This is a genomic window from Halomonas urumqiensis, assembly GCF_003028575.1.
Lineage (GTDB): Bacteria > Pseudomonadota > Gammaproteobacteria > Pseudomonadales > Halomonadaceae > Halomonas > Halomonas urumqiensis.
Genome location: NZ_PYUD01000001.1, coordinates 400,380 through 458,050, shown reverse-complemented (window position 1 = coordinate 458,050; position 57,671 = coordinate 400,380). Strand labels below are relative to the sequence as shown.

49 protein-coding genes (2 of these 49 cut by a window edge) are annotated in these 57,671 nt (G+C 56.1%); 2 read left to right on the top strand and 47 right to left on the bottom strand.

Translation table 11 applies throughout. The annotated features are described in order from the left end of the window. The 42 genes from pgm to C6V82_RS01775 form a co-directional block, all read right to left on the bottom strand. On the bottom strand, positions 1-393 hold the 5' portion of the coding sequence (pgm, locus tag C6V82_RS01975; protein WP_102589212.1) for a phosphoglucomutase (alpha-D-glucose-1,6-bisphosphate-dependent). It extends 1,215 nt beyond the left edge of the window; 393 of the gene's 1,608 nt are visible here — the first part of the coding sequence; the start codon lies at positions 391-393; its stop codon lies off the left edge, out of view. A gap of 151 nt (positions 394-544) precedes the next feature. Next, the gene (locus C6V82_RS01970; RefSeq protein WP_229843069.1) at positions 545-2,827 is read right to left on the bottom strand and encodes a glycosyltransferase family 2 protein; all 2,283 of its coding nucleotides are present in this window, start codon (positions 2,825-2,827) and stop codon (positions 545-547) included. Between the two features lie 15 nt (positions 2,828-2,842). Beyond that, positions 2,843-4,162 (bottom strand): hypothetical protein, encoded by a 1,320-nt coding sequence (locus C6V82_RS01965; RefSeq protein ID WP_102589211.1) that lies wholly within the window; start codon positions 4,160-4,162, stop codon positions 2,843-2,845. An 87-nt stretch (positions 4,163-4,249) separates the two neighbouring features. Continuing rightward, positions 4,250-4,546: a hypothetical protein gene (locus C6V82_RS01960; RefSeq protein ID WP_102589210.1), complete on the bottom strand. Its 297-nt coding sequence runs from the start codon at positions 4,544-4,546 to the stop codon at positions 4,250-4,252. A 55-nt stretch (positions 4,547-4,601) separates the two neighbouring features. Next, positions 4,602-6,251, bottom strand: coding sequence for a hypothetical protein (locus C6V82_RS17980; RefSeq protein WP_146009689.1), 1,650 nt, complete (start codon positions 6,249-6,251; stop codon positions 4,602-4,604). Next, the gene (locus tag C6V82_RS01955) at positions 6,244-7,275 is read right to left on the bottom strand and encodes a hypothetical protein (RefSeq protein ID WP_102589209.1); all 1,032 of its coding nucleotides are present in this window, start codon (positions 7,273-7,275) and stop codon (positions 6,244-6,246) included. Before C6V82_RS01955 ends, C6V82_RS17980 begins: the two co-directional genes overlap by 8 nt. A gap of 6 nt (positions 7,276-7,281) precedes the next feature. Further along, positions 7,282-10,176, bottom strand: coding sequence for a rhamnan synthesis F family protein (locus C6V82_RS01950; RefSeq protein WP_102589208.1), 2,895 nt, complete (start codon positions 10,174-10,176; stop codon positions 7,282-7,284). A gap of 4 nt (positions 10,177-10,180) precedes the next feature. Continuing rightward, on the bottom strand, positions 10,181-11,053 hold the full coding sequence (locus C6V82_RS01945) for an NAD-dependent epimerase/dehydratase family protein (protein ID WP_102589207.1): 873 nt from the start codon (positions 11,051-11,053) through the stop codon (positions 10,181-10,183). 460 nt (positions 11,054-11,513) lie between these two features. Further along, positions 11,514-12,398 carry a glucose-1-phosphate thymidylyltransferase RfbA gene (gene rfbA, locus C6V82_RS01940; protein ID WP_102589206.1) on the bottom strand — a complete coding sequence of 295 codons (885 nt, stop codon included), beginning with the start codon at positions 12,396-12,398 and terminating at the stop codon, positions 11,514-11,516. Positions 12,399-12,769: 371 nt separating this feature from the next. Continuing rightward, positions 12,770-13,801, bottom strand: a complete 1,032-nt coding sequence (locus C6V82_RS01935) for a glycosyltransferase family protein (RefSeq protein WP_102589204.1) — start codon at positions 13,799-13,801, stop codon at positions 12,770-12,772. A 78-nt stretch (positions 13,802-13,879) separates the two neighbouring features. Further along, a complete protein-coding gene (locus C6V82_RS01930) occupies positions 13,880-16,108 on the bottom strand; it encodes a glycosyltransferase family 2 protein (RefSeq protein WP_180978331.1) in 2,229 nt (742 codons plus the stop codon). Positions 16,109-16,338: 230 nt separating this feature from the next. Next, positions 16,339-17,334, bottom strand: coding sequence for a sulfotransferase family 2 domain-containing protein (locus tag C6V82_RS01925; protein ID WP_146009688.1), 996 nt, complete (start codon positions 17,332-17,334; stop codon positions 16,339-16,341). A 61-nt stretch (positions 17,335-17,395) separates the two neighbouring features. After that, positions 17,396-18,895, bottom strand: coding sequence for a glycosyltransferase family 2 protein (locus C6V82_RS01920; RefSeq protein WP_102589201.1), 1,500 nt, complete (start codon positions 18,893-18,895; stop codon positions 17,396-17,398). Positions 18,896-19,243: 348 nt separating this feature from the next. Continuing rightward, positions 19,244-19,459, bottom strand: coding sequence for a glycosyltransferase family 2 protein (locus C6V82_RS18405; protein ID WP_373297568.1), 216 nt, complete (start codon positions 19,457-19,459; stop codon positions 19,244-19,246). A gap of 26 nt (positions 19,460-19,485) precedes the next feature. Continuing rightward, on the bottom strand, positions 19,486-19,989 hold the full coding sequence (locus C6V82_RS01910) for a hypothetical protein (RefSeq protein ID WP_146009687.1): 504 nt from the start codon (positions 19,987-19,989) through the stop codon (positions 19,486-19,488). Positions 19,990-20,058: 69 nt separating this feature from the next. Then, a complete protein-coding gene (gene rfbC / locus C6V82_RS01905; protein ID WP_102589198.1) occupies positions 20,059-20,607 on the bottom strand; it encodes a dTDP-4-dehydrorhamnose 3,5-epimerase in 549 nt (182 codons plus the stop codon). 127 nt (positions 20,608-20,734) lie between these two features. Further along, a complete protein-coding gene (locus C6V82_RS01900) occupies positions 20,735-21,901 on the bottom strand; it encodes a nucleotide sugar dehydrogenase (protein WP_102589197.1) in 1,167 nt (388 codons plus the stop codon). Continuing rightward, positions 21,898-22,578, bottom strand: coding sequence for an HAD family hydrolase (locus tag C6V82_RS01895; protein WP_102589196.1), 681 nt, complete (start codon positions 22,576-22,578; stop codon positions 21,898-21,900). Before C6V82_RS01895 ends, C6V82_RS01900 begins: the two co-directional genes overlap by 4 nt. After that, positions 22,575-23,321, bottom strand: a complete 747-nt coding sequence (locus C6V82_RS01890) for a 3-deoxy-manno-octulosonate cytidylyltransferase (protein ID WP_102589195.1) — start codon at positions 23,319-23,321, stop codon at positions 22,575-22,577. The genes C6V82_RS01895 and C6V82_RS01890 overlap by 4 nt, the downstream gene beginning before the upstream one ends. A gap of 3 nt (positions 23,322-23,324) precedes the next feature. Next, the gene (locus C6V82_RS01885; protein ID WP_146009686.1) at positions 23,325-24,197 is read right to left on the bottom strand and encodes a hypothetical protein; all 873 of its coding nucleotides are present in this window, start codon (positions 24,195-24,197) and stop codon (positions 23,325-23,327) included. A gap of 29 nt (positions 24,198-24,226) precedes the next feature. Next, positions 24,227-25,735, bottom strand: a complete 1,509-nt coding sequence (locus C6V82_RS01880; protein ID WP_373297569.1) for an aldolase catalytic domain-containing protein — start codon at positions 25,733-25,735, stop codon at positions 24,227-24,229. A 91-nt stretch (positions 25,736-25,826) separates the two neighbouring features. Continuing rightward, complete coding sequence (locus C6V82_RS01875; protein WP_180978330.1) at positions 25,827-26,504, bottom strand: glycosyltransferase family 29 protein; 678 nt, start codon at positions 26,502-26,504, stop codon at positions 25,827-25,829. Between the two features lie 221 nt (positions 26,505-26,725). Beyond that, positions 26,726-27,379 (bottom strand): acyltransferase, encoded by a 654-nt coding sequence (locus C6V82_RS01870; RefSeq protein ID WP_102589192.1) that lies wholly within the window; start codon positions 27,377-27,379, stop codon positions 26,726-26,728. After that, positions 27,376-30,747 (bottom strand): glycosyltransferase family 2 protein, encoded by a 3,372-nt coding sequence (locus C6V82_RS01865; protein ID WP_180978329.1) that lies wholly within the window; start codon positions 30,745-30,747, stop codon positions 27,376-27,378. The genes C6V82_RS01870 and C6V82_RS01865 overlap by 4 nt, the downstream gene beginning before the upstream one ends. Before the next feature lie 20 nt (positions 30,748-30,767). Continuing rightward, the gene (locus C6V82_RS01860; protein ID WP_180978328.1) at positions 30,768-32,420 is read right to left on the bottom strand and encodes a BNR repeat-containing protein; all 1,653 of its coding nucleotides are present in this window, start codon (positions 32,418-32,420) and stop codon (positions 30,768-30,770) included. Between the two features lie 253 nt (positions 32,421-32,673). Beyond that, complete coding sequence (locus tag C6V82_RS01855; protein WP_102589189.1) at positions 32,674-33,966, bottom strand: coiled-coil domain-containing protein; 1,293 nt, start codon at positions 33,964-33,966, stop codon at positions 32,674-32,676. Beyond that, on the bottom strand, positions 33,966-35,315 hold the full coding sequence (locus C6V82_RS01850; RefSeq protein WP_102589188.1) for a coiled-coil domain-containing protein: 1,350 nt from the start codon (positions 35,313-35,315) through the stop codon (positions 33,966-33,968). Before C6V82_RS01850 ends, C6V82_RS01855 begins: the two co-directional genes overlap by 1 nt. Before the next feature lie 25 nt (positions 35,316-35,340). Beyond that, the gene (gene rfbA, locus C6V82_RS01845) at positions 35,341-36,213 is read right to left on the bottom strand and encodes a glucose-1-phosphate thymidylyltransferase RfbA (protein WP_102589187.1); all 873 of its coding nucleotides are present in this window, start codon (positions 36,211-36,213) and stop codon (positions 35,341-35,343) included. A 111-nt stretch (positions 36,214-36,324) separates the two neighbouring features. Continuing rightward, on the bottom strand, positions 36,325-37,221 hold the full coding sequence (gene rfbD / locus C6V82_RS01840) for a dTDP-4-dehydrorhamnose reductase (RefSeq protein ID WP_102589186.1): 897 nt from the start codon (positions 37,219-37,221) through the stop codon (positions 36,325-36,327). After that, positions 37,218-38,297 carry a dTDP-glucose 4,6-dehydratase gene (gene rfbB, locus C6V82_RS01835; RefSeq protein WP_102589697.1) on the bottom strand — a complete coding sequence of 360 codons (1,080 nt, stop codon included), beginning with the start codon at positions 38,295-38,297 and terminating at the stop codon, positions 37,218-37,220. Before rfbB ends, rfbD begins: the two co-directional genes overlap by 4 nt. Positions 38,298-38,347: 50 nt before the next feature. Continuing rightward, positions 38,348-39,430 carry a KpsE/RkpR family capsule polysaccharide export protein gene (locus tag C6V82_RS01830; RefSeq protein WP_102589185.1) on the bottom strand — a complete coding sequence of 361 codons (1,083 nt, stop codon included), beginning with the start codon at positions 39,428-39,430 and terminating at the stop codon, positions 38,348-38,350. A gap of 129 nt (positions 39,431-39,559) precedes the next feature. Next, positions 39,560-40,492 (bottom strand): ABC transporter ATP-binding protein, encoded by a 933-nt coding sequence (locus tag C6V82_RS01825; protein WP_102589184.1) that lies wholly within the window; start codon positions 40,490-40,492, stop codon positions 39,560-39,562. Then, positions 40,489-41,304 carry an ABC transporter permease gene (locus C6V82_RS01820; protein ID WP_102589183.1) on the bottom strand — a complete coding sequence of 272 codons (816 nt, stop codon included), beginning with the start codon at positions 41,302-41,304 and terminating at the stop codon, positions 40,489-40,491. Before C6V82_RS01820 ends, C6V82_RS01825 begins: the two co-directional genes overlap by 4 nt. Positions 41,305-41,460: 156 nt before the next feature. Beyond that, complete coding sequence (locus tag C6V82_RS01815; RefSeq protein WP_102589182.1) at positions 41,461-41,781, bottom strand: nucleotidyltransferase domain-containing protein; 321 nt, start codon at positions 41,779-41,781, stop codon at positions 41,461-41,463. A gap of 25 nt (positions 41,782-41,806) precedes the next feature. Continuing rightward, positions 41,807-43,468, bottom strand: coding sequence for a polysaccharide biosynthesis/export family protein (locus C6V82_RS01810; RefSeq protein ID WP_229843109.1), 1,662 nt, complete (start codon positions 43,466-43,468; stop codon positions 41,807-41,809). Positions 43,469-43,533: 65 nt separating this feature from the next. Then, on the bottom strand, positions 43,534-43,947 hold the full coding sequence (locus C6V82_RS01805; RefSeq protein WP_102589180.1) for a DVU3141 family protein: 414 nt from the start codon (positions 43,945-43,947) through the stop codon (positions 43,534-43,536). A gap of 413 nt (positions 43,948-44,360) precedes the next feature. Further along, positions 44,361-45,431, bottom strand: a complete 1,071-nt coding sequence (locus tag C6V82_RS01800) for a porin (RefSeq protein ID WP_102589179.1) — start codon at positions 45,429-45,431, stop codon at positions 44,361-44,363. A gap of 558 nt (positions 45,432-45,989) precedes the next feature. Further along, positions 45,990-47,126, bottom strand: coding sequence for a ProQ/FINO family protein (locus C6V82_RS01795; protein WP_229843071.1), 1,137 nt, complete (start codon positions 47,124-47,126; stop codon positions 45,990-45,992). Positions 47,127-47,290: 164 nt separating this feature from the next. Continuing rightward, on the bottom strand, positions 47,291-47,812 hold the full coding sequence (locus tag C6V82_RS01790) for a dihydrofolate reductase (RefSeq protein ID WP_102589178.1): 522 nt from the start codon (positions 47,810-47,812) through the stop codon (positions 47,291-47,293). Further along, positions 47,809-48,645 (bottom strand): thymidylate synthase, encoded by an 837-nt coding sequence (locus C6V82_RS01785; RefSeq protein WP_102589177.1) that lies wholly within the window; start codon positions 48,643-48,645, stop codon positions 47,809-47,811. The genes C6V82_RS01790 and C6V82_RS01785 overlap by 4 nt, the downstream gene beginning before the upstream one ends. Positions 48,646-48,823: 178 nt before the next feature. Next, positions 48,824-49,603, bottom strand: coding sequence for a prolipoprotein diacylglyceryl transferase (lgt, locus tag C6V82_RS01780; RefSeq protein ID WP_102589176.1), 780 nt, complete (start codon positions 49,601-49,603; stop codon positions 48,824-48,826). After that, on the bottom strand, positions 49,600-50,658 hold the full coding sequence (locus tag C6V82_RS01775; protein WP_102589175.1) for a response regulator: 1,059 nt from the start codon (positions 50,656-50,658) through the stop codon (positions 49,600-49,602). The genes lgt and C6V82_RS01775 overlap by 4 nt, the downstream gene beginning before the upstream one ends. A gap of 135 nt (positions 50,659-50,793) precedes the next feature. Here C6V82_RS01775 and C6V82_RS01770 point away from each other — a divergent pair, with 135 nt between their 5' ends. Further along, the gene (locus tag C6V82_RS01770) at positions 50,794-51,561 is read left to right on the top strand and encodes an NRDE family protein (RefSeq protein WP_102589174.1); all 768 of its coding nucleotides are present in this window, start codon (positions 50,794-50,796) and stop codon (positions 51,559-51,561) included. Between the two features lie 114 nt (positions 51,562-51,675). Here the strand turns inward: C6V82_RS01770 and ptsP are convergent, their stop codons facing one another. Both ptsP and C6V82_RS01760 read right to left on the bottom strand, forming a co-directional pair. Continuing rightward, a complete protein-coding gene (gene ptsP / locus C6V82_RS01765; RefSeq protein ID WP_102589695.1) occupies positions 51,676-53,934 on the bottom strand; it encodes a phosphoenolpyruvate--protein phosphotransferase in 2,259 nt (752 codons plus the stop codon). A 205-nt stretch (positions 53,935-54,139) separates the two neighbouring features. Further along, on the bottom strand, positions 54,140-54,631 hold the full coding sequence (locus tag C6V82_RS01760) for an RNA pyrophosphohydrolase (RefSeq protein ID WP_102589694.1): 492 nt from the start codon (positions 54,629-54,631) through the stop codon (positions 54,140-54,142). Positions 54,632-54,793: 162 nt separating this feature from the next. On the opposite strand from C6V82_RS01760, the gene C6V82_RS01755 reads away from it, so the two are divergent. Next, positions 54,794-55,450 carry a histidinol-phosphatase gene (locus C6V82_RS01755; RefSeq protein ID WP_102589173.1) on the top strand — a complete coding sequence of 219 codons (657 nt, stop codon included), beginning with the start codon at positions 54,794-54,796 and terminating at the stop codon, positions 55,448-55,450. Here the strand turns inward: C6V82_RS01755 and C6V82_RS01750 are convergent. The 3 genes from C6V82_RS01750 to C6V82_RS01740 form a co-directional block, all read right to left on the bottom strand. After that, entirely contained in the window at positions 55,434-55,745 is a 312-nt protein-coding gene (locus C6V82_RS01750; protein ID WP_102589172.1) for a helix-turn-helix transcriptional regulator, read from the bottom strand. The genes C6V82_RS01755 and C6V82_RS01750 overlap by 17 nt on opposite strands. After that, a complete protein-coding gene (locus tag C6V82_RS01745) occupies positions 55,742-57,088 on the bottom strand; it encodes a type II toxin-antitoxin system HipA family toxin (protein WP_102589171.1) in 1,347 nt (448 codons plus the stop codon). The genes C6V82_RS01750 and C6V82_RS01745 overlap by 4 nt, the downstream gene beginning before the upstream one ends. A gap of 282 nt (positions 57,089-57,370) precedes the next feature. Further along, positions 57,371-57,671 carry the final stretch of a malate dehydrogenase gene (locus tag C6V82_RS01740; protein WP_102589170.1) on the bottom strand. Its footprint extends 674 nt past the window's final position, so only the last 301 of its 975 coding nucleotides appear in the window; the start codon falls outside the window, past its right edge — the gene reads right to left on this strand; its stop codon occupies positions 57,371-57,373.

Genomic DNA, 57,671 nt, shown 5'->3' with positions numbered 1-57,671 from the left:
CGTGATGATCAGGCCATCGGCAAGCGCGCCAACTTCCGCGTTATGGGCATCGCTATTGTGCGCCAGGATAGCCCGGCTGATCACCGGGGTCGCGGTCACACCCTCGCCCGCCTCGATGCGCACCGCCACGTCATTGGCCACCAGCACCTGAAGCGCGCACTCCCACGCCGGGCGCGACAGTGCGTGGGTGTCGTAGCCCAGATAGAGCGGCCCGGTATAGCCCTGCTCGCGGCGATACTCCGCCACCGCCTGGGCGATCGCCAGGATATGGTCGGCGTTGAAGGTAGCGGCAAGCGCCGATCCGCGATGGCCAGAGGTGCCGAACTGCACGCGCTGCGTAGGCTCGGCAGGGTCGGGCTTGCGCTCATGGAAGGCGTTCAGAAGTGCTTGCATCGGGATACCTGTTGGGGTGTCTGAAGCGTGTGGGTCTGAAGAGTGATTGGCTATTGTCACGTGTATGGGAATGAAGTGCGACCGGCAAAACTCGATGACCCACTACCTCGATGGCCGACTACCTCGATGACCCAGTACCTCAATGACCGACTTACCTCAATGAAAAATCCTCGAACTCCAGCGTGAGGTTGGGGTTGTAGGCCGGATCATTCACCAATTGGTCTGTCCAGGTGCGGCGCATATACGCCACTTCGGATGCCGCGCGTACCTTCTTGGCCTTGTCATCATCACGGCCACGCGATAGCGACTCGTTATGGTAGAGCTCCGCATAGGGTGTCCAGAGGTTGCGAAATCCAGCTCCTCGAACTCTCAGGCAGAAATCCACATCATTGAACGCTACCGGCAGCTCAGCCTCGTTAAGGCCTCCCACCCGTTCGAACACCTCCCGTCTCACCAGCAGACAAGCAGCGGTAACAGCCGACATGCCCTGGGCAAGATGCAACCGGGAGAAGTAACCGGGGGCCTCTCGCGGCAAGTACTTGTGTGAGTGCCCCGCCACGCCCCCAATGCCCAGAATCACCCCGGCATGCTGAATAGTGTCGTTGGGATAATAGAGCTTGGCCCCCACACAGCCGATTTCCGGGCGGCACACCTGGCTGACCATCTCGCCCAGCCACCCTTCGTCAATCGGTTCGATGTCGTTATTCACCAGGCCGAGGATCTCGCCACGGGCATGTCTGGCCCCGAAGTTATTGATCGCCGAATAGTTGAACGCATGCTCCCAGCGCAAGACCCGCACCCGTGAATCGCGGGATTCGACATCGCGCATGAACGCCAGCGTCTCCGCGCACTCACTCTGGTTGTCGAGGATCAGCAGTTCGAGGTTGGCGTACTCGGTGCGCTCCAGAATCGCATCCACACAAGGTCTGAGAATCTCGATGCGATCACGCGTGGGCACCAGCAGGCTCACCAAGGGCAGCGAATCAGGTAGCGGCCAGTGCACACGATAGGTATTCGGGTAGCGGCCAGGCTCGGCCCTCGCGCCAGGGGTGTGGCGCAACAGATGGTCATTCACCGCGGCAAGCCCCGCCTCTGCGGAGTACGACTTCTGATCACTGCCAAGCGCGGTGGAACCGCATGCCGCTCGCCAGTGATACAGCACATGGGGAATATGCACGACCTGTGTTGGTGAAAGATTCACCGTGGCGCGAAGCAGCAGGTCGTGATCCTGGCTACCCTCGAAACCCTCCCGGAACCCGCCGATACGCTTCACCAACGAAGCGCGATAGACACCGAGATGCGAAATGTAATTCTGTGCGAGCAGCAGGTCAGGGTTCCAGTCTGGCTTGAAGTGCGGATCGAAACGCACCCCATGCTCGTCGATCTTGTCCTCATCGCTATACAGCACACAGGCTTCAGGATGACGATGCAACGCTTCGGCCACATGGAAGAGCGCGTTGTGTGGCAATCGGTCATCATGGTCCAGCAAGGCGATGAACTCACCTTGTGCGACCGCCAGTGCGCTATTGGTGGCCGCGCAGATATGACCATTCCGGGGTCGATAAACGACCACCACTCGTGAGTCCCGCTCGGCAAACTCCTCGAGAAGCTTGTGCACCTCCGGATTCGTGGAAGCATCATCGGCAACGCACAGCTGCCAGTGCGGATAGCTCTGGGTCAAAACCGATTCAAGACACTCGCGTAACCAGGTCACGACGGGATCGAACACCGGCACCAACACCGAAATCGTGGGGGCACAGGGAAGCTTCTCGACGATTCTGCGCACGCTGTCGGCACCCAGCTCATGGCGCCTCTTGAGCCAATGCGAGTAGCCATCGAGCGGTGTCATCCAGACAAACGTTTCCCTGTAACGGTCAAGGGCCAACGAGCACCAGGGAATTTTCTGACGCCGGGCCTGTTGCTTGAGTTCGGACAGCACTTCCCGTTGTGGCATGCCGCGCCATGTCTCATGAAGGCGAGCCAATCGTCGAGCCAGCCGGTCATGGGCGAAGCGTGGCGTCAACCAGGCAATCCGAAAATGCAGGAACGTGAAGTACCCGCCAGCTTCCATGGGAGCGAGGTACAACGCCTTTAGTCCTGGCCTGACGAAAAACAGTTGTTTGGTGATTCGACCATGCTTCAGCGGCAGAAGAATCACGTCCTCCGGTTCATTGCAGCCTCCGAACTCGAGATGCATGCGCATCGCCACATTGCACCGATCATGGGCCATCGCGACCTCGAGCATATGCCAGCCAGGCAGCGGTAGATGGCGACGCAACTCGAACACCGGTCGCTCCCCCGTCGCGTGCCAGCGCCATTGCGCGTCGACGGGCATTGCCTGCAAATCACGGCAAGGCACCAGGTGCGTCTCAGGAAAGATGACCAGCGACACCTTTGACTTCATTCGGTCGAGCCGAGACACATGATGGCTCATAGCGTCACCTCGCCTTCACTTGAGCTCCGTCCGCGGATATTGCCCATCAGCTGTGGCCACCCGGTCGATAATGCGTTGCCGTATCTTCTGGATACCAACGCCGTTTGGGCGCTTGGATAGCGCCTGATCAGCTACCAGCAGGGCATCGTTCATATAGCCCAACCGTTCGAGGCAAAGAGCCAATTCCCTCAGGTAATCGGCATCCTTGGCCGTGTGACTGGACAGGGTCCGACGACCACTGTCGGTCAGCGGGTCACGAATGGTGGGTGATTCGTTGAACTCGATGCCCAACAGGTCAAGCAATTTGAGGAAGGTATAGCCCGACTTTCCGGTGTCACGAAGCTCACAAGCCTTATCCCGGATCTGCTCAACCACATCCGGATAATCCCTCACGAGAGCCTGTAGAGGGGCATATAAATCAAGCCCGACAAAAGGTTCCAGGTTGGTTGCCGCATCGCATTCGGCTATCAGCGGTGTCAATACGGGAAATCGCTCGATCACGGGCGCCATCTTGATATACAGGTGTGCCTGCAGTTCCGCGCGCAAAGTAGCGGGCAAGTCATTTACGGTATGGCCGCGTTGCTCGGTTGCCCGGTCTGAATAGCCCTGCAAGCTCCAATCCACACGATAGGCAACTTCATCGGCCAGTTCGGGAAGCACCGTATTGAGCAGTCGCTTGATTTCCAATGCTGAACGTACGTAGCTGCGGTTGGTGATGCCGGCTGCTTCGACCTTGCCAAGCACCTTCACATCGGTGATACCAAGCTGCCTCAGAAAGACCCCTTCAATAGGCTCACCACCCTCGAGCGGGGATTGATAAGGCAGGAAGACACACTGTTCATCGCCAAACGCATCCGCCCAGCGCAGGAACGGAACACCTACCAATGGTTCAACGGGCAAGCGCAACATACCGCTAGCGGCATCGATCAAGCGCTGGGTACCCATATGCCGCTTGATGCCCTGGTTGTGGTTACTCAGCAGGTAGTCAATCGGTGCACGCAAGAACGCCACGATACGCACTCGCAAGCCTTTGGTGATGGCCGACATCTCGGCTTCCCGACCGTACAGGCCTTCCGCGGAGAGAAGCAGGCATGCCTTTTGGCGTCGGGCATGACCGAGCTGCTCATTGAACCAGTGCGCGGCGGCATCCCTCTCACCATTGATCAAACGTCCCGCCAGTTGCGTATGGCCACCGGAAACCCCATTCACATCCAGCGTATGCTCTGGATAAAAATACCCCTGTTGCTCCAACCAGCCCCGGTTCAACTGACAGAAACGCTGAATGGCCGACGTCCCCGACTTGGGCGCGCCAATATGCAAAAGCACCTCGGGCATGTTTCGGGTGCCTCCACGGCTCCATGATGACACGACTCTTTTGATCATTCTGGCTGCCTGACTGATGACTGGCCCTTCAAGGGCAAGCTAGGCTTGTTCTTTAGACTTCGTTGGGCTGAGAATGACGCGTTTGATGACATTAGTTTCACCGTCATTCTCGCGCTCCACCTGGCGAATGGTAACTCGCCCAAGACCAGGCACTCTCAACCGCCCCTCATCGACAGCATTGATTTCTTCCGCCAACGCCTGAAGAGTAATGCGAACGAGCATCACCGCCCGCTTTTCCGGGATGTGGGCAAGTGCGTTGGGATGACGAGATCTGATTCTGTCGATCAGGGACTCGGTTGATATCACGATAGGCTCTTGATGCGTCACGTCTTCCATCACAGATAACTCCATAAAACCCAATAGTCGGTATAGGTCAAAAATACGCCATGGATCATAATGGCGTACTCAATTTCTTCAACACTCGTTCTTGAAGCTTCTGTAATCCCATGGCATCTGGCCGTAGTTTGAGTGCGGCAGCAAGCACTGAGCTTGCTTCCTGCAACTGCCCCTGACGCTCGAATGAAATAGCCAGCTCTCTCAAGGCCACTGCTGGCCCTAACTTTTCATCTTCGAGTATGGTAATTTGCTCAGGTGTAAACAATGGGTCGTTAGCGGAAAAATGTTCATACCCGGCAGAGTCCTTACCTGTTAACGCAATTCTTAACATTTCAATCCAATACGCAAGCTGTTCAGGAGTAGGCTTGATTTTCTTAACACATTGGCCTACAAATTCTTCTAGATCTGTGCAATGCTCCTCAGAAACTTCACTCAACAGCCTCTCACTAGTGATTAATTCAGAAAATCCAACTTTAATAATACGACTATTCTTTAAGCGGACAAGTGAGGAGTAGACAGCGCGCGAAGCAGAGTACTCCCCACACTTCCTCAACGCCAAAACTAAAGCAGACAAAATTGCGACATAGTCTCCACTTGAATTCACAATTACAGTTCGTTGTAAATCACTAAAAACTTCTCTATTGATATACCTGCAATCATATGGAGGTTGAGAGTAGAGGATATGTATAATGTCTTTAAGGATAGCCGTCTTGTTTTTGAGACCTTGTTCGAATGAACATCGCCGAATAAGAGAAAGTATCGAACTCGCGTTATCTAAAGCGACAGAAAATAAATCTTGTTCACAAGCAACTGAAAAACCATCACCTCTATGGCAATCCAATATCGACTCACCAACCCGATGAGAAATCCACGATAAGTCATCATGATTCGCATCAAGAACATTTTCAACCAATGAGCCGGAAAATGCGAGCTTGCTTTCTCCTAATGTTGAGAGAACTCTAACCAAACGATGGTGATCATTAGTAAAACCTTGATAGGGCGACGCCAAGACACCAAAATTACAGAAAGCATATAATAACGACACAGCCTCCAATGAAAGAGACTCATTAGCGCGAAAAATTTCCGAGCCAGACAAACTCACACCAATTCTTTGGGCGAAATCATGAACAACATCGGATTTAGCAAGAGAATCAACCTTGAAAGGAATCAACTCTACATTATCCCTCCCAAAAACTTTATCATATTTTTCGAAGCGCGCCCGGTAGCACGGATACAACTGCTGAGCATTAAGTTGTACACGTCCGCCACCCTTTAACCTTTGTTGAAAAGCCGATTGCATAAAGCCAACTGGAGACCTGACATAGCCATATATTTTTATACGCGAGGCATAATCTGACAAAAAATTATTTAATTTTACCAATTCACCTATGGAAACCCCAGGCTGGGAAAGATACTCAGCTGAAACAATTGCCCTCCTACTCGAGCAATGCAAAAGGGTGCTATGCAGCTTTGTTAAATAATCACTTTGAAGATTGAGCGCACCCTCCCTATTGAGACCATTCCTAAAGTGATTATGATATAACTCAGGATGTTTCAAGAGACATGTCGCCAAAAAACCCGAATGATTAGAATGCCCAAGATCAAGGTATTCCATATCTGCCATGTTTATTCTAGAAAGAGTTTCTTGAATTGAAGTAGACCCTGTTTTATGCATGCCGATATGAATGATAATCTCTTCAATCATTTCGGGACTCCTGGGCATCCAGCCTGGACTTTAGCCTATCCACTTCGCGTGCCAAGGAGACGATGAGCTCCATCATGGCGCGGTTGATATCAAGCTGTGACGTTGAATAGTCCTTGAACCTTGGTGTGGAAACATCAAATTCTGGCTGACCCATTTCTTTCATAAGCGCGTTGATTCTTTCCACTTCTTCCCAGTTATTCTCCACGTAAGTAATCACGTCAGCTTGTTCGGGTAACAATTGGTTGTAAGGATGCGATTTCTGCATTTCACCAACCAAGCCAGCCTTTATCAACAAAGGTTCAATTTCGGATGGAAGGACCTGACCTACTGACAATGAGTTATGCAGTGCAAACAAAGCCATTGCAGCGGGCGAAGGCGTATCATTCTCACGTTGCATGGGAATACCAGGAGCGATGTCAGGCCAAAGACTCTTCAGGAAATGTTCACTGACGTCAGGAATTGCATCAAAATTGGCGAACCATGAATTCTCAACAAGTGCGTGCCACGAGGAAGCCTTGGAATAAACGACATAAGGCATATCCTTAGACCAAACACTGAAAGACTTTAAAGGCCCTTTATAAGTTTTGTGTTTGATCCCCCATTGCAAATAGGCGGAAGTGATCCAGGTATCTGGTCGTCGTATATAACCCACTACCTGTATATCCATATGCTGGCTGATGGCCTGCAATGCGGGCCTGACCAGCTGGATGCTGTCGAAAAGTGACTCATTGGACCACACGAGTGTATGGATGCTTTCGGGCAGGTAGGCATCGAGCTCGGCAAAGGCATCTGATAACTGACGATTAGCTATGTCACTTCCCTTGGCATGCTCCTTCAGATAATCTCGCCAGCCAGACACTTGATGCCATGAAAGGTTACCTGAAAGCTTGGTATGTTCCAGCATCAAACCAAGGTAGAGTATGCCGGCCTCTTTCAGCTGAGGCCTGGCCATGCGCAGCGTTTTTTGAATGGATGAGCTGCCGGTCTTACCCATGCCCACATGTATGATCAATTTACGTTTCATGGACCATCACCAGAATGTACGTTGGGTATAGACTCGCCGTATTTTGAAGCCAGTTTCCTGAATCAATTGTGGCAATACCCTTTCAAATGCATGCAGCACGGTCCCATCGTAGGGAACCGGCTCGGTAAGCTTGAACGTCTCACTATCCAGGCGGCTGAGATCGCTCAGCGCTTGAACGCGCGCCCAGAACATGGTGCCCACCGGGAACGTGTGGTAATAGGGCCTTCGCGAATAGCCCAACGGTTCGAGAAGCGTTTCGATTGCCTCACCGTTGTCTGCCTCGTCGATACAGTGGGCATCCTCGGAAAACACGAGACCAACTGCCTGATCATTGAAATTCGCCAGCACTTCCCTGGTGGCTTGGGGCGACCCCAGCAGATTCCCAAGTAGATAGCGTCGCCAACGGTCTCCTATGCCATCTGCACTGTCAGTCGACTTCTTTGTATGAAAATGACCTACTACGTCATAGTGGTCTTGAATATGTTCAATAAATTGCTGATGAAAATGATGTACGTCGCGCCCGATATTTTCCACTTTATCTGTTACAAGCCTTCCAGAAACACAATCCTGAAGCATGCTGAGCTCATGCTCTCCAAGGTCGTTTACATGGCTGACAAAGAGATCGACGTCATGACCGACCAAGGTCTCGAAGTACTTACAATATTCGAGTATCAAGTCATTATAAAAGACATGAAACTGTATGGCGACCCTTCCTTCGTAGGGCTCACACTCCGCCCCATTCAGAATAGAAAGGGGCATACTAAAATCTTCTTGCAGCATCAGCCATTCAACATAATTGAAAAACGACTCTCCATGCTTGTATGGCCTGCTTTCAACAGCCCCCTTTGCATCAGAACCTGCGAACGGCTTTGAGTAAATCAGGCCCTTATAGAGAAGCGTAAGAAAATGGCGTCTACGGTCACCCTCACCAATAGACAATCGATAGAAATCGGGATCGAAGCGTTCTTTAAACGCCTGCGAACACTCAATTACATGTTCAATTTCTTCTTTCTGTCTGGACGCTAGCCTAAGGTAGGAATCTATTTCTGAAACGTAGTGATCGAATGAAAGATGCCTTACACATATATCGTGATTTATACCATCACGAACTATCAAATAATCAAGGCCTGCTACTAAACTTTCCGCCAAGGAATAACAGTCACCGTATGGTGCTTCTACGAATCTACCATCGTGCTCTTTCACAAAATCAGAAATACCGCTCGCTCCCTTGAAAACCGCTAAAGCGCAATCCGCATTCAATGCATCCACAGCAACATTCGGGAAGGGGTCAAGCCTTGATGAAAGTAAAAATATATCCGCATCCATCAGCGCTGCCCTGACATCATGGACAGCGCCTGGGAAGTGGCACTGTTTTTCGATACCAGATTGTTTTATATAAGTTCTAAGCCAAACGGACACATGTACATCGTCTTCCTCATACCCCCCACCGAGCCAAACAAACTGTAGTTTATTAGCCCTAGGATCACCTTGCTTATGAAGAATTTTTTTCATGTAATAACAGGTTTGAAGAAACCAGTCCACGCCTTTTCTAGGTTGGACATGACCGGCACCTGCGATAATGATTGAATCATCCTCAAGACTCAATTTTTTGAGTAAAGACCAGCCTGAATCTACTGAAATTTTTTCGGCAAAGCCAAGATAGCCCTGTGGTTGCACATAGATGTGATTTGGTTCATTTCTCGCTCCAGTTTTATCATACAGCTCCGCAAGCCCCGATTTCTTGAGAGAGCCAGAAGGGTAAACAACTATATCTGAAGCAATAATAGCCCTGCTCATTTTTCCTACTGGGCGAGTATATTCTGAATACTCATGTATTAGAGTTACAGTCGGTATACCTATGCTTGATGCAGCTTCAATGAACGGTAGAGACTCCACTGAGCTCAGCAAAACACAATCTATTCCCCAAATGGAAACCAACCGTTCGAGAATGTGCCTGAGCGCACCTAATCCATAATGAGCGGGAGCATTAAAATGAGATACACCACATTCTACAAACCGATCATACAATGCACCTCCCTGCAATGATGCCGTAATAATATTATAGCTTTTAGCAAGCTTTTTGGCGACCTCTAGTGAAACTACTGGCGCGCCTGTCGATGTTGCATCGTGCGTAACAACTACAACTGTCTTCAGATTTGGGTTCCAGCACGCCCCTCCTTCTATTATAAATTCTTCTATATTAACCCAACCTGCCCTACCTTCAGACTTTCCATGTAGAAGATAGTGCTCCAGTGGATTAACGCCAGCAGCACGTATATCAGGATAAAATTCCAAATACAGTTTAGGGTCGAAAAAACCATCTAAAACCGGCAAATCATCATTTGACAGTGCAATGAATTTTGATACTGCATCATCACGATCCTTTGCCCCCATAATCTGTATCAGCGCTGACCAATCCACAGGCGACGAATCTAATGCCTTCCTGAGGCTCGTATGGCGGGGCGTGTCTCGCGATGTCGATTCCACTAGTTTCTTACCAAGCGATACAACATCCTTGCTGATCACTCTTAGTCTGCACGCATCATCTTCATTCACTTTCGGATGCTGTATTTCCTGATTGAAATTAATGGGTTGCTCAGTGGGTGAAAATGCTCTCCTTCCTTCCTTCTCTCCATACAGCAGAAAATGAACCAGCGGATTGGCCCCATCCTGACGCACATCCCGGTGTTCGGAAAGGTAGTAGTCTGAATCAAACCAACCAGTTACTTTTAATGGGTACTGATCATAGTTCTCGAGAAAGAACCCGATGGGGTCTTTCACGGTGGAAGGCGTTGTGTTCGCATATTGCTTCCAGTCAACACGCGAGCTCTCCAAGAGACTTCGGAAGTCCTTCGGATTTGAGCGTATTTTTTTTGCTGCCTTCCTGATCAGTAGTTTCATATCATCAGCCAAGTTTATTTATGAGATACTGTTCGATGTTCAGGGCGCAGTCGGAGGGGCCTAGAAGTTCATTGACCTTGTCCGTGGAAATGTAGCTATTGACGATATCTGAAGGGTTGGGGTCACACTGCATAATGCTGGCTCCAGGCACGAGCTCGCGGGCCTTATCGATTATCGACTGCAAAGGTGTCGGCTCCCCCCCACCCACATTGAAAATGCCGGTGTGCCCTTCCATGGCCAGCCTCACCAGCTTTTCTGCCATACAGGGCGCATAGATGAAATCACGCTGAGCTCCCTCAGGGAATGCCGCCTGGAATGCTTCCCTTTTTCGCAGTCTTGTAATCAGCACGTCGATCAGGCCGTGGTGCGAGGCCTCCCGATTGCCAAAAGGATTGGATACTCTGGCACAGGCAATCGGAATGCCGTAGTCGTTAGCAAGGCAGCGAATCATGCCCTCTTCCATGACCTTCATTCGCCCATACCAGGAGCTTGGCCGAAGCGGATCCGTTTCCAGGCTGGCACGGCCAGGGGCTTCCCCATAGACGGTACCCGCCGATGAGATATGCAATATCCCCGCAGGGGGCTTGTCCTGTAGATAGCAGGTCAACCGATCCAGGCTAGCCCAGAACTCATTCATCGCCTCTGAGAAGTTGTCACTGAAACTCTTTGGCTTCAAACCACCCAGAGCATTGATGATGATAGGCCTCGACTCAAGAGCCAGGATTATTGCCTTACGATCACTCAATGAAAGAGTTGGTCGTTCCCCGGCGTGATAATTCCGCGCCACCCCGACCCAATCAATTCCTTGATGATCCAGTTCCTTAGCGATGCTCGAACCGATAAAACCTGTCGCTCCCAGCAGAAGCACTTGAGTCATAGAGCTTCACCTCCTGGATGAACCTCGACATCGTAAACTGAATTGCGGTGCATCCTTGAAGGGAAGCCCACGTAAACCTTTTTTTTGAGGCTGTTACTACTATTTATAATACATCTTATAATGTTATTTCTAATACTATTTCTAGTACTGCTTCTAATACTATTCCTAACACTATCCCTAATACCACCCCTAATACTTTTCCTAATACTTCGATTATTACTACGCCTACTACTATGTCGCCGAATTTCCAAACGTTCGCCAGTTAAACGTCATCCCACCAGCTATGGGGGCTAGCCTGGCGCATCGCCGTTATTACACTTGCGTGTCATTCGTAATCTATGAGAATAGGTAAGAAAAACGAAAAGCATGGTGCCGGCCTCCCATGAGGCTAGTTAATCAACTCAGAGCTTAAAATCACTGAGCTTAAATTCACAGTATTAAATATCACCAACTAAAAGTACTAGAGCTTCACTTTTTCCATGACCAGGCGGTTCAGGTATTCTCCGTAGCCTGTCTTGGATAGCGCCTTGGCATGCGTGAGCAGGTATTCATCACTGATCCAGTGTTGCTGCCAGGCGATCTCTTCCAGGCAGGCAATCTTCAGCCCTTGCCGATTCTCTATGGTCTGGACGTATTGGCTGGCCTCCAGCAGGCTGTCGTGGGTACCGGAATCCAGCCAGGCGAATCCACGCCCCAGGCGCTCTACCCTGAGGTCGCCGCGTTTCAGATAGGCATTGTTGACACAGGTGATCTCGAGCTCGCCTCGTCCGGATGGTTTCACTTGCTTGGCGATTTCCACAACATCGTTGTCGTAGAAGTACAAGCCCGTAACCGCGTAACTGGATTTTGGCTTGGCGGGTTTTTCCTCGATGCTGATCGCCCGGCCTTGCTCATCGAACTCCACCACCCCGAAGCGTTCCGGGTCCTTGACCAGGTAACCGAACACCGTGGCTCCCGTGGCATGCTGGTTAGCTCGCTTGAGCTGGTCGGAGAAGTGCTGACCATGGAAGATATTGTCGCCCAGCACCAGGCAAACGGGTGACCCACCAATGAACGCTTCGCCGATGATGAATGCCTGCGCAAGGCCATCCGGGCTTGGCTGCTCGGCATACTCGAAATGCACCCCGAACTCTTCACCACTGCCAAGCAAGCTCTGGTACTGGGGTAGGTCCTGTGGGGTGGAGATGATCAGAATCTCGCGGATGCCAGCCAACATCAGTACCGAGATGGGATAGTAGATCATCGGCTTGTCATAGATGGGCAACAGATGCTTGGACACACCGCGTGTTATCGGGTGCAAGCGAGTCCCTGAGCCCCCTGCCAGAATGATGCCCTTGCGGTTCATGTCTTTGCCCCAGCCTTTTGTGTAATTATGTAAGCAGGCCTACCACTTGATCATAGCTGCACAATGGGGGTTTGGCAGCGCCAGGAAGGCAAAATAAATTGAGTTTTTTTAATTCCTTTTAAATACAGTGGCTTGAATTGAACAAATGTAGCATTATCTTGCCGTCCCGGCAGATTCAGCCTGGCGCGCCCTGCCGCCGGGCCACGGAGGGCTTGGCGACAATCGGTAACCATTGCGTTGCGGAAGGAGAAAAGATGAAGGGTACGGGGGAGGAATCGGGGAAAGAATAAGGTGGGAGGGGTGAATCGTGAGTCGTGAGTCGTGAGTCGTGAGTCGTGAGTCGTGAGTCGTGAGTCGTGAGTCGTGAGTCGTTAATGCAGTTTGTTCCAGAAGGCGGCGGCAAGCTGCACATCGCCCACGCGTCGTGCCGTCTCGGCCGCATTGGCCGCCATGGCAGCCGCCTTGTCGGGATGGTCGAGCAGCCAGGCCAGGGCGTCCCGCCACTCGCTCGGGTCATCACCGGCCAGCAGCCCATTCACCCCGTGCTCGACCAAGTCGGTGTAAGGGCTGCGGCGTGAGTAAACACCCACTGCGCCCATGGCGGCGATATCCAGGAACTTTATGAAGGATTTACCGCGATTGAACGGCGTCTCCAGCAGCGGCGCCAGGCCAATGTGCAGGCGATTCTCGCGCTGATACTCGCGGAACGCTTGCCAAGGGAGCGGGCTGGGTGCCGTGAGCCGCTCGAGCCCATTCAAGGCATCCGGCAAGTGGGTACCCAGCATCACCTCGAACGTTACATCGTCGCGAACGTCGTGCAGCTGCGCCAGGGCTGGCGAGATGTGCTGGATATCCGCCAGATGAGCGCGAGTGCCGTGGTAACCGACCCGCCACGGTGACTCGGAATCGGGGGGAGTCGTGAAGTGCTCGCGACCCGGCAATGGCACGATCAAGGGCGGAGTGAGTACTGACACACTGGCATGGCGTTCACGCAGACGCACAGCCAATGCCGGGCTGCACGCCACTACCTGGTCAGCGAGCGCCAACAAACGCCCCTGATGAGCTGCGGCGTTGGCCATGCGCAGCTGGTAAGCCTCGGGGAGTGTCACATCGTCCCCAGCCGCCTTCAGGTCGTCATCGATCAGATAGACGATTCGCCCGAACTGGGCACGGTGACGCTCAAGCCAGTTCATCCACCCTACCGGCAGCGTTCGGCAAATCAGCAGGTTCACCCCCACCAGCCGCCCCGCGATCATCTTGCCGAACAGCCCACGCCAGCCGCGCACATCCAAGCGCCCCACATCATGGCCAAGGGAACGCAAATGGGGCGCCGCCGACTCGAGGAAGTAGATATCCTCGGTCGGCCGCGCCCCATCGCTCAGCAGCAACCAGCGTTCACTCATGTCTCATTTCTCCCCGCTCCTTGCCGCTTGCTGCTTTCTCCTTACCCCGATGCCCCTCACTCCTCACCAGCGAAGCGCTCACCGGAAAGAAAAGTCCTCGTACACCAGGGTGAGGTTGGGATTGTAGGCCGGGTCATTACGCAGCTTTTTCCCCCAGGTACGCTTCATGTAGGCGATTTCACGCAGCCAGCGTGCCCGCTTCTCGGGCGTGTCTTCCGCACCACGTGAAATGGACTCATGGTGATAAAGTTCGGCATAGGGCGTCCATAGGTTGCGGTACCCCGCTTCACGAACCTTCAGGCATAGATCCACATCGTTGTAGGCGACACTGAGATCCGCCTCGTTGAGGCCACCCACCGCATCGAAGACCTCCTTGCGCAGCAACAGGCATGCCGCTGTCACCGCCGAGAGGTTCTGCACCAGCTTCAACCGCCCGGCGTTGCCATCCTCGTGGCGGGGGAAGAAACGATGGGCGTGCCCGGCCACGCCGCCAAGGCCAAGAATCACGCCACCATGCTGGATGGTGTCGTTGGGGTAATAGAGTTTTGCCCCCACACAGCCGATCTCGGGCCGGCAGGCCTGGCTGACCATTTCGGTGAGCCACTCCCCCTCCATGGGCTCCACATCGTTGTTGACCAGCCCGATGATCTCGCCCTTGGCGTGTTCGGCCCCGAAATTGTTGATCGCCGAATAGTTGAACGGATGATCCCAGCGCAGCACCCTGACTCGCGGATCACGCTGTTCCACCTCCGCCATGTAGGCCAGCGTCTCGGCACAGGTGCTCTGGTTGTCCAGGATCAGCAGTTCGAAGTGCCGATATTCCGTACGTTCGAGAATGGCATCGACGCAGGGCCTGAGAATATCCACGCCATCGCGGGTGGGCACCAGCAGGCTGACCAAGGGAGGCGGCACCGGCAGCGGCCACTTTACCCGCACGCTTTCGGGAAGCATCCCCGGTTCCGCCACCGCGCCTTCCCCACCCGGTAGAAGAGCCAGCAGTGCCTGAACCTGCCCGACCGTGTGGGCCAGCCCCTGTACGTCCGTTTCCCCTGTTGCCTCCGCTGCAGAGCCGGCAACGTGTGCCCGCTCGCCGCGATGATAGAGCACCCAGGGTAGATGACACACCGTGGCCGCCCGCCGCTCACTCGTGAGCTGATACCACCAGGCCAGAAAACGCAGTGCCATGGCATGGTCCAGTTCATTGGCATTCAAGTGATGATGATCAAAGCGGCCGATATCGCGGTAGACCTCCAGGCGCCACAGGATGCGACGCTTGTAGAGCGCCAGGCGCCCCACGTAGTTGCACGAGAGCAACAGGTCGGGATTCCACCCTGGCTTGAAACGCGGGCGAACGCGTTCACCCCGTTCGTTGAGCTCATCTTCATCGGCATAGAAGAGCTGCGCGGCCGGCTGCCTGTTCCAGGCCTCCACCACGCGCTGCAAGGCATCCTCGGCCAGGCAATCCCCTGGCGAAAGCCACATGACCCCTTCCCCGTTGGATTCGATGAATGCCTGATGAGACAGGCGGCCGAGGCTTTCGACAGCGCCATTGGATACCCTCACGCGGGCATCGGTCCCCAGGCACTGCCGCACCTTCGCTGCCATGACAGGGTCCACCCCAGGCGACAGCACCACGCATAACTCCCAATGTGCGTAGTGCTGGTTGAGCATGGAAAGCAGCGACTCCCTCAACGGTTCGAGGGCCTTGTCGATTTCCTCGTCCGCACCATGCGGGTCATTGACAAGGGAATGCGCTGTTTCAGGCCCAAAGTGCATCAGCTCAGGGCCAAAGGGCATCAGTACGGAAATCAGTGGCCGTTCCATCAACATCCGGGGGGACTGTGGGGCGTTGCCCGGTGTCTCCTTGCGAACGGGCTCCACCAGCGCTACCCACTGGTGATAGTCATGACGTGCACAATCCCTGGCGATGGTGCGCTCGAGCTCGGAATAGGCGACATGCCGCCAGCTGCGGCAGCGCGCCACCGACTCCAGGTGCAGAGCACGAATGACCTGCTTTTCCGAGAGCCCCTGGTAGGAAGGGTGAATGTTGGAGAGACGATTCGCCAGGCGGCCACGCGCGAACATGGGCGACAGCCAGATCCAGCGAAAACGCGTGATATTGAAGCCGCCATGGGCATTGAACACCTGCATGGTGATGCGCCGCACCCCCAGCGGCACGTGCAACATCCGCTTGGCTGTCTTGCTGGACCTGAGCGGCATGTCGACACGAATACGCCGGCGCCGGGTCTCCAGCACGAAGGAGGCCACGCCGTGAAGGATATCGCCTTCGATATCCAGCTCGACCATATTCCAGCCCGGCCATGGCCGCTGCCCATGGAGCTCGAAGGTCGGCTCCTCACCACAGCATGTCCACCTATCGGCGGCTGAATCCCAAACCAGGTCCCGATGGCTACGAAACCGCGGTACACGGTGCCAGAAAGGCGCACGATCGGAATTCATGAAAACATCTGGCGATCTGAAGGGTTCTGACATCTGTAAAAACGCACTGACGCTCCCGCTGCAGTTATTCCATGAATTCAGGACTTTGCCGGTTCCACCACGCGACGCGGGGTTGGCGGAAAGCGCTGCCCGGTCGAGGTAACCCGGCATTGTACCCGATCCCCCGCGGAAAGCTTCACTGGTAGATGGAAGCCCACGTGCCCCCCACGCGGCGGCAACAAGCGGCACAACTCGGGGCGCAACTCCACCGCTCGCACGCTGCCGGCAAGCTCATCGTTCACCCACACCTCGATATCCAGCGGCTCATCGCTGTTGTTTTCGCCCGCCCACCAGGCCCATCCGCTCACTCGCTTGGTACTGGCCTCGACAAGGCGGGCATGCGCCCAGGGCTGATCCGACTTGAACATCGCATAACGCGATTCGAACAGCGCCGTGGCATGCTGGTACAGCGCAATATCCCGCTTGTTCAGACGCTTGAGCGCTGCGACATCCTCTTTATCGAGCTGGTGTTGCGCATTCAGCTTTGGCTTGCCCTGATTGTCCTCTCGCCTGGGGATATTGATGCCAAAGTGCTTATTGAGCATTTCCAGACTTTCCGGATATCGCTCCGTCAGCCCGATCAACCCGATGGCTTCGGTATTCACCCCTTGAAGGGCCTTGAGCTGGCGGTTATGCATCTTCGGGTCCGAATAGAACTCCTTGAAGCTGCCCTTGTACCCGTTATGCCTGACAAAGTGCGCATATTCCGACGCAACACGTTGCAGCGGTTCGCGCAGGAAGGTGATGGTACTCCCCACGCCAAGCAAGGAGACAAAGCGCCCGATACGCACATGCCCGCCGATCATGTCCGCCTTTTCGGCTAACAGTGCCTGCCTGAATTGCCAGGAATCGGGCGCATCGCCATACAGATACGCCTTGACCAGGGCGGACGTCGTGTCCGAATTTTTGCCGTAATCATAGACAATGCGCTCCGACGAAAAATACTTCTCGGCCCCCAACCGAAAGCTCGTCCCGGCGGTCTTCGGTATATGCACAAAAAATAGCGGCATCCGCCACGTCTCCAAAAAATCCATGATGTCCATTGGGTAGCAAAAAAAGAAGACTCATATGACACTCACCCAACGCTGTATCAGCTCATCGCAGCATTCCTTGCGGCGCGGGGAAGGGGCGCGCTTGCGGATGCTCTGGCAAGTAGAGGGCGGAGGCCTCCCCCGCCTGGGCATGCCAGGCATTGAAGGCCTGATCGTACTGTTGCCGCATGCCGGAAAAAATCGAAAAGATACTGGTGTCGGAAGCCTGTGTCAGTGAGGTGGCACTGATACGGCCCAACGCCAATGGCACACCAGGCGCCACCTCGAGCACCGCATCGCGCCCGAAGGCGGTCATGATGCGATGAAAATACTCGGTATCCGCGCTGCAATTGACCCGGTCCCAGTAGCCCAGTTGCTCGAACACACTCCGCCGGAACATCAGGGATGATGTATTGCGGTGACACCACCCGGCCCAGCCCGACGGAGTCTGCCAACTGCCGAACGTCAGCTCGCTGGAAGCCCGGATCCAGTGGGAAATGCAGGCCACCTTGTGCGGCGCCGCGCGCAACGCCAGCACCTGTTGCTCGATTTTCTGGGGATGAGACCAGTCATCGCTGTCGTGAACGGTCAACATGTCGCCACGCGACTCACGCAACCCCGCGTTACGCGCCGCATAGGCGCCCTGGTTCGAAGGCTGCTCGATCACCCGCACGCGCTCGTCACCCAGCGACAGCGCTTGCGCCACGGCACGTGTATCGTCGGTGGAGGCATCATCGACGATCAACACCTCCAGGGCCGGCCATGTCTGGCGCAACACGCTTTCCACTGCCGCTTTCAGCCCGGTGGATGCATTGTACGCCGGCACGATCACCGAGACCGTCTCATGTGGCGCGGGCTGGGCACTTCCAGGGGGGATATCCGCGTACAGCGCATCCATCGAGGGCGGCCGTTCCTCCGGCAGCTCATTCCGAAACACAAGCGGCGCCAGCCCGCTCAGTACATAGGGACGATTCACTTGGGCGAGCCAACGCCCCTTTGCGCCCTTTCGCCTTTCGTACATCGGGTGGAGCAGGTTCGCCCTGGCAAGCTCACTTTCGGTGCTCGCTCCCTCGCGCTTCTCCCACTTGCCGAGCATCCGGCCGGCTCGAAGATGTTGCCGCCTCATGCGCATCGCTTCCACCGCCAGCATCACCGGCATTCGGTGCATAAACAACGGCGTACCATCGCGCAAGGTGGTGGAGTAATGGCGCATGTAGCGCCACACTTCGCGCCATTCGTGGTGTACCGCATGCCAGCGACCCAGCAACCATGCGGCGTAGTTGGCCTGAAGCGAAGGGCGTGTACGCAACGAGGCTTTCAGCTCAGCTAACACCGCCGCCGGTAACTCGCCACGGCCCCAAAGCTTCGCATGCGCCAGGCAAGGCATGCGCCCCTCATGGCGGCCATGCATGTAGAAGTGGCGCCAGGCCCCCATGCCGGATGCCACGACATCCGGGTACTGGCTCAAGTACCACTCGGCATCGAACCAGCCGGGTTCGGGGGTATCGCTCAGCGTTTGCTTGCGCGGGCCAAGGCGTAGAAATGACGGTAGTTGGCTAATCAATGAACACTCTGCTTTGTGCAATGGTCAGGCAATGAATGCCCAGCGGATATCGGCGGCATCCAGGGGCAGCAGAAAGCCACGTATGGTATCAGCGGAGATCGAAGGAGGGTATGCCTTACGGCAAGCACGCCATAGAGCGCGTCATCAGCGCGTCGGGAGGGGGGGGGAAGGGCTTGGCATTCGCCGTACCCATTACCACAGGGAACAGCACTTGCCGTTCGGGGAAGTAGCGTTTTCGCAACCGTTGCAGGTCCGGCTCTCTACTGGCCAGAAACGCTTCGCGGTGAGCCTGGCCATGCCAGAGATCATGGTAGTCAGCAACACGTACTCGGCCCAGCCAGAGGGGAGTCACCTGGGTATCCGCGTTGAGCAGGACCGCATCGCGCTACCGGCCAGCTGCACTCCCTGGTTCACCGTGCGAGTGAAGCCCATGTTAGTCGGGTTACGGTAACACTCGAAAGGCCAGCGAGAGCGGTAACTATCCAGCAATTGCTGCACGGCCGAATCCATACTGCCGTCGTCGATCACGATAATCCGGCAGTCGATTTGACTATGTTGCGCCACTGAATCGAGACAGTCACCGAGTGCCTCTATTGCATTGAATACAAGAATGATAACTGCCGATACTGTCTGCTAGGTTGCTTGGGCCATCCCCCAGCCAGGAACTCGCTGTTCGCCAGAAAAGAGTCAGGCACCTCACCAGGCCCCTGCAGCTGCCTCCACCAGGGTTCATCAGTACATTCCCGGCGCGGCTTGAGCCCCTGAGCCTGCCCGATCTCGAGAAAGTGCAGCAAGGTCGCCCACCCTTCGACCTCACCAGCGGGCAATTGAGAGCGGTAGTAGACTGTATCGAATGCCGAGCCTGGTCCTCGGCCTTCGGCGCCACCGTGCCGTAAGTAATGCACCAGCGGATCAATTCCCGCCTCTGCCAAGTCCGGATTTTGAGCCAGATAGCGATCGGCATCGAACAGGCCTGATTCTGCGATCAAGGCATACTCGTCGTACATCTCGGCATCAGCGTGGGCAGTATTTCTGTTGCCGCGTTTCCCCTTGGGCCAGCCAATCCAACCGCGTACACCGATGAGCCTTTTCACGTTACGGACAACCCTCCCCTGCACAGATATCAAATATGGGCGAACCAGAATTCAAACCTCGATCACCCTTCATCCGAACTTTGGGGCATCCATGAAAGCCTGACCCGCGGCGTCTTTCTCAGACACCCGTGGCGCCTCTCCATCCACCAGCGGCCAGTCAATAGCCAGGGTGGGATCATCCCAGCGAATGCTGTACTCATCGCCGGGATTGTAATAGTCAGTACACTTGTACTGAAACTCGGCCTCGTCGCTGATGACGTAAAACGCGTGGGCAAAGCCTGGCGGTACCCACAGCAACTGCTTTTTTTCGGCGCTGAGCATGACCCCGGCCCACTGGCCAAAGGTGGGGCTCGATTGGCGCAGGTCCACCGCTACGTCGAATACCTCACCGCAGGTCACCCGTACCAGCTTGCCTTGGGGCTTCTCCAACTGATAGTGCAGACCACGCAGGATGCCGTGGGCGGAAAGGCTATGGTTGTCCTGCACGAACTGGTAGTTGCCGCAGTGCTGCTCAAATTCAATCTGGCGGAAGGTCTCCATAAAGAAGCCACGCTCGTCACCAAACACCTTCGGCGTCAGCAGCACGACATCGGGTATCGCCAGCGGGGAGTAGTCCATTGATAAGCACCTGAGATGATAACGTCATTAGTTTGGAACACGCACGCCGCCACCGCGTCCACCGCGTTATGGATGGGCACGATAACGGTGTCGGCTGGGGGAGCGCGGCGATCGTGGGGTCGCGCCATCAGTCACTGCCGAACAAATCCCGGGTGTAGACCTTCTCGGCGACATCTTGCAACTCGTCCACCATTCGATTGGCGAGGATGACATCACAGCCTGCCTTGAAGGCCTGGAGGTCACGCTCCACCCGGGAGTGGTAGAAGTTGTCGGCCTCCAGAGCCGGTTCGTAGACCACCACCTCGATCCCCTTGGCCTTGATGCGCTTCATCACCCCCTGCATGGCGCTGGCACGAAAGTTGTCAGACCCAGATTTCATGATCAGGCGATAGACACCGACCACTTCCGGCTGACGCTTGAGCACGGACTCGGCGATGAAATCCTTGCGGGTACGGTTGGCGTCCACAATGGCCTGAATCATGTTGCTCGGCACATCGGCGTAGTTGGCCAGCAGTTGCCGCGTGTCCTTGGGCAGGCAATACCCCCCATAACCGAAACTGGGGTTGTTATAGTGCCCGCCGATGCGCGGGTCCAGCGCCACACCCTCAATGATCTGGCGCGCATCCAGGCCATGGGTCTCGGCGTAGGTGTCCAGCTCGTTGAAGTAGGCCACTCGCATGGCCAGGTAGGTGTTGGCGAACAGCTTGATGGCCTCGGCCTCGGTGCTGTTGGTCAGCAGCACTTCCACGTCCTGCTTGACAGCCCCCTGCCTGAGCAGCTCGGCAAAAGCCGCCGCACGCTCGGAACGCTCCCCGACGATGATACGCGAGGGATAGAGGTTGTCGTGGAGCGCCCTGCCCTCGCGCAGAAACTCCGGCGAGAAGATCAGGTTCCTCGTGCCAAAACGCTGGCTCGCCTCGGCGGTATAACCCACCGGCACGGTGGACTTGATCACCATCACCGCCTCGGGATTGACGGCCATGACCTGCTGTATCACCACCTCGACGCTACTGGTATCGAAGTAGTTGGTTTCGGGATTGTAGTCGGTAGGCGTGGCGATGATGACGTAATCGGCGTCTCGATAGGCAGGCTCTGCATCCAGTGTAGCCTGGAAGCGCAGATCATCGCGACCCAGAAAGGCGGAAACCTCCACATCCTCGATCGGTGAGATGCGATCATTCAGCATCAACACTTTCTCCGGCACGATATCGACCGCGACCACATCGTGATGCTGGGCCAGTAACATGGCGTTGGAAAGGCCGACGTAACCGGTTCCGGCGATAGCAATTTTCATTCTTTCTCTCGTTCTTTCAATAGTGCAGCAATTGAAGGCACTGAGTTTAACCGAGCATTTTTAACCCAAGATGACCAGTCAATCACCTCGCTCCAGCCGCTCAGAAACACGAAATCCAGGCCGGCAGCACTGGCTGCTTGGTAATCGTACTTGCTGTCGCCAAGAAACAAGGCCGGCTGCTGAATGGTGCCGTGGGCAAGCTCCCTCGCCAAGATCTCATCCTTGGTATCCGGGCTACCGAGGATGCCTCCATCAAACAGCTCTGCCAGGCCACGCTTAGCAAACACCTCACGCAGCTCAGCCTGATCACCACCGGAGACAATCAGCCAGCGAGCATGAGGCGTATGCTCACGCAGTTTCCTCAAACCCGGTGCGAACTGGCAAGTCATCAACCCCTGACGAACCTCACCGGCATAGTTTTCCAGCAGGGTCTCCAGATCGGGTCCAGCACAGTTGGCAGCATGCTGCGGGACGATCCGTTCAAGGAAGTGGGCAAACTTCATGTAGCGCGACACGCCGCCATTGGCCACGTGATGGTCCACCAAGGCCTGGGCAGCCGTGTCTCCATACGGCAAGGCGGCCTGGTAGAAGGCCTCGGACTTGACCGTGTTGGAATCCAGCACGACGCCGTCGCAGTCGAAGACCAGGGTGGCGTAGGTGGTAATCGAGTGCTTCATACGGGCACCTGCCCCGCCTGGCGCAGCGCCGCTTCGACGTTGGGCACATCCTCGGGCACATCCACCGCGAGGCTGCCGGGTCGAGTCTCCACCATGCGGATGGTCTTGCCCAGCTCCAGGAAACGCAGGATCTCGATGTCCTCGGCGTACTCCAACTCGCTCTTGCGGCCAAATTGACGGAAGGCGCTCAGCTCCTCACGGGTGAAGGCATAGATGCATACCTGCTTCTTGTATTGCTTGGGAGCGTGGTTGGGATCCTTGAAACCGGGCAAAGCCACACGCGACATGTAAACCAACTCACCGCTTTCGTTGGTGATCACCTTGGGGATATTGACGCTGTGCGGATCCTCGGCTTCGCTAATCCAGCTGAAGCCATTGATCACATCATCCATATTGGCCAGTTTGGCGTCACGCACCTTGCGAATATCAGCAGGATCCAGCAGGGTTTCGTCACCTTGCACGTTGATATACAGATCGGCCTCTACCTGCTCGGCTGCCTGAGCCAGGCGGTCGGTGCCGGTCAGAGCGTCGTCGGTGGTCATCACCGCCTGAAACCCGACGGCTTCGACGACCTCGACAATGCGTCGATCTTCGGTGGCGACATAGACGTTCTCGGCACCGACGGCGCGGGCCGATAGTTCGGCGACCCACAGGATCATCGGCTTGCCCAGCAGGGGCACCAGCGGTTTACCCGGATAGCGGCTGGAGCCATAACGGGCAGGAATCATGACAATTGCACGCACTACTCATCCCCCATGAACTATTAATTTTTTTTCATGAATGGCTAGATTATTCTTTATGTAATCAATATCCTTAGAATACCGGCCGCGCAATAAATCTTTCTCAACATAGCTTAACAGGTCTGGCTTCCCATAATCAATTGAAGGAAACTCTCTCAACAAAAACTTACCAACTTTTTTAAATTTCTCTTCCTCAACACCTCTCAGTGAGCTAAGTAACTCGTACCCGACACTGCTAAATGAATGATTCATTTTGCTGTCTGCAATATTTAAATCAAAGCTTTTGACTCCAAACTCTCTCTCAACCAACTCAAACATTATACTATTATTTCTCTTAAAATCTTCATAGAAAAAAACATGCACCTCGTTGACAAAGTGCAGGCCAAGCATCTGCTTTAGAAGAGAAACCCAGGAGAACTCTTTAAAGTCGATATCTCCACAGTAACTCTCAAATGAAAAAAACTGACCAACCCATTTTAATTTTTGTAGAAAACAGCTCTCTAACCATTCGCCATAGTCTCTCAGGCAGATCCACAAGTCTATAGACTCCCACTCTAGAAGCTCTTGCGCCTTCTCCAAGTTGGCAATAGAGTTTGGATAAACCTTACCAGACGAGAAATCATAATACTTGCCTAATAAATCCTCGTCAGACAAAATAACCGACTCACAGTTTTCATCAATTAACTCATCTAAACTAAAACCATTTCTCCCAAGATAAACATAAGGCCTTGTGAGTTTTTTATGTATATCAGTAATAGAGGGGCAGCACACACCTTTTTCTAAAAGCATTTCCTTATTTCTTTGCAACACAGATTGAAACGATGTGGTGCCTGTTTTGTGCAGCCCTACATGTAGAACTTTTTTCCCTTTATTAACCATAACAGCCACCCTAAGTATAATGAATTACATTACAATGCATAAACCGACTCTGACTTTAACGAATATCTGGTTGGAGTAATCGCGGTCATGGGCAGTGCCCCTTCGGCGGCCTGGTACTGCTCCAGCAGCTGGTGCATTTCGCTGCTACGCGGATCATCGGCGCCGTAGCCGTCGAAGCCAGCCATCACGAGTCGTGAAGCCTGGCCGCTGGTGGCCACCGCCAGGGCATAGCCCACTACCAGGGAGGTGGGTAGGCTGCAGTGCACGGCACCAAAAACGAAGGTGTCAGGCACCACGGTGAGTCCGAAGTCGAGCACATCCTTGTCGGCCAGCGATTGGCGAACATCCCCTGGCAACATGGAGTAGGGGGTAATCAGCGGCTGAGGCAGTCGGGTATGAGTGTCGCAGTCCGCCAGCAGGCGAACCGGATGACAGGCCACGCGTAGATCTATCAGCTCGGCGTCGATGGCAGTCTGGGTATTGAGGGCCAGCACAAGAGGTTGGTGGGTGCGAATATAGCGCTCTAGGGCCACGCAATGCTTGGCCACGCCTGGCCCGGTGCCCAGCAGCAGCACATCACGTCCGGCAAATCGCTCCTTGGGTGCCCATTGCCCCGTGGCTTCGGCGCCAAAGAAGTGACGCGCCGCACCCAAGGTATTGAGGCTGAACTTCTTACCGCCCTCCACCCGCAGGTGCTCAATCACTGCCAGCACATCTTCCTCGCTGTAGCGGGAGTCACTGAGCATCTCCTGAATATAGGTGGGGTGAATGCCGTATTTGCCTGCCAGATAGTAGTAAGGATTGGTGCCCCAGCCGTAATGGGCCTGCATGGGCTTGAAGTGCTCACGCAGGAGCGCCATCAGCGGCACCATGTTGAGCGTCTTGCCACGGCGCTCGGCGATCTCGATGGCCAGTTCCTCGGTGCGGGCATTGCCCGGCCCGCGGCCCATGCCGGTGACGGTGGAATCTACCCAGGTCACGCCCTCATCCAGCGCCCTAATGGTGTTGGAGAGTGCCAGACCCAGGTTGTCATGGGTATGGATGCCCATGGGCCCCGTCCACTCGCTGCGGAACCACTGAATGATCTGTGCGGCCTGATCCGGGCTCATGCTGCCCATGCTGTCGGCGAAGTAGAGTGCATCCATCGGGTAGGCCTTAGCCAGACGAGCAAGCGCCTTCACTTCCTCTTCGGTGCGATCCGCCACCTGCATCAGGTTGAAGCCGACCTGATAGCCACGCTTCTTCAGCCAGGTGACCGCCGGCAGCGCCTTCTCGAACTCATGCACATGGCAGGCGATACGCACCAATTCCACAGGTGAGTCAGATGCTGCATTGGGGAACAGCCGCTCCAGCGCCTCCTGCTGGGGCACCTCGCCCACCAGCTCGTTGCCGTTGACCATCACACCAATCGTCAGCCCGGCCGGAACGGTCAGGCTGCGGATAAACTCATCGGTGGTAAAGGCGCAGGGGCCCTGGAAGCCCTGGTTCTTTAACGTGCGGAAGCCCAGCTCCACTACATCCACCCTGGCGGCCTGCATTGCAGCTAAGTACTGGTGGATAAGTTCAGGAGAAAAGTCCCATATATTATAGTATCCACCATCGCGAAGAGTGCAATCAAGGAAACAACAATTATCCATAAAACCCCACCGAATAGTTTTTTAAAAGCTCATTGAAAAGAAAAAGTTCACTTTCGATGTCGCAGTGATTCTTTTCTCTTCTCTTCATTATATTTTCAAGTTTCACTCCATCATTATAAAAATGCTCAGGTCCTTCATCACGAAAACCTCTCTCCATACCAAATATATTTAAAGAATTTAAAAATGGCAATATAAAGCACAAGTGCGTCACTAACGCAAACCCTGTTCTTGGAGGCTTTTGATACTCTGCTCTTTCACTAATTTTTTCGTTTAATAAAAAATCAATAAGACCGTAAGAGGCCCTGTGGAATGAGTATTCCAATATAATGCCATTTTTATAACTTGAAAAAAACTCCTCGTTTTTCGCTATTGAAATAATTTTTTCATTTCCAGCTAGCGAGTTAAAAAACTTATAGTGGCTAGCTCCAGCCCGGAAACCTACGAATCGCAAATGAGTTTTACAACCGACACTATTTTCATATCCAGAAACTGATGCATTATTGAACCTTATGACAATATCGTGCGAGTCTATTAATTCGCCGTATTTTTTACCTAAGAGGTTTGGAGAGCTCCCAACCACCGCAACATTTTTATTATATAGCTCCGAACTAAGCCACTCGCAGAAGCATTCAAGTTCATATATCTTCACAACCCTACCTCCATCTTTCAAGCCCGTCGCTCGAGTTCAAAAATTCAAATTCCCGTTGCTTGAAATTCTTAATCAACTCATGACATTTAGTCGCCAGATTAAAATCAGATCACTCCTAGGTGAATGCGACAACTATCGAACTTATCCAGAAATACCTTTATAAATTAACGGCTAAATTCAGTGGTTCGAGTTTAACTCATTGAACCAACGAATGGATTCAGACTCACACATAGAGCAGAAACTTAATCAAAATTCCTTTCATTAAAAATTCTCGGCATTTCCCTATGCCAAGATACATTCTTTTTAACAACTGACGCAGGAAAACCAGCAATGATATTATTTTTCTCATAGAATGGCTTTGTTACTACAGAAAAACTAGCAACAATGCAGTCATCCGGAATGCTTGCTCCCTTTAACAATTTAGCATCTTCACCAACCCAAACATGATTTCCGATAACAATGTCTTGAGGAGTGTTCGTTGCTCTACCCGATTCAAGATCTATCACAGAATGGCCATCAGATGTACGAATTTTTATACCCCAAGAGAAAAGACAATCCTCACCGATCAAAAGAGACTCTTCTCCGTCATTCATTTGTACCTCTAAGCCGCCGCAGCCAAACTCTTCTTTAATTTCGCAATACTGGTTGTTTTGACGATGGGAAACTAACTTTAAGTTTTTTATTTTTTTCCTGCTTCTTCTCAAGAAAAAAACTTTTCCGTTACCTTTAAAATTAACTCGAAGGCCTTGAACAAGCTTGCACTCCTCAATAATTATAGTATTGTTTTCGCCGTCAATATATATTTCACTATTCTTAAATAATGTACCCTCAGAAATATTAATTTTATTATTACCAATATCTGAGATCGTCAAACCGTCAATCTTTTTATGGCTCATTTTACTTTATACTCTTTCCTATACATTTCTACTTTATCTTTTTTAAAATTTCCTTCAAAACATCCATTAAACCTTTCTTTAAAATTAACATCATCTATAAGATTTGACCCGCCTGAATCTTTATTATAATCAACCTCCAAAAGGACACTCTCAGGACAATAGACAAACCTTCCATCAAGTCTCGCTAACAGTGTAATTTCATTATCAGCTTTATGTGCCTTATAACTTTCGTGCACAATATTATTCCCATAAAATTTTGATACCCAATCCCTTTCTACCAAACCAAATGAGGCTATTCGCCCGTGCCATTTACCATCATTGAACGCAAGCAGGCCACTTTTTTTCTCGTATATTTTATCGTATGCAATTTTTAGCCACTCCCTTCCAGGATAGGCATCTTGAGCAACAAAGCAGATATATCTAGATATAGTTTTCTTGGCAACTGCATTCAAGGTTTTAATAAAACCTTGCCGAAGTGAATCATATGCAATTATTACGGTACAGTCTATTCCTGCGCGCTTAATCAAAATCTCTGCAGTTTTTTTCCCTAACTCTAAATCAATACATGGCATGACCACAGTTATCTTGGAGCTCCCCTTATACATAAAGCTATCCAGATCATTCACATCAACAACTTGTAATGATGTATAAAAATCACCTTCCTCACAAGAAAGCAACCTACTATAAGGTTTAATCATTTTTGCAATTACCAACTCCTCCCAAAAGGCATTGGCTTTTTTGCATTCCCTAAATACAGCAAGACTTGCCATATCGCTTTCTTGAGTGGCAATCAACTTCAGTACCTGGCAGTTAATCTTAGGCAGAAATTTGTATTCTAGTAGAGGCAAAGAAGATTGGTATAACAGCACAGTTTTAGCACGAACAAACTCACCATAAACATGACAAACTCTACCTCTTTTAAACAGCTCACTTCTAATAGAGTCATGAACTTTTCTCCTCGGATCCCCATCAAATGACGGCAAATGACAGACACCCCATTTTAACCCTTCTTTTTCGGACCTGTAGATAAAGTCTATGGCTTGGTGTGCTGAGTCAGCATCACGGAGATCAGATATAAACAGGCAGTCTACGGCAAAGATACTTTTATCTGAGTACAACATAGCTTCCGGAACTGGATGCTGAGGTTTGTTTTTTTTGTAATTAAAATCTTCCCAAGTAGAGTTACTATGGAAAAATTCGTATGACTCTAAATATTCTTTGCGAACGCCATAGGGAAACCCAAAATAACCTGAAATATTATTATTCGTGAGTGAACCATCTTCAAATCTTCCCAATGATGTAACAGCTGGCAACTCTTCTACTCTCCCCTCAAAAACTTTTTTAAGTCGTTTATAAAATTCACCATCAGCTGCAAACCTTACCTCATCCCAACAACCCAGCGCACTGACAACCTCCTCTCTTTTAAACATTAAAGATGATATATTTAAGTGCCTATATTTTAAGCCGTTCCGCCTAGAAAAGGTTAAATCATTCTTAGCTCTAAGCCAACAGGCCACATTGGCAACAGCCTGAGGGGAACTTATTAACTTTTCAGCTTGATATTGAATTTTTTGCGGATGATTCCAGTCATCTGCATCGGCTACTGTTAAAAAGTGACCACAAGCTTTGCTTAAAGCAAAATTTCGATTTTTATAGGTTCCTTGATTTTTTTCATTTTTGTAGAGCTTTATTCTATTATCAAATTTCGCCAACTCCTCAATTACACTTATTGTTCCATCCTCGCTATTATCATCAACACAAATAATCTCCAAATTCCGCCAAGTTTGTCCCATCAAAGAAACAAGGCACGTGACAACCTCACTTTCAACGTTGAAGCAGGATACAATTATCGTCACCTTACAGGGAGAATCAATATAGTCAAATCTATGTAATGGTTTTGCTGGATAAATGGAATCAAAAAGATGTTTATTATGGCTTTTACTAAGCCGTAAAGCGCTGAGTCCATAACAGTGTAAAACATCATTCATTACTTTAACAGAAAAAGCACCTTCTTCCTTTGCATTTGCTTTCTGAATGAGAAAATCCTCATTGTAATTGCTATCAAACGTTTCTTTTAATACGAACGCAGGATCAACTTCTCTTTTGATAAAAACAAGAGCATGGAGTAATTTCTCGTCTTTTGTGACAGACAATGCCTTATCAACCGTTTCTAAAACTTTTTTTTGGTCAACTCTTGGGTTGATCAAATATAATTGCAGCAACGTCAGATAGGCACAAGCTAACTTGAAGCTATCTTTTAAATCAGCTAAATGAAGCTCTAATTCTTCAGTCGCAACTTCTAAAAAACCCAAATCCCTACCTTTTAAAAACCAAGCTTTATACTTGAAAGGCAAGCTAAAAGGCTCAACATTTTCAGTACAATACCTAAAAGGCCTCTCTGCTCTGCTACTATCAAAGTGGATGTTCGTCTTGGCCGCTACTATTCCATCAGCTTTTGTTTTATTATTATTGTGGGAAAAAATAAAATACAAAGGATTGTCTATACTTCGGATATCGCACTCTTCATCAAAAACTGAATACCTTAAACCGGAGCTATCTAACGCATAGTTTACTGAAAGCTGATCTCTTCTGCTCCCTAACCTTAACTCCCTCCACCAGGCTTCATTGAAGTTTATAACACCAGGATCGGTTGTTTTCCTAAGAATCACATTTGTTTCGAAAAAAACAGAACTTTGACTATAGTTTTTTTCTTGATATCGTCTCAGCTGATCATTCATCAAACCAAAATCATCTTTCTTTAATTCTTGGCATTTGTATATTTCTTGGTATACAGAATCCCTATCAGGATGTTTCCTAAATACAGCACGCTCTTGGTTGTGAATATGTCTAATAACCTCTTCATGGATTCCTTTTCGCAAAAAGACATTACCATCAACCCAGAGGACATAGTCATATTCTGGCAAAAGAAAGTGGGGGTTAAGTTTGACAAATCTCGCAACCCTAACAGGATCTTCGTCTTCAAAAGGTATAGACCGGGTTTCATATACAGTTTCAGATTGGACACTCCCATCAGTAAATAATATATAATCCCATTCAAAAACAACTTCTTCCGGCTCAATAAGTGGGTCGTACCCACCTGTGATTGCAGTAAATACTGCTACCCTTGCCTGCCTTGTGGGCTTGAACTCTTGATATCTTTGAATTAATACTGAATCCTTCCTTGGCCCATCCTCTTCACTAGCAACATAGCCAGTTCCTTCACCCTCTTCAAAACTGCACCTCCTAATATTATACTCAAGTATTTTTTCCAGCTCTGGATTTTCTTCTATTGCTTTAGAGTATAGCAAAAACGCCTCATTATAACTCCCGACTCTAAATGCTTGATTTGCCTTTGTTAAAAAACTCATCACAGATTGCTCTTTATTAATCATGCCCAAGAATAATCGCTTATAAAAACTGCTGATCTTTTTATCTCGCCAGAATTTATAATTCTGTCATGATTTGGCTGATCATTATATTGATGGATAATTGCCAAGATGTTCTCTGAATTCCAACGCTCACGATCTAAAACCGGCTCAGCGAAGCCAATATCATCTGACAATGCCTGCAGTGTGTTTCGTTCATAGCAGTACTCGGGCGCCATCATAGTTGCGATATAAAAGCCCGCTCCCTGGCCATGATCGCGATAGATCACGTGTACATTGTCTTGCCGGTCGATCAATACACAGGGCCGGCTGATCGGGATCTGCAGCGTTCCTCCGCCCTGAAGGTTGAACGGCTGCGAGGCTTGGGCCAGATACTGGTGTCGCCATTCGATGCCGTCATGCCAGAGATGCTGGAAGGTCGGTATGCCCGTGCTCGGGTGATTGCTGTAGAAGACGATATGCGGGCGCTGCTGGCTGTCCAGTGCCATGCTGCACTGGTTCATCAGATTGCTGCCGGGTGAGACGGGCCAGACGGTCTCGGCATTGGCGGGGGTGATGGGCAACTGATAAGGCTGGTGGTTGGATGTCCACCAGTTCAGGCCATTATCGTAGGACTTGGCGTATCCCACGTTGATGTTGTTGACGCGCTTTTCCTCGCCCAGGGTATGGGTGCGCCAGACGAAGCTCAAGTGCAGGCTGCCGTCTTCCCCTACCACGGGGTTGTTCCAGTAGGCGTTGGCCGTCCACGGCTTCTGCTCCGAGCCACTCAGGATCGGCTTGGGGTGGTCCTGCCACTGCTTACGGGCTTCATCATAGGTCTTGATGAAAGCCGTGCCGTTGTTGTGGGTGCCGTGGCGGTACAGCAAGGTCAGCGGAAAGTCCTGCCGGGGCAGGATGAAGGTCGGATAGGTCACCCGTTCCTCGTTCTGCCCGGTCATGGGCAGCTCGTCCGTCCACTCCCGAACGTCGTGCGGCTGCAGGCTGCGGCGATATTTCAGTTGGGTGCCATGATGGTCATAGCTGATGTGCAGGTGGCCTTCTCGATCCATGCCCAGGCTGATGCTGTTGTGGGCATCCTTCAGGTTGTATTCCCCGGCCAGGTCGTGCACCTGCAGGCTGTCATCCTGCAGGTGGCGCCGCACCAGGCGCAGGGTGTTTTCGTCCACGTAGAAGGCCGTGTACTGGTACTCCCCCACCGTCATGATGCCGTGATGACGGAAGATCACCGTATTGATGGTATTGCCCGCCCAGGCTTCGCCCAGGTCCAGCGTCTTGTGCAACTGGAATCGCGGCACCCTCGCCCGCTCCAGCGGCATCACCGGTGCCGCGATCATGGGCCGGTTATCCCGTAGCGGCAGCGGTGCCTGGTCAACCCCCAGCTGTTCCTGCTGCAGCCCAGTTCTGGCCCGCCCCAACAGAGCGGAATCGCTGCCGGGCATGCCGGTGGCGATAGCACCCTCGAAGTGTCGCTGGGCACGCTCAGTCTGGCCGGCCAGCACGCTCACACGCCCAAGGCTGTTATGCACGCCCGAGATCATCACCTGGCGAATGAGCCTCGCTTTCTGCCCCCAGGCCTCGGATTGGCGTAAATGATCGCGAGCCTGCGCCATATTACCGACCTGCATGAAACCCGCCGCCGCCAGCAGGGCCAGCATGGCGCGATCCGGGTGATGCTCCAGCGGCTGTTGCGCCAGTTGGGTGAGGGCCTGCCAATCACCGAACTGCCACTGAGTGCGCGCTCGCTCCAGCAGGTACGGATCATGGGGGATTAGGACCACTTCACCTTGTGCCCGCTGATGGCTGCTGCCAACGCTGGGCGATTGCACACTTTTCTGGCGCTTCAGCTTGCGTTTGGCGCGGGTCTGTTTCTTGCCTTTCTTTCCCATGGTTTCGTTCCGGTTCGGGGAATTACAGGCTGCTCTCGCGCAGCACCCAGTCCTTGATCAGATCGAGCTGGGCTTCAGTCTTGACCATCTCTTCCTGAATCACGTGCTGACGCTGCACAAGCTGTTGATTTTCAGTCTTTAGCCGACTAACTTCCTGGCGGGCATCGCTTAGTTGCGTAAACCGCTCTTCCGCCAGTGCCTTGAGCTTGGTGCATTCCGCCTGGGCGGCCTCCCGGGCCTTGGCCTGCTCTTCACGCTGCTGCTTGAGCGAGTCGCGCTCTTCCTTGAGCTTGTCGCTTTCCGTCTGGGTGGCTTCCCGGACCTTGGCCTGCTCATCACGCTGCTGCTTGAGCCGGTCGCGCTCTTCCTTGAGCTTGGCATGCTCGGCCTGAGCGGCTTCCCGGGCCTTGGCCTGCTCTTCACACCGCTGCTTGAGCCGGTCGCGCTCTTCCTTCAGCTTGGAGCTTTCCGCCTCGGCGGCTTCACTGGCCTTGGCCAGTTCGTCACGCTGCTGCTTGAGCCGGTCGCGCTCTTCCTTGAGCTTGGCGCTTTCCGCCTGGGCGGCTTCCCTGACCCTGGCCTGCTCGTCGCGCTGCTGTTTGAGGGTTTCTTGCTCGGTTGCCAGGGCTTCATGCTCTTTAACCAGCTGTGTGGCCTTGCGCTGCTCGCTCTCGAGGCGCTGCTGGGTTTGCTGCTGCGCCAGCCTGGCATCTTCCAGCTGTTGGAAAAGTGGGTTGCGCTGGAAGTGCAACAGCGGCAGCTCGGGATCATCGGCCTGCTGCCCCTGCAGTTGCATGCCGGCCCGCTGCTCGCACCAGTCGATCAGCTGCGCTTGCTCTGCCATGACCTCGTACAGCGGCTGGGCGGCGCTGCGAATGTCAAGCTGCACCAGTTGTGCCAGCGCGCCGGCTTTGTGCAGAGCCTGCAGCAGCGATAGCGCCTGTTCGGGCTGTTCAAGGATGAGGCGCCTGGGCAAGCCGTCACCGACCTTGAGCTCATCGACAAGAAGCTGCACAGGTTCCGCGTCGCGGCTTTCGGTGCCCTCAAACTGCAAGCCCGGGTAGAGTTCCTTCAGGCCGGTAGCGGGGCTCTGGCTGTCGAATTCCGACAGGCTGTAGCGATGCCAGGTAATGCTCTCGCCATTGGGAGTGAGCAGGGCGGTGCGGACTTCTGCCCTGGGCAGCCGGTCCACCAGGCCCAAAGTTTGATGGCTCGGCTCATCGGGCGTGATCAGCAACAGCGATTCTGGTGCCTCGGCCAGCAACAGGGCAAGGCTTTCACTACGCAGGGGGCCCAGATGGAGTGTGTGAGGCATTACGAAGACTCCTCATCACGCTGCTTCGGCATTACCTGGCGCTGCTCAGATTCCCCCCAACGGATATAGTGCAGCAAGGGATTTTTACCGGCATTGGCGATGTCAGGATGGGCCTTGATGTAGTGCAGCGTGTCGAACTCGGCACTCGGGTTGCGGCCTTCCAGCATGCCGAACTTTAGGTAATGGGTCGCGGGCTCAATGCCGCTTTCGGCTACGTCGGGGTAGGTGCGGGCGTACCAGTCGGCATCGAAGCTCGAGCTGCTGGCCAGCAGGGCCTTGTGTTCCTTGAGCAAGCTGCGGCGCTTCTTGTAGAAAGCACAGTTGGCGTGGGTGGCAAAGGCCCGCAACCATTGCAATAGCAGCTCCTGCTGCTGCTGAGCCCGTTGCTGGTAGTTGTAGCGGCTTTTCTGATCCCGGTGGTTCAGGATATGCCGTTCCAGCTCTTCCTGAACGTAATGGAGCTGTTCCAACAGCAGGGTGTTCTCTTCCTCACTCTCTTTTAGCTGAGAGATTAACCCGTCGCGCTCCTCCTGAAGGGCCTGGAGTTGCTCAGACTGTGCTTGCTCGTCTTTCCGCTGCTGTTGGAGCGCATCACGTTCTTCCTTGAGCTTGGCATGGAGTTTGGCATGCTCCGCCTCAGCGACTTCTCTGGCCTTGGCCTGCTCGACTTCCCGCTGCTGCAGTTCCTGACGATGACGTTGCAGTATGGCACTCAAACCAGAGCCTGCTGCCAGGCACTGCGTGGCATTGTGGGTCGAAGCGGCCAGGTAGCGTAGCACGTCGGCCAGTTCTGCTTCTTGAGCCAGGGACTGGCGGGCCAGCAGGGAGTAGAACGGTTCGATCTCGTCATTCGGCGAATGCGTTGGCAAAGGTACTCGGTCAGTTGCCTCACCTTCGGACGTTTTCGCAGCGACAGGCCAGCTAAGCAGTCTGAGCTGGCGGCGGCGCTGGCGAAACAGGCTGAGCAGCGCCTCAGCCTGCTGCTTCCAATGCTGACACACGGCTTCCAGTTCTTCGCCCCGTTGCAGTCGTTTGGCGATGGCCAGAGCTGGCTGCGGATACACAAGAGTGCAGTGAGTGGAGGGGTGCTCAAGCAACCACTGTTCCAGAGACCCATAGGCCTCTATCTCTTCTCCATGTGGCAGCAGGGTCACCAGGTTGGCGGAGTCGCCTCGCTCAATGGCACTCTTTGCGTCGGTGAGGCTCGCAACCCGGCCCCATTCGGCCAGCCATGATTCACTGCCGGGGTGCAGATCCTGTATGCCGCCGAGGTAGATGACCCATGCCATTGATGCACTCTCTATCTGTTTAGTGTGAATGAATAGGAGGATAAAGTCCTCGCCCGACATGTCGGGCTCCTACAAGGGGACCGAATCAGCTCTTTGCAACTCGCAACAGATACTGACCGTAGCCGGTCTTCTTCAGCGCGTTGCCACAGACCTTGAGATGCTCGGTGCTGACCCAGCCCTGCTGCCAGGCGATCTCTTCCAGGCAGGCGACCTTCAGGCCTTGACGATGTTCGATGGTCTGTACGTACTGTGCGGCTTCCAACAGGCTGTCGTGGGTGCCGGTATCAAGCCAAGCGAAACCACGACCCAGGCGTTCCACGCGCAGGTCACCGCGCTCCATGTAGGCGTTGTTGACGCTGGTGATCTCCAGCTCGCCGCGTTCACTGGGCTCAACCTGCTTGGCGATCTCCACCACATCGTTGTCGTAGAAATACAGACCAGTCACCGCATAGGGCGATTTCGGCACTTCGGGCTTCTCCTCGATGGAGACCGCCTTACCCTGCTCGTCGAATTCCACCACGCCGAAGCGCTCGGGGTCCTTCACCAGGTAGCCGAACACCGTGGCGCCACTTTCCTGGTCGGCGGCACGCTTGAGCTGCTCGCTAAAGTGCTGACCATGGAAAATGTTGTCACCCAACACAAGACACACGGATGAATCGCCGATGAATTCTTCACCGATAATGAACGCCTGCGCCAGACCATCCGGAGTGGGCTGCACCGCATATTCGAAGCGCACGCCGAAATCCTTGCCGCTGCCCAACAGGGCCTCGTACTGAGGCAGGTCCTCCGGGGTGGAAATGATCAGTATCTCGCGAATACCAGCCAGCATCAGTACCGAGATGGGGTAGTAGATCATCGGCTTGTCGTAGATGGGCAGCAGCTGCTTGGAAACGCCGCGTGTTATCGGGTGCAGACGGGTCCCTGATCCACCCGCAAGAATGATGCCCTTACGATTCATAGTGTTTTCCCAGCAACATCGTGATGATTTGTAATCACACCTATCATGTGATCGTGCCCGTAAAGGAGAGTTTGGTTAGTATCCTGACCAACAAATTTCTGTCTAATTTTGTTAGCGGCTTTCCAAATCAATGAGTTCCGCTAATGTGAGTGCTAATTGATCTTGCCATCTCGGCATTGTTACTTTCAGCTCGTGTTCCAACCGGTTCAGCACTAGGCGAGAGTTGAGCGGCCGTTGGGCCGGTGTGGGGTATTGCGATGTCGGAATGCCCTCAACTCGTTCAGGCGTGACCGCGAGTCGTTGCGCCTGTGCCGCCGCAAGCCGGAATATCTCACAAGCAAAGCCTTGCCAGCTGGTTTCACCGGCAGGGGCCAGATGATAGATCCCTGACGGGGTGTGCGAGGTGAAAAGCGCGCGACCCAGGGCCAGCTCCGTGACCTGTGCAATCAAGCGCGCCGGGGTCGGCACACCGATCTGGTCGTTGACTACTTTCAAGCTGTCCCGCTCGCGCCCGAGGCGCAGCATGGTCTTCATGAAGTTGTTGCCGCGCGCGCTGTAAACCCAACTGGTGCGAAAGATAAGATGCAGGCAGCCACTGGCTGCTATCGCCAGATCACCTTCCAGCTTGGTCTGGCCGTAGATGCTGAGTGGGCCGGTTTTGTCATCCTCCCGCAAGGGCATCGAGCCGGTACCGGGGTACACATAATCGCTGGAGTAATGCACCAGCCAGCACTGTTGCTTGGCCGCGTATGCCGCAAGCTGTTCGGGGAGCTCCGCATTCAGCCGCCGCGCCAGCTCGGGCTCGCTCTCGGCTTTATCGACCGCTGTATACGCAGCGGCATTGACGATAAGCTCGGGCCGGTGTTGCTCAAGCCAGTGGCTGACGGCTTTCTCGTTGGACAGGTCGAGTTCCTGTCGACGGGGCGCCAGCACCGTGCCGAGTAAGCAGAGCTGGCGTTGTAATTCGAAGCCGACCTGACCATTACCCCCGGTGAGAAGTATCTTCATGACCCCGTACCCAGCCGCTGCCCCTGGTAGCTGCCATCCTGAACGCGCTTCCACCAGCTTTCATTGGCCAGGTACCACTCGACCGTCTTGCGCAAGCCAGTTTCGAAGGTCTCCTGAGGCACCCACCCCAGCTCACGCTCGATCTTGCCGGCATCGATCGCATAGCGATGGTCATGGCCGGGGCGATCCGTGACGAAAGTAATCAAGCTGGAAGCTGGAAGCTGGAAGCTGGAAGAATCAGGACGCAACTCGTCGACCAGGGTACAGATCGCTTCGACCACTTCCAGGTTGGTTTTCTCATTATGTCCGCCGATGTTGTAGGTCTCGCCCACATTACCTTCACAGGCCACCTTGATCAGCGCGCGGGCATGATCCTCCACGTACAGCCAGTCGCGGATTTGCTGGCCATCGCCGTAGACCGGCAGGGGTTTGCCCGCCAGGGCGTTGAGAATCATCAGCGGGATGAGCTTCTCCGGAAAGTGATACGGCCCGTAGTTGTTCGAGCAGTTGGTGATCAGCGTGGGCAAGCCGAAGGTACGCTGCCAAGCACGCACCAGGTGATCGGAGCTCGCCTTGCTGGCGGAGTAAGGCGAACTTGGCGCGTAGGGCGTGGTTTCGGTGAACAGGTCATCCGTGCCTTCCAGATCCCCGTACACTTCATCCGTGCTGATGTGGTGGAAGCGAAACGCCTCGGCTTTGGCCGGGTCGCTCTCCTGCAGAGCTTTCCAATAGCGGCGCGCCGCTTCCAGCAGGACGGAGGTGCCCACCACATTGGTTTGAATGAACTCGGCGGGGCCATCGATGGAGCGGTCCACGTGGCTCTCGGCCGCCAGGTGCATCACCACATCGGGCCGGACCTCATCGAACAGGCGCTGCATCGCTGGCGCATCGCAGATATCGGCCTGAACGAAACGATAGCGCGGGTCATCGGCGACACTGGAAAGGGACTCCAGGTTGCCGGCATAGGTGAGCTTGTCGACGTTCACCACCCGGTGCTTGCCCTGCTGGATCAGCTCGCGCACCACGGCTGAGCCGATGAAACCAGCACCACCTGTGATCAGGAAAGTCTTGCTCATGCAAAGGTCCTTTTCGATAGCATTCATTTACATGTTTCGTTGATTCTTGATCAGTCTCTATGATCCCGAATGATCAACACCAGCATGCTGGCGATAAAAGCCAGAAAGATGGTGACGATGGCGAATACGCTGGCGTTGTAGAGCCTGTCCGGGCTGGTGGCGTATTCCGGGTACAGTGGGCTTTGCAGCACGCTGACCTGCTTGAGCTTGCGCGCTGCTTCCAGGCGGGTGCTCTCGAGCGCCCCCAGCGCGCTGGAGTAGGTTTCCTGGGCGAACATGGCACGCAATTCCAGGGTCTGGTATTCCGCCGAAATACGATTGAGCGAATTTCCCGTGGCCTGGGCCAGGCGGTCACGCTGCAGATCGATCTGCTCACGCATCGCGGTGATTTCACTCTGTACGCGGCGCATCTCGGAGGATTGCTCGCTCTGGAAGCTGGCCAGCGCATTGCGCTGAGCCTGCAGCCGCGCCAGTTCACCTTCAAGGGTGGCCACTACCTGATTGATGCTCTCCACGGTACTGGTGGGCGACACCAGGCCATGTTTGTTCTGGTAGGCCAGCAGTTCGGCGCGCGCCTCGTCTAAGCGGTCATCCAGGCGCTCGAGCTGCCCTTCGAGAAAGCGTACCTGCTCCTCCGCCAGGCGCCGGCCCATTTCGTTCATGTGCGCCTCGCCCGCTTCGAGCAACAGGCTGGCCATGGCGTGGGCGAAATCCGGCGTATAACCCTCAACTCGGATGTTGAGCACCCCGGCGTATTCGTCCATCTCGACTTCGACACGGCGCAGGTAGTACTTGTGCAACTCTTCAATGGGAGCTTCGGCGTCCAGCAGGCGAGCGAAAAGATCCCCGTGCTCGCTGTAGTGGTCACGGAAGTCGAGCTCTTCCTGAATGCGCTTGAGCATATCCACGGAGAGCAAGTGCTCGCGCAACAACAGCAGGTCGCTAGAACCCGAGGTGCCAGTGAGAATCGAGGAAAAATCCATTTCCGGCTGGGCGATCTGCGGGCTTTCCAGCACTACGGTTGCCCGCGAGACATAACGCTCCTCGGCCCAAAGGAACCAGTAGAGGCCAACGACCACGATGGCCATGATGGCCACTGCCCAGTGGGGTTGCGATTTGATGAATTGTTTCATTCAGTGTGGCTCGATATCGAATAACGTGGATAGATTTAAGTGAGCGCCCTTCGGGCTTGTGAGCGCGCTGCGCGCTTGTGAGGAGTGAGGAGTAACCCCTTAAAAGCGAAGCGTTAACAAGCGAAGCGCTTACCCTTCTCCGTTCTGTAGTTCCTGGACCGTTTGCTTCGCCTTGTGAAGCTGGTTGCGCGCGCGTTTGAACGCTTGCTGTAACTCGGCCAGCTGTGGCTCCGGCAGCCCATCGGCCTTGCCTTGTTCCCAGCGCAACTTGGCGGCATCCAACCTGGCGCGAGCCTTGATGCGGCGCTGGTTGGCTTGTACGAAGGTAAGGCTGGCGGTTGGCTTGCCGGCACCTGCGGGAGCAGGCATTGCTTTATCGCTCGTGCCCTTAGCCTTGGCCGTGGGGTTGGTTTCTTCGTGATAGGCCTTGATGGCGTCGTTGATGTCGTCGTACCAGGTCGCCTGGCCATCCTTCAGGTAGACACCCGCCTGACACAACTCCTTCAGGATGCCCTCGCTGTGCGAGACCATGATCAGGCTGGCCTGGCCGACCTTGTCCTTGAAGGCCTTGGATGCCTTGGCCTTGAAGGCACGATCGCCGACGGAGGTGGCCTCGTCCGAGAGGTAGACATCGAAATCGAACGCCAGCGACATCCCGAAGTTGAGCCTGGCCTTCATGCCTGAGGAATAGGTACGGATGGGCTCATCGAAGGCATCGCCCAGTTCCGCGAAGTCTTCCACCTTGTCGATGACATCGTGTACGTCATAACCGCCGCCATGCACACGCGCCACGAACTTGACGTTTTGCCGGCCTGTCATGCTGCCCTGGAAACCACCCGCCAACCCGATGGGCCACGACACCCGGCTATGGCGAATGATCTCTCCGCGTTCAGGGGTATCCATGTCGGCGATCAGCTTCAGCAGGGTCGATTTCCCTGCGCCGTTGCGCCCCAGCAGCCCGACACTCACCCCTTTTGGCAGCGTCAGGTTGATGTCGCGCAATACCCAGTCGCTGCCATGGTGGTTGTGGTAGCGCTTGTATAAGCCTTTAATCTCGATCATTTGGCCTTCAACCGCTTGACGAACCGCACATGCAGCAGCATACCGAGTGACAGGCAGTTCAGTGCGAACAACCAGAAGTAGATGCCGCTGGTGCCGTGAACCGCCACATAGCCTTCGAAGAAGCCGAGGCGCAGAATTTCAATGCCATGCACGATGGGGTTGTACATCAGGTACTCGAGCAGCCAGTGTGGCAACTGATTCAACGGCAGAATCACCCCGGAAAGAATCAACAGCGGTAACGTAAGCATGCGGACTACCTTGGCGACTTCCGGTACCAACGTACCCAGCACTGAAACGATAAGCCCAAGCCCTAGCCCCAGGCACCAAAGCGAGAACCAGAAACTCATGGCGAGCAGGGCATCATCGGGGGCAATATCCAGCCCCAGCATCAGCCCACCAGCGATGAATAGCAGGAACACCAGGGTGCGCAGCATGCCTTCAAGGAAAGTGCGCACCAGCACTGTATCGATGGGCTGCACCTGGCGGTAGGCGAACAGCGCGCTGTTGGCATCCACCGCACCCAGGCTGCGTAGCATGCCTTCACGCACCAGGAAGAAGCCCATCATGCCGACGATCATCCAGGGAATGAAGTCGGCCCCCACGATCAACTGGTCGCCACGAATGAAGCCGCGAATGGCCACCATGATCATGGTGAAAGCCGCGGGCTCGAAGATCATCCAGAACCAGCCCATGCGGTCGGCCATGGTGCGCGATATGGCCTCGCGCATGAACATGGCGTACCACACGCTGCGGGTGACCTGCCAGGGGGTGCGCCCGCGCCGGGTGGATTCAGGATTCGTTGGTTGAACCATGTTTCTCTTCAGTTGGTAGGTTGATGATCAAAGCAATCCCCGCTGCCAAGGGACTCGGCTTTACCCACAGTGAATCGTGAACTAAACACATTTGCCGATGAGTAGCGAAGGTGCTTGATCTCTTTCTGAACGACTCGCTCAAGAAAGACGAGCCGCTCAGTGGTATTGTTCTTCATCGAACAGCTTCACTCCCTGGTGGCTGGCTATCCTGTGGATATCCAGTTGCTCGAGGTTCGGGGCATTGAGCAGAATATCCACCTTGCGCCCATGCATGGCGCGCATGATCTTCACGCTGATTTTCGCACTGATCTGGGCGGGGTGCTCAACCTCGCGATCGAGCTCGATCAGAAGATCAATATCCCCTCCCTTGGCATCGTCATCGAGTCGTGAGCCGAACAGCTTGACCTGTGTGTTCGGCCCTAACTCCTCAGCAACGATCCGCTGGATACGCTGTCTCTGAATTTCCGTCAAACGCATACGATGGCCTCGACGCTTGCTCAGCCTACAAATCAATCGCCACTTTAGTCGCCACGGCGATCTGATAGAGGATCTGGGTGAGGCTGGTGGCCAGTTGCAGGTTCTTGGTGGGCACCTTGGGCATCACGAGGATCTCGTCGCCGGGCCGCAGGGTGACGTTGTCGGCGTTCTCGACGGCGCCGTTCTGGCGTACCACCAGGATGTGGTCGTCGTCGGCGCGCTGGGTGAAGCCGCCGGCGCCTTCCACGTAGTCACGCACGCTCTTGCCCTGGTTGTAGACCACCGCCTGGGGCACCACGATCTCGCCGCTGATCAGGATCGAATCCGATACTTCAGGGATGGTGATGACATCGCCATCCTGCAGGCGGATATCGGTGATGCGGTCGTTGTGGGCCACTACCAACCGGCCATTGGGCTCGACTTCCGCGGCACGCTCGACGAACGACTGAATCAGCTCGGCCTCGCGCAGGCGAATCTGTGCTTCTTCGTTGGTGGCCGAGGAGGCACCGAGGTAGGTGGTTTCCAGCCGTCGCAGGCTGTCTTCCAGGGATTGACGCTGCTGGTCGGCGACGCTTTCGCGGCGCAGCGAGACGCTACGCACGGCGGTCATGTCCTGCGGCACGGCGACGGCATCGAGCAGTTCGCTCAACCGGGCATTGCGCGGCAGCGCGTATCGCGAGGGACCGTAGTAGCTGCCTTCCACCTGCACCACGATGGTTTCGTCGCGCTGATCGGCGCTGAACAGCACTTCGTCGCCGCTGCTGATCATCTGTCCACTGAAGGCGTTGAGCGGGTAGTAACGCGCAAAGGGGCCATCGTCACGCGAACCGCGCACCAGCACATGGGAGACGCCGGATTTCAGGCGCGCCAGGTTGACCACCTCGGCACCGGTGAGGCGGTCCCCGGTGAGCTCGTAGCGGTACTCGCGGTGCACGTCGCCGACCACGGCGATGGAGGGGCCACGCTCTTCCACCACCACAGTGTCGCCATCGCGGAACTGCGGGCGGGGAATATCACCATTGATAAGGAAGTCGTAGAGGTCGACATTGGCGACGGTCTGGTTGTCGCGCATCACCCGGATGCGGCGATAGCTGCCCAGGGTGTCATCGATGCCACCGGCCTGATCGAGGAAGTACAGCAGCGAATCGCTGGGCGTGCCGGCATAGCGGCCGGGATTGTCGACGTAACCCGTGACGAAGACACCGACCGGCTGCACGCCCTGGACGTTGGTGTAGACCTGCACGTTTTCCGGATACACCGACTGAATGGCCTGACGCACCGAGGCATCGAGTTGCTGGCTGTTCTGACCCTGCACGGGCAGTGGGCCAATGCTCGGGATGAAGACGTTGCCTTGCGCATCGACCGTGAGCACGCTCTCGATCTCGGCGGCTCCCCAGACACGCAGGGTGACCTGGTCGCCCGGCTTGACTCGATATGAGGGGTTCAGGCCATCGGCCATGGTGCCACGAAAGCCCCCTTCGAAGAGGTTGGCGCCGAAGGGTGGCAGGCTGTCGGCGGCCTCGTCGAGCTGTTCCTGGGGCACCGGGCCGTAGGTGCCTTCACCGCGCCAATCGGCTCGCGGCTGCTCATCGATCTGTTCGGGAATCGCCTGGGCCTGTTGTGACTCAGGCAGCATGCCACTCGGCAAGCTGACCGACTGCGCCTGGGCGAACATGGGCAAGGCCATACAAAGCAGGCCGCACAGCGCAGTGCGAACGCCCCCATTCCCTCTACGTCTCAGTGCCTGGCTCATCAGCGTGCACTCCCTGTAGTAGCTGTTGCATCGGTCACCAGACGCCGCGCCTGCCAGCCTTCAGCGGTTTCGCAGGCCACGGCCTGACGGTTGGACGCATTGGCCGTGACGATCCGCAGCTTGCGGCACTCACGCCCGCTGGCGGAAAAATAGGGGGCATCGGCGATGACCTCGACATTGGCCCCCCAGGGACTTTCCGCCAGATTGACCACGGCACCGGCCGGTGCCTGGGCCAGGAAGCCGTTGAGATTTTCATCCAGAGCGGTGCCCGGTGCACCGCTCACGGTGCCGCCAGCGGAAAGGTCGGACATGCCGCTTTGTGCCGCGCAACCAGTGAGCGCCAGGCCAAGCAAGGCAACCAGGGCCGTTTGGCACCATCGTGAAGAGCGCTGGGGTGAGATCAGTATCGACATCGCGGTTCCCTGAAGAGTCATGCTGCAAAGATGGCATGCCATGAGAAAGCATGGTGAAACGGGTTATTGAAGACTGGCCGTCGCGAAATAGGCTGTTGATGAACGCTGTTGAGGAAATGCCAGCTCAGGCGTTCAGGCACGCTACCGCCCAGGGATTTTACCGGGCGCATTCCCATGCCCTGCCGACATCACCCTGAGCCGAAGTCATGAGGCGGCTCAAGGGGAAAATTGAGGATGCCATTTTAGGTGACGTGGCCTTTAACCTCCAGCCAAACACCCGCCGAATTGAAATTAGCACGGCAAATAACAGAATCGCAGAGCACCTTGCGCACCACGCAAAAAAGCCGGCCCTTGTGGGGCCGGCTTCGTTAGCCATTGGGCTTCGCTCTTCCAGTTGCTGGCAAGTGCCAGGCTTAGAAGTGGTAGCGAGCGCCAGTCAGCCAGTACATGTCGTCGCCGTCGGCGGTGACGTCGGAGTCCAGGCCGTCGATAGTGACGTTGATGGACTGCTGGTCAGCCTGCTGCAGCTCCAGGAACACATCGAAGTTGCTGGAGACGTTGTAGTAGGCGCCAGCGGCCCAGGAAGTGCGGCTATCGGCGTTGTCCGGGTCGATGTTGTAGACGTCGGCGTGGAACTTCCAGGCGTCAAACGCGTAGGTACCGCCCAGGCCGATGGTGTCGTAACCACCGCCACGCACGGTGTGGTCGTCACGCATTTCATAGCCGATGCGGCCAGAGAAGCCAGGCATGAACTCGTAAGACGCGGTGGTGCCGTAGATGTTCTCACCAGTGCCGCCGCCGCGCACGGTGCCTTCGGCGTAACCGAGGGCCAGACGCAGTGCGTCGATTTCGTAGGTCGCACCACCCTGGGTGGCCACCACGGAACCGCGTGACGGCTCGACGTCACCACGATCGGAATAGTGCTTGGCACTGATGAAGGCGGTGAAGCCTTCCAGGTTCGGAGTGATGTAGCCGATGGAGTCGCCACGCGCCTGCTCGCCACCACCGTTGGAACCGGTGACAGAGGCGTTCTGGGTCAGCTCCAGACCACGGTCGAGGTAGACGTCGAACGGCGAGGCAACGAAGCTGTTGTAGAAGCTGTCGTAGTTACCGGCCTGAACGGTACCGTAGGCGTTGCTGCGCAGGCCGATGTAGCTGTGACGCACTTCGTTGAAGCCCTGAGCGGTGTTGCGCTCATCGCCGGTGAAGCGCCACTCGACACGACCGAAGGCGGTCACGTCGGAGTTGACCATATGGCTCATGGTCAGGCCCAGACGGGAATAGACATCGACGAACTCTTCGCCGTTGTCGATCAGCTCGTCATTGGCATTGTACTCGGGGCCGCCACCGCGGATACCCATGGCGATACGGCCATTGACGTCCAGCTTGGTGCCGTCCTGGTCATAAACGGTAGCTGCCTGGGCGGTAGCGGCGGAGAGGGCCACGGCGCCGGCGATAGCAGTCGCTAACAGTGTCTTTTTCATGATCTCGGTTCCTTTGACTAGCTTTCTGTTTCGATCGTTTCTGCCATTTTTGCCACTCGGATTATCCGGTGGGTCGAGGCAGTCGGCTTGCCGGGCATGCTCTTTTTCCATTCCTGCCTTGCTCCCTCCCGGGAGGCGTGCAGATGGGTGTCATCGCCTCAGTCAAGCCTTGTTATAGTCCAATGCTCGCAGGAAGAACTTTATACCGAGCAATTCGGGAACGCAACCAGAAAAAACACTGTTTTCCTTCGTGCCGGATCGTCCCTACGGAACCTTCCCCTGCGATCAGTGTCGTGATGCCCCGTTACCCTGAACCGGTGAACGGGTATCGCCGAACGTGAACATCATGCCCAGCGCATGTGACATTGGCAAGTCAGCTAACTGTCAACGCTGCATAAGCTCATGCGATAAGCACGACCCATGGAGGCGGCCGGTGCAAACGGTGTTCGCGAACAACCCGTCTTTAGAACCGTGCTTTGCGCCATCTTATGCGCCGCCTTGTGCGCCGTTCTATGCACCGTACATTTCATCCAACCGATCAGACCGGTGGCTGGGGGCTCACTGCTGATTGTGCTTGGCGAGCAGTGCCGAAAGCTTCTCTTCCAACGTGGCGGGCGTGGCTTGGTGCGCACCACCCTGCGACGTTATGTCGCTGGCGGGGGCTGGCTCTTGCATGACGGGCTCTTGCTTGGAGGGGCCTGACTTGCGGGGCTGGTTTTTTGCTGGGCCGGGGTTGGCTTGCGGGCCTGAACCAGGTTTTTGGCCGCCGGACTTTTGGCCAATGGGCTTGTGACCAGTGCCGGGCTTGCGACGCTCGCTCTGCAATCTATCGAGCTTCTTTCTGGCATGCTCGGCTGCCTTGCTGTCGACGCTACCGGCAGGCTTGCCTTGCAGGTCGATACGCTCGGCGCCCTCTCGCACGGCCTTCAGGTAACGCGGCAGATTCACGTAACAGGCAAGCGCCCGCTTGACGAGTTTTTCGGGCCATGGCTCGAGGGCGGAGAGTTCCTCGTGAATGCCGACCTTCAGCGGGCGCGTATGGCCCTTGAAGAAGGCGTTGCCATAGCGTTGGTACCATTCTGCAAGCAATGCTTGCGGCGAAGGCGCATCGCCGATGGGCAGATCGTTCTGGCCGGGCTGGGTACTGGCCGCCGGGGATTCGGTAGCTTGCGACGTGACGAATGGGTCAGCTGACCGATTCTGTGATGCCGACGCATCAGGGCGGGATGCTTTAGAGGCTGCCTGTTGCTGGGCTGATTCGCTTCTGGCTAGATCGTTGTGGGCAGGATCGCTTTGGGCTGCCTCATCCGGCGCTTTCGCTTTGGCCTTGGCGTCATCGGCGACGCGGAGCTTGGCGTGTTCGGCCGGGGGCCTACGACCCATCAGTGCCGAGAGCCCCTGAGAGCGGCGCGCCGATCGCGGGAAGCGCCCTTCGCTTTCGTCAGGGTTGCCGGCCAGGCGCTCATGTAGATGACGGTTGTGCTCTTCGAGCTCGCGATTCTGCTCGTCGAGTTCGCGGTTTTCCTCGAGCAGTTCCAGGCGGCTGGCGTTGTGCTCACGCAGGCGGGCATCCAGCTCGGCAATCCTTGCCTGAAGCGCCTGTCGCTGGGCGCGTTCTGTTTGCAGCGTGGCAAGCAGGGTCTCGGTACGACCCTCCAGGGCGTCCAACAGACGGGTTGAGCGTTCCTCGTTCAAACCGGTTTCCTCCAGGCAAGCTCTTGTTGAAGGGCTTTTTTGATCAACAGGGTGAGTCTGTGCCAGTTATGGCGACATGACAAATGTCGCCCTGTGCCGACAGGCGTTTTGTCGGCACAAGCTTGTCGAAAAGAGTGCCGACACGACTAAGAGCGCCGACATATTCACCCCCTCCGCTGATACACCACAAAGCGGTAACCGGGCTGGCCCTCGGCGGGGCTACCCGCGACGCGCTGCACTTCTTCCCATTCGGCCATGTCGAGTTCAGGAAAGCGTGCATCGCCTTCCACCTCGATATCGACCTCGGTGAGGTACAAGCGGCTGGCACTGGGCAGCGCCTGGGCGTAGATCTCGGCGCCACCCATCACCATGATTTCGTCGCTGGCATCGATGGTGGCCTGCTGGTCGGCCAATGCCAGTGCGGCGGGCAGGTCATGGCACACCCGCACGCCGTCATGGGCGAATTCGGTGTCGCGGGTGACCACAATATTGAGACGCCCCGGCAACGGGCGACCGATCGACTGAAAGGTCTTGCGCCCCATCACCAGCGGCTTGGCCTGGGTCATGCTCTTGAAGAACTTGAGATCTTCCGGCAAGTACCAGGGAAGCTGGTTGTCCACGCCGATCACCCGGTTGCGAGCCATGGCGGCGATCATGGCGATGGGGATCAGGGTCTCGTCGGTCATACCGCCACCTCGGCCTTGATGTGGGGATGCGGGTCGTAGTCTTCGATGGCAATGTGCTCGAAGCGAAACGCAAACAGGTCATCGATGCTTGGCTCGAGCGTAAGGCGCGGCGCGGCGCGAGGCGAGCGTGAAAGCTGCAGCTCGGCCTGCTCGAGATGGTTCATGTAAAGGTGGGCATCGCCCAGGGTGTGGATGAACTCGCCGGGCGCCAGGCCACAGACCTGGGCGATCATCCGCGTCAGCAGCGCGTAGCTGGCGATGTTGAAAGGCACGCCCAGGAAGATATCGGCACTGCGCTGATACAACTGGCAGGAGAGCCGCCCTTCGGCGACGTAGAACTGGAACAGGCAGTGGCATGGCGGCAGGGCCATCTCGTCGACCAGGGCCGGATTCCAGGCGGAGACGATCAACCGTCGCGAGCCGGGGTTGGTGCGAATCTGCTCGAGAAGCGTGTCGATCTGATCGACATGGCCGCCACCCGGCGCCGGCCAACTGCGCCATTGATAGCCGTAGACGGGGCCGAGATCGCCATTCTCGTCGGCCCATTCGTCCCAGATTCGAACCCCATGCTCCTTGAGATAGGCGATGTTGGTGTCGCCGCGCAGGAACCACAGCAGTTCGTGAATGATCGAGCGCAGGTGCAGCTTCTTGGTGGTGACCAGCGGAAAGCCCCGCGCCAGGTCGAAGCGCATCTGGTGGCCGAACACCGAGCGGGTGCCCACCCCGGTGCGGTCGTCACGCTCCACGCCGGTTTCCAGCACGGTACGCATCAGGTCCAAATAGGGTTGCTCGAGAGCGGGTTGCTCAAGAGCGGGCGACTCGGAAGTGGACATTGTATCGTCAATCACGGTGGCTTCGACGGCTGGGAAATGGGTCACTCATTCTACACAGAGGCCAGCATGGCCGTAAGGCTCAAGCTGGAAGGCAGAATGACGTCACCAGCCTTGTGGTCAAGTCTTTCCTTCCAGCTTCCAGGAGCGAAGCGACGCTCTTCAAGCTTCAAGCTCCCCGTTAAGGGGTGGGCTGGCGGCGCGACCAGACGATCAGCAGCACGCCGAAGACGATCATCGGTACCGTCAGCAGCATGCCCATGGTCACCCAGCCGAAGGCGATGAAACCGATATGGGCGTCCGGAAGACGCACGAACTCGACGAGAAAACGGAACACACCGTAGAGCGAAAGGAACAGGCCCGAGATCATCCCGCGTGCGCGCGGCTTGGCCGACACGAACCACAGCACCACAAACAGCACCAGCCCTTCGAGCAGTGCCTCATAGAGCGCCGAGGGATGACGAAGCTCAGGCCCCATGCCGGGAAACGGCATACCCCAGGGCAGTTCGGTGACCCGCCCGGGCAATTCGCGGTTGATGAAGTTGCCGATGCGCCCTGCCCCCAGGCCGATGGGCACCAGAGGGGCCACGAAATCGGTCAGCGTGAAAAACGCCAGTTGTTTCTTGCGGGCGAACCACAGCGCCGCCAGCAACACCCCGATCAACCCGCCGTGGAAACTCATGCCCCCATCCCAGACCCGGAAGATCCACAGCGGGTCGGCAAGCCACTGGCCCATGCCGTAGAACAGCGCATAGCCAAGCCGCCCACCCAGCACCACCCCGAGCGCGGCATAGAAGATCAGATCGCCGATGTCGTCGTGGGTCAGGCCAATACGCGCGGCGCGCTTGCGCCCCAGCCACCAGGCGGCCACGAAACCGATGACGTACATCAGGCCATACCAATGCACCTGGAAAGGCCCCAGGGCGATGGCCACGGGGTCGATATCGGGGTAGTTCATCACGAATCCTTCTGGCTATCGGATGGGGTGTCGAGTGGCGTGTCGAGTGGAGTGTCGGATGGTGGAGCGAAAGGCGTGTCGAAATGGCCGGGAAGCCAGTGACGAACACATTCGATCAGCGCATGCGGACGGTACGGTTTGGCCAGGTAGTCATCAAGACCGGCTTCGCGGAAGCGGCGGCGATCCTCGTCACTGGCGTTGGCGGTCAGGGCCACCAGAATGCTGCGCCGGCCGGGAAAACGTCGCGCTTCGCGCGCTCGCCAATGCCGGCTGGCCTCTACACCGTCCATGCCAGGCATGTAGATATCCATCAACACCATGTCGAAGGACTCGACATCGAGGCAGGTCAGGGCTTCCTCGCCCGAGGTGGCGGTGCGCACCTCAAGCCCCTGGCGCTCGAGCACCTGGCGGGCCAGCATCAAGTTGACCGGGCCGTCGTCGACGATCAACACCCTTGGCGCCTGATGCTCTTGCGCTGTCGCGCTGTCGGGTTGGCGCTGTTCGCCGGAAATCCCGGCAAGCAGGGTCGCGACATCGCTCAGCCGCTCGCGAAATTCGTGCACGACCTGCTGGTAGTCACTGCCAGTCACCTCGTTGGCATCCCGAGCCAACAGCTCGTCCATGCGCTCGATGAGCGGATAAAGCTCACGTCCCAGCAACGCCAGGTAATCGGACTTGAGTCGCGATTCCTCGCGCGCACGGTCTCGCCCTGCAAGCAGCCTGTCGAGACGCCGCTCGCGCAGCGCCAGGTCACCCTCTAGCCCCTGCAGCCGCCGCCGCAGGCCTTCGTCGGCGGTGGCTTCCACGCCTTCAACCTCCGTTGCCCTGGAGGGCATGGCTGAAGCGTCGGATGTGGCCGCCCGTGATTGGCCATCGGCTTGCCGGCGCTGAAGCCACAACAGGCAGACCACCAGATTGAGGCTGCTGGCCATCAGCAATGCCAGCATCACCCAGAAGGTCGCGGCGGGGTGAACCAGGTAGGCGAGCAGCCCCAACGCCAACAGGGCTCCCTGAACCAGCAGCGCGACGAGCGGCAACGGCTGGACCTGTGGCAACATGATGAGGCTCCTTGGATGACTCGGTCTTCGTTTTCGTCCCTGGCTGACAAGCGAGTGTACGATGTCGCGACACGCCTGTCATGGCATCCAGTCGCCACCCTTCCCCACCAACCGGCAAGCCGTTAAGCTGCTGCGATGTGCCTGATTGCCTTCGACCACAACCCCTCAAGCCCCTGGCGCTTGCGCCTGGTGGCCAACCGCGACGAGTTTCATGCTCGCCCGGCGGCGCCGCTTGCCGTCTGGCCGGATGCCCCGGACATCATCGGCGGGCGCGACCTTGAAGCCGGTGGCACCTGGCTCGCCGTGCATCGTCAAGGGCGATTCGCCGCGGTGACCAATGTGCGCGCACCAAGCCTTGCGGTACCTGACGGCGCACCCAGCCGTGGGGCCCTGGTGCGTGACGCACTGGAGCAGCCGGACCTGCCCGGCTGGCTTGACACCCTGGCCAGCGGCGCGGCGACCGCCTACGCCGGCTTCAATTTGCTGGCAGGCGACGGCCAACGCTTGTGGCACCTGCATCGCGGGCTGGATGGCGTATCCCTCATGGAAGTGCCACCCGGCCTGCATGCGGTCTCCAATGCCAGCCTCGACACCCCATGGCCCAAGCTGATCGCCGCCCGCCAGGGGCTGGCGGCGAGCCTTCATTCGGGGCAATGGCCACACCATGCCCTGGACGCCATGGCCGACCCGCATGTCGCGGACGATTCGCAACTGCCGGACACCGGGGTCGGCCTCGAGAAGGAACGCTGGCTCTCCTCGGCTTTCATCGTTGGCGAGGAGTACGGCACCCGTGTCACCACCTGGCTTGGATGGCACGCCAGTGGCCGAATCGAAATAGGAGAAAGACGCTTCGCCAGAAACGGCGAGGCGCTGGGGGAAACCGAGATAGAGCTGGAAGCTTGAAGAGCGTCGTTTCGCTCCTGGAAGCTGGAAGTTAAAAGCGAAAACCTTGACCAACTCCAGCTACCTGGCTGATTTGACTTGTTTAATCTTCCAGCTTCAAGCTTCCGGCTGTTGCTAATCCCTGGGCGGTAGCAGATGCGCCAGATTCCAGCCTTCCATCCTGCTGGTGAGGTGCTCGTGAACCGCACGCGGGGAGTCGAACTTGAGGGTCTCGTCGAGCAGATCCCTGGCGCTTTGCAGCGGTACCCGACGAATCGCGGCGCGCACACGCGGCAGGCTCGGCGCGTTCATCGAGAGCGAGCTGAACCCCATGCCCATCAACAGCAAGGCGCCCGCCGGATCACCGGCCAGTTCGCCGCATACCGAGGTGGGCATGGCCAGGCGGCGGGAATCCGCCGCCAGCCGCGACATCGCGCTGAGCACGGCCGGATGAAGCGGGTCGTAAAGCTCCGCCACACGCGGATTGTTGCGATCCACTGCCAATAGATACTGCGTCAGATCGTTGCTGCCCACCGAGAAGAAGTCGACCCGCTCGGCAAGTGCGTCGAGCTGATAGAGGGTCGCCGGCACTTCCAGCATCACGCCCACCTTCGGCCGCCCTACCTCGACCCCCTCCTCGCCCAGTTCGACGATGGCACGTTCGAGCAGCCGCAACGCGACATCGACTTCATCGACGTTGGTGACCATCGGCAGCAGCACCTGCATGTTGTCGAGCCCCTGTGAGGCACGCAGCATGGCGCGCAACTGCACCATCAACACTTCGGGGTGATCCAGGGTGACGCGGATGCCGCGCCAGCCAAGGAAGGGGTTGGCTTCCTCGATGGGGAAATAAGGCAGATCCTTGTCGCCACCGATGTCCAGCGTACGCATCACCACCGGCAACGGCGCGAAGCTTTCGAGCTGATCGCGATACAGGCGTGTCTGCTCCTGTTCGCCGGGGAAGCGCTCGGTGATCATGAACGGGACTTCGGTGCGGTAGAGCCCCACGCCACTGATACGGCTCTTCAGAGAAGCCACCGCATCCACGGCAAGCCCGGTATTGACCATCAGCGGCATGAGATGGCCGTCGGGCGTCAGGCTGGGCAAATCCTGTTCGTGCTCCAGCACCTCGGCAAGCGCCTGTTCTTCGGCGATCAGGCTGGCGTAGTGGGCTTCGAGTTCGGCGCCAGGGCGAACGAACAGCCGACCTCGATGGCCATCGAGAATCACTCGCGCCCCACCGAGCCGCGGCAACGGCAGATCGACCATGCCAAGCGCGGTGGGAATGCCCATGGCGCGGGCAATGATCGCCACATGGGAAGTGCTCGAGCCGCGTACAGAGACGAGACCGGCAAGCTTGTCGCGCGGGACCTCCCCAAGCATCGCCACGCTTATTTCATCGCCCACCAGGATGGTGCTGTCGGGGTAGACATCCGGCGTCTGGGGGGTGTCTTCCTGCAGGTGGGCAAGCACCCGGCGGCCCAGGTCGCGAATATCGGCGGCGCGCTCGCGCAGGTAGTCGTCGTCGACCCGCTCGAGGTATTGCACGTGGCGGCGCACCACATCGGCCAGGGCCCCGGGCGCCCACTGCCCCTCTCGGATGCGCTTCTCGACCTCCTGGGAGAGTGCGGCCTCGCCCAGCATCTGCTGATAGACATCGAACAGCGCCAGTTCCTGCGCCGAAATGCGGTTGGCCAGGCGCTCGCCCGCCGAGCGAATTTCCTCCCGCACGACACCCAGCGCCTCCTTGAGCCGCGTGATCTCGTACTCGATGTCGGTGGGAACGAGGTCAGCCACGCTGTTGAGATCGGCCGGCGGGGCAATGACCACCGCCTCGCCGATCGCCATGCCGGGCGAGGCAGCCACGCCACGAAAGGTCACCTGGCCATCCAGGCTGCGTCGTGACAGGTTGCCGGTAGCCAGCGCATGGGCCAGCACGCCGGCCAACTGCGCCGCCATGGTGACCAGGAAGGCTTCGTCTTCCTCTACATAGCGACGCTTCTCGGCCTGTTGTACCACCAGCACGCCAAGCATCTTGCGCTGATGGATGATCGGCACGCCCAGAAAGCTCGAGTAGCGCTCCTCGCCGGTGGCCTCGAAATAGCGGAACTGCGGGTGGCTCTGGGCATCCTCGAGGTTGAGCGGTTCCTCGCGACTGGCTACCAGGCCGACCAGGCCTTCGCCAATCGGTAATTCGACCTGGCCCACCGCCTGGGTGCGCAAGCCGATGGTTTCCATCAGCACCAGCCGGTCGAGCTCCGGGTCATACAGATAGAACGAGCAGACGTCGGTACGCATCGCCTTGCGAATGCGACGCACCATGGTGGAAAGCGCCGCATCCAGGTTGCGTGCCCCGTTGACTTCCTGTGTGATGCGGCGCAATACCTCGAGCATCGGCGGTCCATCATTCATGTGTATTTTCTTCATCATGGCGCCCGAGTCGCTTGGCGGCGTGGCGGAAAATTGATATGCCCCGTCAGACCCGCCTACGGAGGCGGTGTTCCATCCTCTTCCGCCTGGAATCGTTCATACCCGGAGTCCTTGCAAGTCCAGGTATTCGAAGCCGGCTCGTCCCTGTCCGGTTCCTCGACGAACAGCGCTAACCGAAACCCAGGGCCAGACGCTGTGCCCTGGGTGAAAGCTCGCGCAGCGCGCGACGATAGACTTCGCGCTTGAACGGCACCACCTGGCCAAGCGGGTACCAGTAGCTGACCCAGCGCCAGCCATCGAATTCCGGCTTTGGCGTGCCATCCATGCGGATATGGCTCTCCTGGCAGCGGATCCTGAGCAGGAACCATTTCTGCTTCTGGCCGATGCACACAGGCCGGGAATTAGTGCGAATCATGCGTCGCGGCAGGCGGTAGCGTAACCAACCTCGGGTGCAGGCCAGGAGCTCGACGTCATCAGCCGTCAAGCCGATCTCCTCGTGGAGTTCGCGAAACAGTGCCTGTTGCGGTGTCTCGTTCGCCTTGATGCCTCCCTGGGGAAACTGCCACGCATTCTGCCCTACACGACGCGCCCATAGCAGTTGCCCCTGCTCGTTGGCGATGATGATGCCAACGTTGGGGCGAAAGCCGTCAGCGTCGATCACGGACTTCACCTTATCAATCCAATATTGAAGCCATTCTTCCACAAGGCCACGAAGCGCATCAATACAACATCCATGCCAGGCGCACGTGGCTCGAAGCGCGGGGCGCCTTCTGCCATAATCGCCGACCTTATCGCCACCATGACATGACCCGAGGAAAATGTAGTGAGCCTTGCCATTTTCGACCTGGACAATACCCTGATTTCGATCGACAGCGACCATGCCTGGGGCGAATTTCTGCTCGAACAAGGAGCCGTCGACCCGGTCGCCTATCGCGAGGCCAACGACCGATTCATGGCGGACTACGCTGCCGGCACCCTGGATATGCACGCCTTCCTCGAAGTGGCATTGGCACCGCTTGCCGAGAACAGCCCCGAACAGCTGGCCGCCTGGCATCAGCAGTTCATGGCCAGCAAGATCGAACCGCACATCCTGGCCAAGGGCGAGGAACTGGTGGCGCGCCATCGCACCCGCGGTGACACCTTGATGATCATCACCGCCACCAACCGCTTCATTACCGGGCCGATCGCTGGACGCCTGGGGATCGATCACCTGATCGCCGTGGAGCCAGAGATCGTCAATGGTCGTTACACCGGAAAGCCCAGCGGCACGCCCAGCTACCGCGAAGGCAAGGTCATCCGCCTGGAAGCCTGGCTGGCCGATACCGACCTGACAATGGATGACGCCTGGTTCTACAGCGATTCACACAACGACCTGCCGCTGCTCGAAAAGGTCGAGCACCCGGTCGCCGTCGACCCCGACGACACCCTGCGCCAGGAAGCCGAGAAGCGTGGCTGGAAGATCATCAGTCTGCGGGATTGATCAGTTGGCCGAGCAGTTCCGGATCTCGGGGGATCAGCCCGACCCTGAGACCGAGTGGTCGAAATACCCGATCCAGCAACTCGATAGTCGCGTTGCCTTGTCCCCTCTCCAGGTCGGAGAGGGTTCTGCGGCTTACCCCCACCAAACGCGCGTAGTCATCCTGGGAAAGCCCCAACACGTCCCGGCGCAACGCACGCAATAGCTGTCCTTCACTGATTTCGTCCCGCATCAGTTGCCGAGCAAGCATCAGCAAACGCGCTTCACGCTGGCGGGGCTCGAGTGACGGTCGCTTCATATCAACGCCCATCGACTCAGCCGCGCGTCAAGACTGGCAAGCCCCACCGACGGCATGCCGAGTATTCTCTCGGGGACGCCTCGCTGCCTCAACCGACCGGAAAGCCCCGCCAACTCACTCGCAAGCTGCCGCAGTGCCTGCATGATGCGATCCGGTGCGGCGTGGGTGGAAAGAGCCTCGGCTATGGCTTGCCAGTCATAATCGCCGCCCACTTCGAAAGGCGCCCCCCAGCGCGTGGTGCGTGTCACGCCTTCAGGGTCGGCCTTCATCGGTGCAAAGTCGTAAACCGGCGCCAGCCAGATGCCTTCAGGGCGCTTGATCAATGCCGTGTTTCGGCCATGATTGTCCGAATTGCCAAAGGCCACGTTAAGCAGATCACGACGCACCCACTCGACGACGAAAGCCTCGGCATCGAACCACTCACCGAGCTCTCGGACCCGATACTGATTGGCAAGGGTCTTCAGCAGACTCTCGAGAACGGCGAAATGGTTGAGATGGGTTCCCGGCGGCACTCCCATCAACGCATAGATCGACTCCATGCCATTGCGTACAAGCTCGCCCACCCGGTGCTCGACATCGAACCTCGGCAGCCACAACGATGGGTATCGCTCTCCCTCGATGAGCCTCATTCCGCCAGTGGCGATGGTTTCGACACCTAGTGCGTGCAGTTCCTGATAATAATGGTACTCGGCACGCAGAATGTCGCAGTCGTCAGCGCTGCGTCGGCCTCGCGGGAATTTCACCAGATAAAAGGCGTCGGTGCAGCCAGGATCGTCTTGCCAGGTATCGATCCACACCTGATCGTCGGGAGTACAACGCAGCAGAAGTTTTGGTGCCTCGCCGCCAGCACCGGTAGCACCGCCACTGGCGGCTCCCATCTGCTGGGCATATTCGAGAAAGTCGGTGTCTCGCTCTACCACCTCATTGACGGTGAAGCGCCGTTGATCAAGTGCCAACCTGTCGGAATGCGTGGGCACGGCTTCCTTGATCCTCATGTTACCCACCGGGGCAATGGTGCCATGCCTCAGCAGTTCCACATCTTGCTGGCCAGGCGACACGCCCTGCAGCCCCAACTGGTTGATCCAAAAGCGACGACTGGCCCCCGCAGGCATGATGTCCTCGAGAAAACCGAACCAACGAGGGGCACGATGATTGAGCATCAGCTCCACCGGAAGCGAGAGACTACAGGCATGCTCATCGTCTCGAAACATCCAATCCAGCGCGTAAGCCTGATAGTACATCAACCGGCAGGAGCCACGAGTCCCCTTCTCAGGCTCGGGAAACTCGACAATGGCGGCATCTCTCCAATGCGACCGGTCATACAGCTGTAAGGTAAGTTCCATGACTGGTGATTACCATTTTGACAATGCGCATTATGCTGCTCATAGCGTAGTCCAGCATCGATAAAATGAGAAATCTAATGCACAAAAGACTGCAGCAACACAGTTTTTGAGCAGTATACAGCTCATAATACCCCTCCCTATCTCCTTCAGTTGCAGCACGCCACGGAGATGCTCTTCGGGCGCAATCACATAGAAAACCCCGCCAAGCACAGCCTGGCGGGGTTTTCTTACAGCTTAAAGCTTATGGCTTAAAACTGGGGTGCTTACGGCTTACCGCTGGTGTTAGCCCAGCAGGTGCTCGACGGCGGCGCGTTCCTGGCGCAACTCGTCTTCGGTGGCCTTCATCTTCTGCTTGCTGAAGTCGTCGTGCTCGAGGCCCTGGACGATTTCGTAGCCGCCGTTCTTGCACACCACCGGGTAGGAATAGATGATGCCCGGCTCGATGCCGTAGCTGCCATCGGCGGGGATACCCATGCTCACCACTTCATCGGTGCCCAATGCCCAGTCGCGCATGTGGTCGATGGCGGCGGAAGCGGCGGAGGCGGCGGAGGAAGCGCCACGCGCCTTGATGATGGCGGCGCCA

Excerpts from the sequence above, each read along its gene's own strand:
- C6V82_RS01825 (WP_102589184.1), bottom strand. The coding sequence starts at position 40,492 with ATGATCGAGATTAAAGGCTTATACAAGCGCTACCACAACCACCATGGC.
- C6V82_RS01895 (WP_102589196.1), bottom strand. The coding sequence starts at position 22,578 with ATGAAGCACTCGATTACCACCTACGCCACCCTGGTCTTCGACTGCGAC.
- C6V82_RS01810 (WP_229843109.1), bottom strand. The coding sequence starts at position 43,468 with ATGGCCTTGCCCATGTTCGCCCAGGCGCAGTCGGTCAGCTTGCCGAGT.
- C6V82_RS01860 (WP_180978328.1), bottom strand. The coding sequence starts at position 32,420 with ATGCTGGCCCTGCTGGCGGCGGCGGGTTTCATGCAGGTCGGTAATATG.
- C6V82_RS01965 (WP_102589211.1), bottom strand. The coding sequence starts at position 4,162 with ATGCCCGAGGTGCTTTTGCATATTGGCGCGCCCAAGTCGGGGACGTCG.
- C6V82_RS01815 (WP_102589182.1), bottom strand. The coding sequence starts at position 41,781 with ATGCGTTTGACGGAAATTCAGAGACAGCGTATCCAGCGGATCGTTGCT.
- C6V82_RS01970 (WP_229843069.1), bottom strand. The coding sequence starts at position 2,827 with ATGAGCCATCATGTGTCTCGGCTCGACCGAATGAAGTCAAAGGTGTCG.
- C6V82_RS01775 (WP_102589175.1), bottom strand. The coding sequence starts at position 50,658 with ATGTTGCCACAGGTCCAGCCGTTGCCGCTCGTCGCGCTGCTGGTTCAG.
- rfbA (WP_102589187.1), bottom strand. The coding sequence starts at position 36,213 with ATGAATCGTAAGGGCATCATTCTTGCGGGTGGATCAGGGACCCGTCTG.
- C6V82_RS01870 (WP_102589192.1), bottom strand. The coding sequence starts at position 27,379 with ATGAGCCATAAAAAGATTGACGGTTTGACGATCTCAGATATTGGTAAT.
- C6V82_RS01950 (WP_102589208.1), bottom strand. The coding sequence starts at position 10,176 with ATGAAACTACTGATCAGGAAGGCAGCAAAAAAAATACGCTCAAATCCG.
- C6V82_RS01960 (WP_102589210.1), bottom strand. The coding sequence starts at position 4,546 with ATGGAAGACGTGACGCATCAAGAGCCTATCGTGATATCAACCGAGTCC.
- C6V82_RS01805 (WP_102589180.1), bottom strand. The coding sequence starts at position 43,947 with ATGTCGATACTGATCTCACCCCAGCGCTCTTCACGATGGTGCCAAACG.
- C6V82_RS01820 (WP_102589183.1), bottom strand. The coding sequence starts at position 41,304 with ATGGTTCAACCAACGAATCCTGAATCCACCCGGCGCGGGCGCACCCCC.
- C6V82_RS01880 (WP_373297569.1), bottom strand. The coding sequence starts at position 25,735 with ATGCAGGCCGCCAGGGTGGATGTAGTGGAGCTGGGCTTCCGCACGTTA.
- C6V82_RS01770 (WP_102589174.1), top strand. The coding sequence starts at position 50,794 with ATGTGCCTGATTGCCTTCGACCACAACCCCTCAAGCCCCTGGCGCTTG.
- C6V82_RS01900 (WP_102589197.1), bottom strand. The coding sequence starts at position 21,901 with ATGAAAATTGCTATCGCCGGAACCGGTTACGTCGGCCTTTCCAACGCC.
- C6V82_RS01830 (WP_102589185.1), bottom strand. The coding sequence starts at position 39,430 with ATGAAACAATTCATCAAATCGCAACCCCACTGGGCAGTGGCCATCATG.
- C6V82_RS01885 (WP_146009686.1), bottom strand. The coding sequence starts at position 24,197 with ATGGTTAATAAAGGGAAAAAAGTTCTACATGTAGGGCTGCACAAAACA.
- C6V82_RS01955 (WP_102589209.1), bottom strand. The coding sequence starts at position 7,275 with ATGAAACGTAAATTGATCATACATGTGGGCATGGGTAAGACCGGCAGC.
- rfbB (WP_102589697.1), bottom strand. The coding sequence starts at position 38,297 with ATGAGCAAGACTTTCCTGATCACAGGTGGTGCTGGTTTCATCGGCTCA.
- C6V82_RS01930 (WP_180978331.1), bottom strand. The coding sequence starts at position 16,108 with ATGGTCGAGCTGGATATCGAAGGCGATATCCTTCACGGCGTGGCCTCC.
- C6V82_RS17980 (WP_146009689.1), bottom strand. The coding sequence starts at position 6,251 with ATGATTGAAGAGATTATCATTCATATCGGCATGCATAAAACAGGGTCT.
- rfbD (WP_102589186.1), bottom strand. The coding sequence starts at position 37,221 with ATGAAGATACTTCTCACCGGGGGTAATGGTCAGGTCGGCTTCGAATTA.
- C6V82_RS01855 (WP_102589189.1), bottom strand. The coding sequence starts at position 33,966 with ATGCCTCACACACTCCATCTGGGCCCCCTGCGTAGTGAAAGCCTTGCC.
- C6V82_RS01935 (WP_102589204.1), bottom strand. The coding sequence starts at position 13,801 with ATGAGTGAACGCTGGTTGCTGCTGAGCGATGGGGCGCGGCCGACCGAG.
- rfbC (WP_102589198.1), bottom strand. The coding sequence starts at position 20,607 with ATGGACTACTCCCCGCTGGCGATACCCGATGTCGTGCTGCTGACGCCG.
- ptsP (WP_102589695.1), bottom strand. The coding sequence starts at position 53,934 with ATGCTCGAGGTATTGCGCCGCATCACACAGGAAGTCAACGGGGCACGC.
- C6V82_RS01945 (WP_102589207.1), bottom strand. The coding sequence starts at position 11,053 with ATGACTCAAGTGCTTCTGCTGGGAGCGACAGGTTTTATCGGTTCGAGC.
- C6V82_RS01865 (WP_180978329.1), bottom strand. The coding sequence starts at position 30,747 with ATGAGTTTTTTAACAAAGGCAAATCAAGCATTTAGAGTCGGGAGTTAT.
- C6V82_RS01925 (WP_146009688.1), bottom strand. The coding sequence starts at position 17,334 with ATGGATTTTTTGGAGACGTGGCGGATGCCGCTATTTTTTGTGCATATA.
- rfbA (WP_102589206.1), bottom strand. The coding sequence starts at position 12,398 with ATGAACCGCAAGGGCATCATTCTGGCAGGGGGCTCAGGGACTCGCTTG.
- C6V82_RS01745 (WP_102589171.1), bottom strand. The coding sequence starts at position 57,088 with ATGGAACTTACCTTACAGCTGTATGACCGGTCGCATTGGAGAGATGCC.
- C6V82_RS01850 (WP_102589188.1), bottom strand. The coding sequence starts at position 35,315 with ATGTCGGGCGAGGACTTTATCCTCCTATTCATTCACACTAAACAGATA.
- C6V82_RS01790 (WP_102589178.1), bottom strand. The coding sequence starts at position 47,812 with ATGACCGACGAGACCCTGATCCCCATCGCCATGATCGCCGCCATGGCT.
- C6V82_RS01800 (WP_102589179.1), bottom strand. The coding sequence starts at position 45,431 with ATGAAAAAGACACTGTTAGCGACTGCTATCGCCGGCGCCGTGGCCCTC.
- C6V82_RS01785 (WP_102589177.1), bottom strand. The coding sequence starts at position 48,645 with ATGTCCACTTCCGAGTCGCCCGCTCTTGAGCAACCCGCTCTCGAGCAA.
- C6V82_RS01750 (WP_102589172.1), bottom strand. The coding sequence starts at position 55,745 with ATGAAGCGACCGTCACTCGAGCCCCGCCAGCGTGAAGCGCGTTTGCTG.